Origin of the sequence: Pseudarthrobacter sp. S6, from assembly GCF_050156575.1 — a bacterium.
Lineage (GTDB): Bacteria > Actinomycetota > Actinomycetes > Actinomycetales > Micrococcaceae > Arthrobacter.
The window spans coordinates 2213291-2270961 of the sequence record NZ_CP189581.1; the positions used below are offsets into that span (position 1 = coordinate 2213291).

Sequence of the window (57671 nt, forward strand, 5' to 3'; positions counted from 1 at the left end):
CAAAGTCGTCTCGGAAGATCTCAAGGAATCGGGGCTGCGCGAAATCCTGAACTACGGCCACACCCTGGCCCATGCCATTGAACTCGTGGAGCGGTACTCCTGGCGCCACGGCGCGGCTGTATCGGTGGGCATGATGTTCGCCGCTGAACTTGCCCGCAGCGTCGGCCGGCTCAGCGACGCCGACGCCGACCGCCACCGCAGCATCCTGGAAACCCTGGGCCTCCCCGTGACGTACCGGCGCGACCGCTGGCAGGGACTGCTGGACGGCATGCGGCTGGACAAGAAATCACGCGGGGACCTCCTGCGCTTTGTGGTTCTGGACGGGATCGCCAAACCGGGCATCCTGGATGTCCCGGACACATCCCTGCTCTTCGCGGCCTACCAGGAAATCGCGTCCTGATGCAGGGCGACGTGGCGGGCACCAGCGACTGGCCCGAGGCTGGCTTCCCCGGAGTCAGGATCAGTCCGGAGTCCCTGCTGCCGGAGATCGTCAACGAGGATGCCTGCCGCGAGGCCCTGGCGGCGTCCACGGACCCGTCGGACCACATCTTCGTCCTGATCGTGGAGGGACATGCTGCGGAGGCGGCCGAGCTGCTTGCGGAGGCCCGCTTCAAAGACCCCGAGTCCTTTCGTCTTCGCACATTCGAAGCCGACGTGCTGCGCGTCACTCACCGCACGGACCGCGCCCTTGACCTGTTCCGCCAGCTGCTCGCTGAGTTCCACGGAACTGACCGTGAAGCCGTGGTCCTGCAACACCTGGGCAAGACCCAGTACGCCGCCGGACACACGTCCGCCGCGGTGGAGGCCTTTTCCCGTGCCCTGGATCTTCGGGTCGCGCAATCGGCTGATGCCGCACAGATTTACTCGTCCGCGGTGGCGCTTCAGCGGGCGCGCGATGTACTGGATCTTGCCTGCTGACGGACCTGTTAGGTTCCGGGGCGGGTGGCCGGGAAAGACCGGACGCGAGCCGCCCTGGTTTTACCGGTAGAATGATTCTTGGATTTTTGATAAACACGCGCTGGCGGGCCGTTCGGCATGCCTGGCCGGCATAGAACGTCTGACAACTGACCAGACAGATAGAAACCAGAGGATACCAGTGGCAACCACTAACGACATCAAGAACGGAACGGTCCTTAAGCTCGAGGGCCAGCTCTGGAACATCATCGAATTCCAGCACGTCAAGCCCGGCAAAGGTGGCGCGTTTGTGCGGACCAAGATGCGGAACGTGATGTCCGGCAAAGTTGTAGACAAGACGTTCAACGCCGGCCTTAAGATCGAGACCGCCACGGTTGACCGCCGCGACTACCAGTACCTGTACCAGGACGGCGCCGACTTCGTGTTTATGGACACCTCGGACTTCGACCAGCTCACGGTCTCCGGCGCCACTGTTGGCGACGCCACCAACTTCATGCTGGAGAACCAGATGGTGAACATCGCCATCCACGAAGGCAACCCGCTGTACATTGAGCTTCCGCCCAGTGTTGTCCTGGAAATCACGTACACCGAGCCTGGCCTGCAGGGCGACCGCTCGTCCGCTGGCACCAAGCCTGCAACACTGGAAACGGGCTACGAGATCCAGGTTCCGCTGTTCGTCGAAAACAACACCAAGGTCAAAGTCGATACTCGCGACGGCAGCTACCTTGGCCGGGTCAGCGAGTAGTGAGCGCACGCGGTAAGGCCCGCAACAGGGCACTGGACGTTCTTTTCGAAGCTGAGCAGCGCTCGGTTTCCGCTTTTGATGTACTCAGGTCCCGGCGAGAACTGACTGACCAGATCGTGAACCCGTACACCCTCGAAATCGTGGAGGGCGTCGTCTCACAGCAGACCGCCATTGACGAATTCCTGGAGACCTACTCGCAGGGTTGGACCTTGGAACGTATGCCTTCGGTGGACCGTATTATCCTGCGGATCGGCACCTGGGAACTGCTGTATAACGATGACGTTCCCGATGGCGTCGCGGTCAGTGAGGCAGTAGCGCTGTCCAAGACGCTCTCAACGGATGAATCGCCGTCGTTCATTAACGGCCTCCTCGGCCGGCTGCAGCAGCTGAAGCCGTCGCTGCTCGCCTGAGCTGCTGCGGCCCTGGCCGCGAGTCCGTGCACGGCGTCATAAAGAGCCCCGACCAGGTCCGCCTGGCCGGGGCTCTTGGCTTCCCTTATGGATGGCCGGCTGACGCCCGGTGACGTGGTCAGCATTGACGGGACGGCCCGCGAATTGGACGTTTCGCCCACCCCGGTGCGCGAGTCCGTGGCGCGGCTTGAGCATACCGGGATGGTCCGGAGGCTGGCGCTGAAGAGGCTACCGTGTGGCTCCCGTTTTCATCCGAGAGGATTTTGCGGAGCTGGTGGAGGCCCGGCTGGCAATCGAACCGGTCAACGCCCGGCTGGCCTGTGAACGCATCAACCAGCGTGGCCTGGCCGAGCTCGAGTAGTCTGTCGAGGACTTGAAATCTGCACCGCGGGGGCCTTCGTTTGTCGACCATTGCCGACGCCCCGGAAAGCTGATCCCAGGCCAATGTAGGTTGCGGTAACTGGGGAGGACCCCGCCAGGTTGTGATCTTGACAACTCCATTTTGATAGTAGTTCCTATAGGAAAGAGGATTACGAAGGAATGAAGCATCGTGGCTTACACAGCTGAGAATTGGCCCATCACCGCAGCGCTGCTGCGGTTTCCGGGAACAGACGCCAAAGGCGCGCAGATCAACGCCGCCGACGCATCCAGTTGGGCGGAGGTCCTGACCGAGGTCAAGGATGCCGGCTTTGACAACGCAGACCTGACCGACAGCTGGGTCCGTCCGGGCGATCTGAGCTAGGAGCGGCTTGCCGGGTTCAAGCAGACCGCAGGGAAATGTGGGCATCGGTATCCCGGTCATTTCCGCCATCCGCCGCAGCGTGATCCACACGACGGACTGGGCAGAAAACTTCGCCTACAGCCACCGGACCAGGGGTCTGACCTGCAGCGGAACAGCGGTTGGCGCTAAGCCTTCTGCGTTGGCTTTACGTTAGCGTCATGCCAGTTGAGTTTCTCAGTGATGACCAGGTAGCGGTGTATGCGCAGTTCGCGGGTCCGGTTTCGCGGGCTGAGTTGGAACGGTTCTTCTTCCTCGATGACCGGGATCTGGAGTTGGTTGATTTCGTGGCAACGCAACTTGGGATCGTCGGCGGTTCCGTTTTGGGGAGTTACGCAGAACGGTCGAAGACGCCGTACGAGCACCGGTGGGAGATAGCGCAGGCTTATGGGTATAGGCGGCTGTCGGCGCCCGGGACTGCCGCCGAATTCAGGAGCTTCCTGACGGCTCGCGCGTGGACGCTGGCGGAGCGGCCGACCCAGCTCTTCGATCAGGGCGTGGCATGGATTCGTGCGGAGCGGGTCCTGCTTCCGGGTGTGAGTGTGTTGGCCAGGCTCGTCGCTGAGGTCAGGGGCGAGGCCGGCGACCGCTTGCATTCGGTGTTGGCGGGACGGGTTTCTGCAGAGCTTGGTCGCGGGCTTGATGGTTTGCGCGCGGTGCCGGCTGATTCTCTTTCGTCGGGGTTGGAGAGGTTGCGTCGTGCTCCGACCCGGGCGTCGGGGCCGGAGATGGTGCGGGCACTGGAACGCGCCGCGGAGATCGCTGGGTTGGGTGCAGGCGGCGTTGATCTGCGCGAGATTGCGGCGGGGCGCGTGGAGGTGCTGGCTCGACAGTGTCTGTCATCGGATCCGGCGATGCTGCGGCGCATGCCGGAGCATCGCCGTTGGGCGACGTTGGTTGCCACCGCCGGGGCTCTGCGGGTATCCGCGGTCGATGATGCGGTTGATTTGTTTTCGGTTCTGATGGCGACAAAGCTCATCGGGCCCGCGGTGCGTGCGGCGGCCAAGGACCGGATGCGGTCCTTGCCTCAGCTGAGGCGGTCGTCGGTGTCGTTGGCTGCGGCGGCCAAGGTGATGCTGGAATGTTCCGAGGTCCAGAGCGCTGGGCTGGGCCCGGCTGAGGCGCGGGCCCGGTTGCAGGCGGCCACCTCGCGGGAGCGGCTCATGGCCGCGGTGGCGACGGTCGGGGGCTAGCCCCCGACGCCGGGGAGGACGCGGACCAAGGCCAGGCGGAACTGGTGAAGCGATACGCCACGGTCCGACCATTTTTGACGGTGATCGCTAATGTCCTGCCGTTAGCCGCAACGCCGGCGGGCAGCCCGCTGTTGACCGCGGTCCGGGGTCTGGGGGGCCTGGTTGGACGCAATCGGGTTACCCGGTCAGAGATCGTGGACGAGGTGGTGACCGGGACGTGGCGGCGGCTGGTGTTTCCCGGCACGGAATCGCCGGATGAGATCGTGGATCACCGGGTGTACACGCTGTGCGTGCTCGAGTCGCTGCATCGGGCGCTGCGTCGCCGGGGTGTCTACGCGGTGGGTTCCGCCCGATGAGGCGATCCGCGGGCCCGCCTTCTCGATGGTGAGGCATGGGAACAGGCCCGACCCGGTGTTCTCACGGCCCTGCGGTTACACGCCCCCGTTGAAACCCATCTCGGCGACCTTGCCGCACGGCTCGGCGCTGCCTACACGGGTCTCGCCGCCAGGATCCGCCCGGCTGCGACCTCCGTCGCCGCCCCGATTCGTTTGGAAACAGGTGCGGAGGGGCGGACACGGGTGAATCAGTCGCGGCTGGAACCGCTGCCGGAACCGGACACGCTGACCGTGTTGCGGGACACCGTCGAGCGGATGCTGCCCGGGTGGATCTGCCGGACGTGCTGCTCGAGGTGAACGCCTGGACCTGCCATTTGAACGATTTCACGCACCTGGGCATGACAGAGCGGGCGTCCGGTTCCGGGCTCGCCGATCTGGCCACGTCGATGGCCGCGGTACTGGTCGCTGAAGGCTGCAACCTCGGATTCGCCCCGGTGATCAAACACGGCCATCCGGCCCTGAGCCGGCGCCGGCTCCCGCACGTGGCGCAGAACTACCTGCGCAGCGATACTCTGGCCGCCGTCAACGCCCGTCTCATCGATGCCCAGGCCGGCGTTGCGACGGCTCAGGCGTGGGGCGGTGGCCAGGTTGCCTCCGTCGACGGATTACGGTTCGTTGTCCCGGTCCGCACCCTGGATGCCGGCCCGAATCCGCACTATTTCGGTCAGGGGCGCGGCGTGACCTGGCTCAACGCCATCAACGATCAGGTCTCCGGCATCGGGGCCGTCGTGGTCACGGGGACGATGCGCGACTCCCTTCACGTCCCGGATGTGATCCTCAACCGTGACGGCGGACCCGCACCGCAGATGATCGCGACGGCCACCGCATCCTACTCCGACATCGTGTTCGGGCTCTTCCGTCTGCTCGGCTACCAGTTCAGCCCGCGTCTGGCTGATATGCCCGACCAGCGTCTCTGGCGCCTCACCATACCCGGCGGGCGGGCCGCCGACTACGGCGCTCTGAACGCTGTCGGGACGAACAAGCTATCGGCCGGGCGCATCCGGGTCCAGTGGGCGGACATGCTGCGTGTCGTGGGATCCCTGCACAGCGGTTCGGTCGCCGACTATGACCTGTTGCGGATGCTGGGCCGTGACAGCAGCCCCACCCCGCTCGGCGCAGCGTTCGCTGAATACGGCCGCGCCGCCAAGACACTGCATCTCCTTGCCATGTATGACCCGGATGACGAGAGCTACCGTCGCTCGATCCATGTTCAACTCACCGTCCAGGAATCCCCGCACCGCATGGCCCGAAAAATTTTCTACGGCCAGCGCGGGGATATCATTTGTTACTTGAAGGCCGGATTTCTGCCGGTTGGCGCGACACGCGAGGAGCAGGCCGTGAACCAGGATCCAGTTGTCGAGCACTTCCCGAGTGGGGCCCGCGGTCTTCGAACCCGGGGAAGCGGTGCCGGGTGAGCGCGTTCCTGGACAGCATCCTGAACGTCAACCCGGTCCTGGCGTTGACCTTGGTGGGGCTGCTGGTGTTCGCTGAGGACGCTTTGTTCATCGGGTTCGTGATCCCGGGAGAGACAGCGGCGGTCCTCGGAGGCGTCGTCGCCAGCCGGGGCCACGTGGAGCTCTGGACGATGATGGTCCTGGTCGTGCTGGCCGCCGTTGTGGGGGACACGGTCGGCTACGAGATCGGCAAACACTTCGGCCCCCGGGTCCTGAACCTGAAGGTCATGAACAAACGCCGCGCCAAACTGGACAAGGCGCAGGACTTCCTGCGCCGCCGCGGAGGATCGGCGGTCTTCCTCGGCCGGTTTGTGGCGTTCTTCCGGGCGGTCATGCCTGCCCTGGCCGGGACGTCCCGGATGCACTATCCCCGGTTTCTGGTCTTCAACGCCGCCGGCGGCCTGGTCTGGGGGGCGGGGTTTGTGCTGCTGGGTTTCCTGGCCGGCAACTCCTACGAAGCCGTCGCCAAGACAGCCGGACGCGACATCACGGCCGTGGTGCTGGTGGTGGCCGTGATCGCGTACATCGTTTGGCGCGTGCGCAAAGCACGCCGGGAACGCCGCCCCAGCGCGCCCGTTTCCGGATCCGCGCCGGAGCCCGAGCCCGATCAATGACAGCCGACGCACAGGGCGCCGGGGTTCCAAGCCCCTGGCGGCATCTGTTCCCCCTATATGCAGCCGGCTTCACCACGGCGTTCGGTGCCAATGCCGTGGCGGCGAACCTCGGCGCCTACAGCATCGGCCACAGCCAGTTTCTGCTGCTACTCGGGGCGATGCTGGCCCTGTACGACGGGGCCGAGGTGCTTCTCAAACCCGTTTTCGGGACACTCTCGGACCGGATCGGCGCCAGACCGGTCCTGCTCGGCGGTCTGGCCGCCTTCGCACTCTTTTCCGCAGCCTTCGTCCTTGCCCGGGATCGGGCATGGCTGTGGCTGGCACGACTGGGCCAAGGCGCAGCCGCCTCAGCGTTCTCCCCGGCAGCCTCTGCCCTGGTTGCCCGGCTGAACCCCACGGGCCGCCAGGGCAGAGCGTTCGGCTCCTACGGGTTCTACAAAAGCATCGGATACACCGCCGGCCCGTTGATCGGAGGAATACTGGTGGCCTCCAGCGGGCTGAAACTGCTGTTCACCCTCACCGCACTCCTGGCACTGGCGGTAGCCGTGTGGGCCTTCCTGGCCGTGCCCGTGGCGGCGGCCCTGTCGGTCGGCGTCGGCTTCCTTCCCCTCTCTGGGGCAGCAGCGGGTCTGGGGCCCGTCGCCACCGGAGCTGCCGTCTCGGTCCTGGCCGTCTGCGGCGCCGTCGCCCAGCCCCTCGCCGGCAGGGCATCCGATACACCAGCCCGTCATCCGGGCCGCCTCGCGGGCCTGGGCCTGGCGCTCACGGCCGTAGGCCTGGCCACCGCCATGCTACCCGGGAACGCCGGGCTGCTGGCGGCCGCCGCGGCCATCGGCGCCGGAACGGGCATCATCACCCCGGTGGCCTTTGCGGCCCTGGCCACCGCCACACCGCCTGAGCGGCTGGGCCAGACCATAGGCGCCGCCGAAGTCGGCCGCGAACTCGGCGACGCGGGCGGCCCGATGCTGGTAGGGGCGGTCGCCGCCGCCACGGGCCTCGCGGCCGGCTACGGCGCACTGGCCCTCCTGACCGCCGCCGTCGGAGTATTCAGCCGTCATCCCCGCACCGCAGGGATTTCCCCGGCAGTCGCGGACACGGGCCGGGACCGGACGGAGCCAGGATGAATCAAACCACAATCCCCCCGCCCGGCGGACGGAAAAGGCGGCCGGGAATGATCAGCGTACAGACGCTCTGGTACGAGGCAGCCCTGCTGGCTGTTGTTGTTTTTACTGCCCTGAACGCCTATCTGCTGAATACCCTGGATGTTGTCGGGATCCCGTTGATCTTTGCGGCCGCCTTGCTCGTGCAGCTGCTGTTGATCATTCTGTTCGTCTTCAGCCTGATCATGGTCCTGCGCACACCGCTGAAAATCGCGTGGTCGATACTGGTCTCCGCCTGGGAAGGCGTCCGGGCCAACACCTACGTCGTACGGCTCCGCCGACGCTACCCGCGCCTCGTCGGCTGGGCAGGCCGCCGGCTCTCGATGAAACGGCCAACCGGACTCGTCCTGACCATCGGTGCCGCGGCCGCGGCCGCCGCCCTCTGGCTTTTCATCAGCCTCACACGAGCGGTCGTCCTGAAGACCTCGTTCGCCGGCATCGACCAGCGGATCCTCAATCTCGTGCCGGACATCCGCACCGACGGGCAAAACGCGTTCTTCAGCGTCGTTACCTTTGCCGCGAGTTCAACGTCGGTTATCGTTTTCCTCATCGTCCTGAGCCTGGCGTCCCGGCGGCGGCGACAATGGTGGGTACCGGTCCTGCTGGCGGCCGCCTTTGGCCTGGAAAGCGCCACCTCCACGGTGATCAAGCAGATCGTCGCACGGCCCCGGCCGGACCGCTCCCTGGGCCTGCTGACCGAAAACGGCTTCAGTTTTCCCAGCGGACACACCCTGACAGCGACCGTCATAGCCGGACTCACCGCCTACCTGCTGTGCCGCGCCATCAAGTCCTCCATAGCCAGGCTACTGATCGTCCTGGCAGCGCTAACCGCCGTCTTGCTGGTCGGAATCAGCCGGATATATTTGGGCGTCCACTACCCCAGCGACATCCTGGGCAGTCTCGCCCTGGGTTTGTTCCTTCTCGCCGGCATCATCACACCGTTGGAGATCAACGACCGGTTCCACCTGGTCCAACCGGTGAAACTCAGCGCCGCGGTCAAACAGCCGCTGCTAATCGCCGTGGCCGCTCCCTTGCTGTTCGCCGGGATGTTCGGCGCCCAGCTTACGCCCCTGACCGTCCTTGAACGTCAGGAGACAGCCCAGGCGTTGCCTGCGTTGGACGCGGCCGCCATCAGGCAGTTGCCCACCTACAGCGAAACATTGACCGGGGCCAGAATGGAACCGATCAACTTCATCTACCTCGGCAGCCAGCAGCAGATCGAGGACCTGTTCAAAAGGGCCGGATGGTACAAAGCCGACCCCTCGACCCTGGGCAACACCCTGCGTTCCATCCTCGTCGCAGTACGCAACGAGCAGTACCTCACCGCTCCGGTCACGCCGTCCTACCTGGATGCCCGGCCGGAGACAGTGGCATTCGAAAAACCCACCGACGCCAACACCCTGGTACAGCGGCACCACACAAGGATCTGGAGGACCAATTTTACCATCGGCGTCCAACCCGTGTGGGTCGCCACGGCCAGCTTCGACCGCGGCATCGGGATAGGAACGACGTCCGGATTGCCAACCCATCACATCGACCCGAATATCGACGCGGAGAGGGCCTACATCCTGCAATCACTGAAAGTGGCACAGCCCCACCTGGTGCACGTCGTAGACGCCCAGCAGGGACACAACGCAACCGGCGACGGATTCTTTACCGACGGCCAGGCCGCTGTACTCAATCCCGAAAACCTGAACCCGTAGTTGCAGTGCACCCCCGCCGGACGGCGCCGGCAAGCAACTGTCTGTGAGGGTGCGGGGACGATGCCGATTTTCTGTGAGGTCAGACTGTCGGTGAGGTCGATGAAGTCGTGCTCATGGAGGGCTTCATCCGTGTGGAGGGGAAGGGTGGTCAGGAGGCGCAGCAGGAGAGTTAGGAGACATCCGCGGTGTAGGACTGGCTCTAGACCAGTCTGCCCTGCTTGACCGCCGTGGCCAACTGAAACTCACCGATGTCTCCGACCGGATCCGCACCTCGGAACCGTCAAGTACGACGAACTTTTCCTCCTTTTCGGCAAGATCGAGAAACTCCTCGTCAACGCCGGGCTGACCGTGGTTGAACCGGAGTGCGGGGAGTTGGACACGAGCCTGGACATGTCCGGGCTTTCCCGCACCCTGCTTTGGCTCGATGAGGAACTCGAACACTACTGGGCCGCCCCCGCAGACTGGCCGGCCTACCGCAAGGGCAACCTGGCAATGCGTGCCCGCCGCGAGATAACCGGACCTGAGGCCGCCGTGGCCAGCTCTTTGGAGGAAACGACGCCGGCATCTCCCCGCTGCTGTGCGTGGGTGAGGACACACGCCATGGAACAAACGGGAACGGAGCCGATCAGGCGGCTGCGTTTGTCCATCAGCAGATCAGCGACGCTGGCTGCCCATTCGCACGAGGCAGGCAACGCATTGGGGGAGCTGCCGGTCATCTATGGCGGGTCAGCCAAGGCAGGGCTGCTGCCCGCGCTCGACGGCGTCTCCGGACTTTCCCGGGCCGGTTCGCCCACGATGCGGCGAACTTCGGCAAAGTCCTCGACGAGGCACTGTCACTGACGGCGGCACTGCCCGAAGAACTCCAAAGAACGTAGCCGGGGATCCCGGCTCAGCTTGCGACGGCGGCCCGCAACGAGAGGATACCCTGCAGCTGCTGCTGTTCCTCCAACTGGTGAAGCCGGACATCGCGGCCACTGAGGATGCGCTGCCTGGTGAATGCGAGCCGGGTGGCGGAGTGCAGGAAGGCCTTCATCTGCGGACGGCGGTTGTAGCCGGCGGCCCACTGCAGCGCGGTACGTCTGCCGCGTGGTGTGGCCAACAGTTCCACCTCGGCGGGGCTGAACCATCCGGCCGCGGAATATTCCATCAGCCGTTGGCGCGTCAGCCGGTTCTCTGCCACACGGAGCAGGATGATCCCCACAACGGCCAGCAGAAAGATGGGCACCTGGATCATGATGTACTCCGCCAAGAACCCCGCGGCCATGCTGTTCCACCGGTTGTGCAGCAGCATGGCCGGGATCAGTCCGATGACAAAGGCCAGCACGGAGGCTCCGGAGTGCCAGCGGCGGGAGGCGAAACCCATGATGAGCCCGGTGGTTCCGGTGAAGATGGCATGCGCGAACGGGGACATCACCCCACGGAGCAGGAAGACCTGGGCCAGGTCCGTTCCAGGGTTGGCGGATTCGGCGATGGCCCGGCCAAAGTAGAGGATGTTTTCGGTGAACGCGAAGCCGCCGGCGATGGTGAAGGCAAACACCACACCGTCCACCGGCCCGTCGAAGTGTTTGCGCGCCAGCAGCAGGATCATGAGCAGGCCCAAAGACTTGGCGAACTCCTCCACCACGGGCGCCTGGACGGTGGCCATAAACGTCCGGACGTCAGCCACGTCGCTGAAACGGAAGGTCAGGACGAAGAACGGCTGGATCAGCAGTGTGACGGCGATGGACACGGCGGCGCCCCAGGTGAACGCGAAGAACAGGAGCCGCTTGGGTTCAGGTTCCCACCGGTCGATCAGGTAGACAGCCAGGAGCACTGCGGACAGCGGAACCAGTGACAGCACAAACCCCACCATGAATCCGCCCACGCCGGTGTTGGCGAGCAGGAACGGCACCACCAGGAACAGGCTGAGAAAGACGAGGGCGCCGCCCCCCACGGTCAGTGCCAGGAGGCCGGTGGATCGCCGGACCGCCATCCTGCCCGCCAGACTTGCCGGCGGAGGCCCCAGGGGCGGCAGGGCAGCTGCGTTGGTTCCGGGCGCCGGGCGGTAGTATTCCGGTTCCACCCGGCCCATCCAACTGGGGTTGGCCTGCCTGGGGAAGGGATCCCGTGGACCGGCCGGCCCGCCGGCCTGGCCGGAACCCGGCTGATGGGGGTGCTTGGACATACTCGAAGCCTATGATGCCCCTGCCGATGTGGTAATTTTGAAACGCAAATGATCCTTTTTTAATTCCGTCCCGTGAGGCGGGGAAAGGGGAGACGAGAGTTTGACTTCTGTCACAAACGCACCGGTTCCAGCCAGGGTTGTCCTCAACCAGGCGGACATTGACCGTGCACTCACTCGAATCGCCCATGAGATCCTTGAGGCTAACAAAGGGTCCAAGGACCTGGTCCTGCTGGGAATCCCGCGCCGTGGTTACCCGCTGGCCGTCCGCCTCGCACACAAGATTGCCGCCGCCGATCCCACCGTGGACGCCACCGCCATTGTCGGGCAGCTGGACGTCACCATGTTCCGCGATGACCTTTCCCACCAGCCCACCAGACCGCCGTACCCCACACAGCTCCCGCGCACGGGAATAGATAACAAGGTTGTGGTGCTCATCGATGATGTCCTGTATTCCGGCCGCACGATCCGTGCCGCCCTTGACGCCATTATCGACCTCGGCCGTCCGCGGATCGTCCGGCTCGCTGTGCTGATCGACCGCGGGCACCGTGAGCTGCCCATCCGGGCCGACCATGTGGGCAAGAACCTGCCCACCTCGTCCGCCGAGAAGGTCCGGGTCCGCCTGGAGGAAACCGACACCGCCGCCAATGGCTCCGTAGTCAACGAAGTGGTTATCGAGGGCGGCGCGTGAAACACCTCCTCTCCACCGAAGACCTCAGCCTGGCCAACGCCATCCGCATCCTCGACACCGCCGAGGAAATGGCTGCCGTCGGGGACCGCGAAGTCAAGAAGCTCCCGGCCCTCCGCGGCCGCACCGTGGTGAACCTCTTCTTCGAAGACTCAACCCGCACGCGGATCTCCTTCGAAGCGGCCGCCAAGAGGCTGTCCGCCGACGTCATCAACTTCGCCGCGAAAGGCTCCTCCGTCTCCAAGGGCGAATCCCTCAAGGACACAGCCCAAACGCTGGCAGCCATGGGCGCAGACGCCGTCGTGATCCGGCACTGGGCCTCGGGCGCGCCGCACCGGCTCGCCGCGACCGACTGGATCGACGCCGCCGTCATCAATGCCGGCGACGGCACCCACGAACACCCCACGCAGGCACTCCTGGACGCCTTCACCATGCGCCGGCACTGGTCAAAACTGGCGGGCTCCTCGTCCATCGGGGCAGACCTCAAAGGCATGCGGGTAGCCATCGCCGGGGATGTCCTGCACTCCCGCGTGGCCCGCTCCAACGTTTGGCTGCTGCGCACCCTCGGAGCCGACGTCACCCTCGTGGCACCACCCACCCTGCTGCCCATCGGCGTCGAACACTGGCCGTGCAAGGTCAGCTACAACATGGACGACACCCTGGCGCAGGGTGTGGACGCCGTGATGATGCTGCGCGTGCAGGGCGAGCGGATGAACGCCTCGTTCTTCCCCTCCACCCGCGAATACTCGCGCCGCTGGGGCTTTGATGACAACCGGCTCCGGGCCCTGGACAGCCTGGGACTGAAGGACACCATCATCATGCATCCCGGACCCATGAACCGTGGCCTGGAGATCTCTTCCGCCGCCGCTGACTCGCCCCGTTCCACCGTCCTTGCACAGGTACGCAACGGCGTCTCGGTCCGGATGGCCACCCTCTATCTGCTGCTCTCCGGGGATACCCGCGAACCAGCCGTCACAGCTGGCGCAGCCCACATTAATGCAGCGCGTTCCAACGCCGCCCATTCCACCAAGGAGAGCAACTGATGGCAGAGAACAACGGAACATACCTGATCCGCGGTGCATCGATCCTGGGCGCCGGGGCCGAGGACCTGCTCATCAGTGACGGCGTCATCGCCGCACGGGGAGCAGCCGCTGCGACCCACAAGGACGCGGACGGTGCCACCGTCATCGAAGCCGCCGGCCTGGTGGCACTGCCCGGCATGGTGGACGTGCACACACACCTGCGCGAACCCGGCCGCGAAGATGCCGAAACCGTAGAGACCGGCACCCGCGCCGCCGCCCTGGGCGGCTTCACGGCGGTCCATGCCATGGCCAACAGCAACCCGGTGGCAGATACCGCCGGTGTGGTGGAACAGGTCCACAGCCTGGGCCGCGCGGCCGGCTGGGTGGACGTCCGTCCCGTCGGCGCCGTGACCGTCGGCCTGGCCGGCGAGCAGTTGGCCGAACTCGGCGCCATGGCAGATTCCCGCGCCCAGGTCCGCATGTTCTCCGACGACGGCATCTGCGTCCACGATCCCGTGCTGATGCGCCGCGCCCTGGAGTACGTCAAAGCGTTCGACGGCGTGGTGGCCCAGCACGCGCAGGAACCACGCCTTACCGCCGGAGCGCAGATGAATGAGGGCGCCGTCTCCGCCGTCCTGGGACTCACCGGCTGGCCGGCGGTGGCCGAGGAGAGTATCATCGCCCGTGACGTCCTGCTGGCGCAGCACGTGGATTCCCGTCTTCACGTCTGCCACGTCTCCACCGCCGGCTCCGTGGAGATCATCCGCTGGGCCAAGGAACGCGGAATCAACGTCACCGCCGAAGTCACCCCGCACCACCTCCTGCTCACCGACGACCTGGTCCGCAGCTACAACCCTGTGTACAAGGTCAACCCGCCGCTGCGGACCGACGCCGATGTGCAGGCACTGCGCGCCGGCCTGGCCGACGGCACCATTGACGTGGTGGGCACCGACCACGCCCCGCACCCGAGCGAGCACAAGGAATGCGAGTGGGCGCAGGCCGCGATGGGCATGACCGGGCTGGAAACAGCCTTGTCCGTGGTCCAGCACACCATGATCGAAACCGGCCTCATGACCTGGGCCGATTTCGCCCGCGTAACCTCCACCGCAGCGGCGCAGATCGGCCGGATGACGGACCAGGGCCGTCCATTGGACGCCGGCGAACCCGCCAACATCATCCTGGTGGACCCGGCGGCACGCTGGACCGTTGACCCTGCCAAGATGGCAACCATGGGCCGCAACTCCCCGTTCGCCGGCCTGGAGCTCCCGGGCAAGGTAGTGGCCACCTTCTACAAGGGCCACCCCACCGTCCTGGATGGCAAGCTCAACACGCCGTACCGCGAATCGGCGGCGTCCGCGGCAGGCGCCTCCTGATGGACACCAAACTACTTACCGGCCTCATCACAACGGTGCTTATCGCCGTCGTCCTGCTGATGATCTGGGTAGGCTGGCGTAACCGACTCAGGCGGCAGGCCGACGTCGGCCGGTTGCCCGACGTGCCAGAGGCGCCCGGCGTGCCGCTCGCCGGGGCCGACGGCCAGTACGTTGCGTCGACCACCGCGGGAGACTGGCTGGACCGGATCGCGGTGCACAGGCTTGGCATCCGGACCAATGCCGTGCTCAGCGTGTACCCGCACGGCGTCCTCTTCGACAGAACCGGTGCCCCGGCGCTCTACATCCCGGCAGGAAGCCTCACCGCCGTCCGGCAGGAAAGCGGTATGGCCGGCAAGTTCGTGGAAAAGGACGGCCTCCTGGTCCTCACCTGGGACCTCGGAAGCCACGAACTCGACACCGGCTTCCGGACCCGCCGGGCCGCCGACAAAGACGCCCTCTATCACTCCCTTCAGCAATTGATCGCCGCAGCCCCCCGGGAACATTCCCAGGATCCCCAGAGTGGAAAGTAAGACAGTGACAGAAACAGCTACAGCACAAGCAAAGACTGCGGCACCCGCAGCCCTTTCCACCGCAGTTCCCACCCCGGCGGTATTCGTCCTGGAGGACGGCCGCATGTTCCGCGGCACCAGCTACGGCGCGCAGGGCACTGCCCTGGGCGAGGCTGTGTTTGCCACCGGCATGACCGGCTACCAGGAAACCATCACCGACCCCTCCTACGCCCGCCAGCTGGTGGTGCAGACCGCGCCGCACATCGGCAACACCGGTGTGAACGACGAGGACGCAGAATCCCGGCGCATCTGGGTGGCCGGCTACATCGTCCGCGACGCCGCCCGCCGCCCCTCCAACTGGCGCTCCGAACGCTCCCTGGACGAGGAACTCATCGAGCAGGGGATCGTCGGCATCCAGGGCGTCGACACCCGGGCCATCACCCGCCACCTGCGCGAGCACAAAACCATGCGCGCCGGCATCTTCTCGGGTGCGGCCGCGAAGGCTGCGGACAAGGAACTCGTTGACGCGGTCCTGGCCAGCGCCCCGATGGAGGGCGCCCGCCTGGCCGAGGAAGTCAGCGTCAGCGAGGCTTACGTGGTGGACCCCCAGGACCACGGCTGGGACGGCGAGCCCCGCTTCAGCATTGCCGCGATAGACCTCGGCATCAAGGCCATGACCCCCGTCCGCTTCGCTGAGCGTGGCGTCCGGGTGCATGTCCTGCCGGCAACCTCCACCCTCGAGGACGTCAAAGCCGTCAACCCGGACGGCTTTTTTATGTCCAACGGCCCGGGCGATCCCGCCACAGCCGACGCCCAGGTCAAGCTGCTCCGCTCCGTCCTGGACGAGAAGCTGCCGTACTTCGGCATCTGCTTCGGCAACCAGATCCTGGGACGTGCCCTGGGTTTCGGCACCTACAAGCTCCGCTACGGCCACCGCGGCATCAACCAGCCCGTGCTGGACCGCCGCACCGGCAAGGTGGAGATCACCTCGCAGAACCACGGCTTCGCCGTGGACGCACCGCTCGACGGCGCTACCCAGGCTCCCGAGGAGCGCTACGGCCGGGTCGAGGTCAGCCACATCAGCCTCAATGACGACGTCGTCGAAGGCCTCGCGTGCCTGGACATCCCCGCCTTCTCAGTGCAGTACCACCCGGAAGCCGCAGCCGGCCCGCACGACGCCGCCTACCTGTTTGACCGTTTCATCGATCTGATGGCGCACACCAAGGCAGCCGGCACCAAGATCACCACCGATTCCAAGACTGAGGACAAGAAGTAATGCCCAAGAGAACTGACCTTAAGAGCGTCCTGGTCATCGGTTCCGGCCCGATCGTCATCGGCCAGGCCGCGGAGTTCGATTACTCCGGCACCCAGGCACTGCGTGTCCTCAAGGAGGAGGGCCTGCGGGTCATCCTGGTGAACTCGAACCCGGCCACCATCATGACGGACCCCGAGTTCGCCGATGCCACCTACATCGAGCCCATCACCCCCGAGGTGGTGGAGAAGATCATCGCCAAGGAACGCCCGGACGCCATCCTGCCCACCCTCGGCGGGCAGACTGCGCTGAACACGGCCATCGCGCTGGACAAGAACGGCGTGCTGGCAAAGTACAACGTGGAGCTCATCGGCGCGAACATCGCCGCCATCGAGCTCGGCGAGGACCGCGAAAAGTTCAAGGGCGTCGTGGAACGCTGCGGCGCCGAATCGGCCCGCAGCCACATCATCCACTCCTTGGACGAGGCGTTCACAGCCGCCGAGGACCTCGGCTACCCGATGGTGGTCAGGCCCTCTTTCACCATGGGCGGCCTGGGCTCCGGCCTCGCGTACAACGAAAATGACCTGCGTCGCATCGTCGGCCAGGGCCTGCAGTACAGCCCCACCACCGAAGTGCTGCTTGAAGAAAGCATCCTCGGCTGGAAGGAATACGAGCTTGAGATGATGCGCGACAAAAACGACAACGTCGTGGTGGTCTGCTCCATCGAGAACTTCGACCCCGTGGGCGTGCACACCGGCGACTCCATCACCGTGGCACCGGCGCTGACCCTGACGGACCGCGAATACCAGCGGCTGCGCGATATCTCCATCGCCGTCATCCGTGAGGTGGGCGTGGACACCGGCGGCTGCAACATCCAGTTCGCCATTGAGCCGGACACCGGCCGGGTAGTGGTCATCGAGATGAACCCGCGTGTGTCCCGGTCCTCCGCCCTGGCGTCCAAGGCCACGGGCTTCGCCATCGCCAAGATCGCCACCAAGCTCTCCCTCGGCTACACGCTGGACGAGATCCCGAACGACATCACGCAGAAGACCCCGGCGTCGTTCGAACCCACCCTGGACTACGTGGTGGTCAAGGTTCCGCGCTTCGCCTTCGAGAAGTTCCCGGCCGCCGACGACACCCTCACCACCACCATGAAGTCCGTGGGCGAAGCCATGGCCATGGGCCGCAACTTCACCGAGGCACTGCAGAAGGCGCTGCGCTCTTTGGAGCAGAAGGGATCGCAGCTGGACTTCACCTCCGTCCCCGAATGGGAAGTCCCGGAGCTGATCGAGAAGGCCAAACGGCCCACCACGGAACGCCTGCACCAGGTCCAGCGCGCCCTGCTCGGCGGCGCCACCGTGGAACAGCTGTTCGAAGCCACCAAGATCGACCCCTGGTACCTGGACCAGCTCCAGTTGCTCAACGAGATCTCGCACGAGATCCGCAAAGCCGGGTCCCTGACCGTGGAGATGCTCAAGCGCGCCAAGCGCCACGGCTTCTCGGACGAGCAGATCGGTTCCCTCACGCACAACTCCGAAGCCGTGGTCCGCGGTGTCCGGCAGGCCCTCGGGATCCGTCCGGTCTATAAGACCGTGGATACCTGCGCCGCCGAGTTCGCCGCCTACACCCCGTACCACTACTCGTCATACGACGAGGAGGACGAGATTGCGCTGCACTCCAAGCCGTCCATCCTGATCCTCGGCTCCGGCCCCAACCGCATCGGGCAGGGCATCGAATTCGATTACTCGTGCGTCCACGCCTCCATGGCGCTGCGCAAGGCCGGCTACGAGACCGTGATGGTCAACTGCAACCCGGAGACGGTTTCCACCGACTACGACGTCTCCACCCGCCTCTACTTCGAGCCGCTGACGCTGGAGGACGTCCTCGAGGTCATCGCCGCCGAGGAACGCACCGGCGGCGTGATGGGCGTCTTTGTGCAGCTCGGAGGCCAGACCCCGCTGAAGCTGGCACAGCAGCTGGCCGACGCCGGCGTTCCCATCCTGGGCACCTCCCCGGAAGCGATCGACCTCGCTGAGCACCGCGGCGAGTTCTCCCGCGTACTCGACAACGCCGGGCTGATCGCTCCGAAGAACGGCACCGCGGTGTCCTTCGACGACGCCAAGAAGATCGCCGACGAGATCGGCTACCCCGTCCTGGTCCGCCCGTCCTACGTGCTCGGCGGCCGTGGCATGGAAATCGTCTACGACGAGCCGAACCTCTCCCGGTACATCGCCAACGCCACGGAAATCACCCCGGACCACCCGGTGCTGATCGACCGGTTCCTGGAGGACGCCGTCGAAATCGACGTTGACGCGCTCTTCGACGGTACCGACATGTACCTGGGCGGCATCATGGAACACATCGAGGAGGCCGGAATCCACTCCGGCGACTCCGCGTGTGTCCTGCCTCCCATCACCCTGGGCAACAACGTGATTGAACGTGTCCGCACAGCAACCCGCGCCATCGCCGAGGGTGTGGGCGTCCGCGGCTTGATCAACATCCAGTTCGCGCTGGCCTCAGATGTTCTCTACGTGCTCGAAGCGAACCCGCGTGCGTCGCGCACCGTGCCGTTCGTCTCCAAGGCCACTGGAGTCCAGATGGCCAAGGCCGCCGCGCTGATCGGCACCGGCGTGACCATCCACCAGCTCCGGACCGCCTACAAGATGCTGCCGGAAACCGGCGACGGCTCCACGCTGCCGCTCGACGCTCCCGTCTCGGTCAAGGAAGCCGTGCTTCCGTTCAGCCGCTTCCGTACCCCCGAAGGCAAGGTTGTGGACTCGCTGCTCGGCCCGGAGATGCGCTCCACCGGCGAAGTCATGGGCATCGACAAGCACTTCGACACCGCCTTCGCCAAGAGCCAGGCAGCCGCAAACAACGCCCTGCCCACGGAAGGCAAGATCTTCGTCTCCGTGGCCAACCGGGACAAGCGTGCGGTCATCATGGCTGTCAAGCGCCTGTCGGACCTCGGCTTTGAGATCGTCTCCACGGGTGGCACCGCCGACGTCCTGCGCCGCAACGGCATCCAGGCCAGCACGGTCCGCAAGGTCGCCGAGGGAAGCAGCGCCGAAGGTGAGGGCACCATCGCAGACCTCGTTATCGCCGGCGAGATCGACATGGTCTTCAACACGCCCTCCGGCGGCGAAGCCCGCAGCGACGGCTACGCCCTGCGTGCCGCCGCGACCTCCATCGGCATCCCCTGCATCACCACGGTGGCCGAGTTCAACGCGGCCGTGCAGGCCATCGAGGCCATGCGCACCTACGAGTGGTCAGTGACCAGCCTGCAGGAGCACGCCGCTGCCCTGGTGGCGTCCCAGAAGGCAGCCGCGGAGAACGCGGCAGCCGAGTCCGCGGTATCGCAGCATGCCTGAGGCCGGTTCCACCTCATCAGGCCCCGCCGGCCGGGAGTCCTTCGGCTCCCGGCTCGGGGCGGCCATGGCGTCCCGCGGGCCGCTGTGCGTGGGCATTGACCCGCACCCGGCACTCCTGAAGGAGTGGGGACTGGCCGACGACGCCGCAGGGCTGAGGCGGTTCTCGCTGACGGTCTTGGAGGCCGTCAGTTCCCTCGCTGCCGCGGTGAAGCCGCAGGTGGCGCTTTACGAGCGCCACGGCTCGGCCGGGATGGCAGTCCTTGAAGAGGTCCTGGCCGCGGCAGCGCAGGCGCAGGTCCTCACCATTGCCGACGCCAAGCGGGGGGATATCGGCTCCACGATGGCTGCCTACGCGGACGCCTGGCTGCGGGACGGCTCGTCCCTGGCGGCCGACTCCGTGACCCTCAGCCCCTACCTGGGGTTTGAGTCGCTCCGCCCGGCGTTTGACCTGGCAGCGGACAACGGCCGCGGCGTTTTTGTCCTCGCCCTGACCTCCAATCCGGAAGGGGCATCCGTGCAGCATGTGGGCGGAGCCGACTCCGTGGCCCGGCGGATCGTCGCGGCGGCAGCGGCAGAAAACAGCCGGTACGCCGGCAGCCTGGGGTCCGTTGGACTCGTCGTCGGCGCCACCGTTGGGTCGGCGCTGACTGACCTGCACCTGGACCTGCCGTCGGTCCGCGGACCGATCCTCGCCCCGGGACTGGGCGCGCAGGGGGCCACCCCTGCGGACCTGCGCCGGACGTTCGGGGCCGCGTACCCGCAGGTCCTGGGGACGTCCAGCCGGGATATCCTTGCTGCCGGTCCAGGGGTTCAGGGCCTCCGAAATGCTGCGTTGCGCACGCTTGTTGGACTGCTGGGCGAATAGGTGCCTCCTGGCGGCATCCATTGATTCACCGCCCGCCAAGGGGTAGGTTTCAGGACAAGTCCAATGGCGGTCGCCATGGACTCAGCCGATGAATCCGGGGGTGTCCTCCATGAGCCTGCGACCCTTATCCGCTTCGGAACGCGCGGCCGCCCTGAACAAGGCGGCCGCCGCCCGGGCCGCCCGGGCGGCCGCGAAAGATCGCCTCAAGAACGGCAAGACATCGGCCGCGGACCTCCTTGACGCCTCCGCAGCGGACGACGCCTTGGCCCGGATGCGGGTGGTGGAGCTGCTGGAGGCCCTGCCGGGCATTGGAAAAGTCAGGGCTGCGGCCATTATGGAGCAGCTGGGCATCGCGGCGTCCCGCCGGCTCCGCGGCCTGGGCATTCACCAGCGCCAGGCGCTGGTAGATTTTATAGACGAGAAATAGGGCGTTCGTAGAGGCGCCCGCACCCTAACTCTGCCCAAAGGAATACGTGAGCAAGAAACCGGGACTGACAGTCCTCGCCGGTCCGACGGCTGTTGGCAAAGGCACCGTGTCCACCTACATCCGGGATAACTACCCCGAAGTCTGGCTTTCCGTATCAGCCACCACCCGCGCTCCGCGGCCGGGTGAGCAGGATGGAGTCCATTACTTCTTCAAGTCCAAGGAAGAGTTTGAGTCGCTCATTGCGGCCGGCGAGTTCCTGGAGTGGGCAGTAGTCCACGGCCAAAACACCTACGGCACGCTGCGGAGTTCCGTGGACCGGGCCATCGCCGCCGGCAGGTCTGTCCTCCTGGAGATCGATCTCCAGGGTGCACGACAGGTCAAAGAGGCCGTTCCGGACGCCCAGTTTGTGTTCCTGGCACCGCCCACCTGGGAAGAAATGGTCCGCCGGCTGGTGGGTCGCGGCACGGAAACAGCGCAGGAACAGCAGCGCCGTCTGGAAACCGCTAAACTGGAACTAGCCGCTGAGCCGGAGTTCGACCACACCGTCATCAATGATGACGTTCGACGCGCAGCGGACGAGCTTGTTTCACTCATGGGGCTGACCCCGCACCCGCACTAGACGTAGGGTCGGATCGGCCCGTTAGAATTTGGAGAATTCGTGTCCACGAACCTTGAAGGCATCATCAACCCTCCGATCGACGAGCTGCTGAAGGCAGCTGATTCCAAGTACGGCCTGGTGATCTTCGGTGCCAAGCGTGCACGTCAGATCAACGCTTACTACGCCCAGCTGCACGAGGGCCTGTTTGAGTACGTCGGCCCCCTGGTCGACACCAAGCTGAACGAGAAGTCGCTGTCGATCGCCCTTCGCGAAATCAACGAAGGCAAGCTCGTTTCTACGCCGATCGAAGCCGCAGAGTAAGTTCAGACTGCCTGTTGACGGAGGTCACGTGCGCATAGTCCTCGGAGTCGGGGGAGGGATTGCGGCCTACAAGGTCGCATCGCTCCTCCGGCTTTTTACTGAAGCCGGACACAATGTCACGGTGATTCCCACTGAGGCGGCTACCCGCTTCGTGGGTGTCGCCACGTGGGAGGCCCTGTCCGGGAATCCGGTCAGCAACAGCGTCTTCGACGACGTGCACCAGGTCAACCACGTCAGGCTTGGCCATGAGGCCGACCTCATTGTGGTGGCACCCGCGACAGCGGACCTGCTGGCGCGCGCGGCCACCGGCCAGGCCAACGACCTCCTCACCAACACGTTGCTGATGGCCAGCGGCCCGGTGCTTTTCGCCCCGGCCATGCACACAGAAATGTGGCGGCACGCCGCCACCCGCGCCAACGTTGAAACGCTGCGAAGCAGGGGAGTGGCCGTCCTGGAACCGGCCAGCGGCCGGCTCACCGGCACGGACTCCGGTCCCGGCCGCCTGCCTGAGCCCGAAGCCATCTTCGACGCCGCCATGGCGCTTGCACAGGGTCAGTCCGATTACCAGCTTCCGCTGGCCGGCCGTACCGTCACCGTAAGTGCAGGCGGAACCCGGGAACCGCTGGACCCTGTCCGTTTCCTGGGCAACAGGTCCTCCGGAAAGCAGGGCGTGGCGCTGGCTGTCGCTGCCCGCAATGCAGGAGCCACGGTGCGGCTGGTCGCCGCCCACATGGACGTGCCGGCGCCGGCCGGAGTCGACGTCCTCACGGTTGAGACTGCGCTGGAATTGCGGGAGGCGATGCTGGCAGCCGCGGTGGATTCCGACGTCGTGATTATGGCGGCGGCCGTTGCGGACTTCCGTCCCGCGGAGATCTCCGGCACCAAAATCAAAAAACGTGATGACACCGCTGACCCCGTCATTTCCCTGGTCCGGAATCCGGACATCCTCCAGGAACTGGTCGAACTCCGTGATCATGCTCCCGAACGCCAGGCCATTCGCCGCAGCCAGCTGATTGTCGGCTTCGCGGCCGAGACCGGTGACGGCCAGGGCGACGTCCTCTCCTACGCGGAAGCAAAGCTCAGGCGCAAGGGCTGCGATCTCCTGGTGGTCAACCATGTGGGAGCGGACAAGGTTTTTGGCCAGGACAGCAACTCGGTAGTCATCCTTGCCCGCTCCGGCGCCGAACCACAACTGGCCGCCGGATCCAAAACAGAGGTTTCGGTGGCCGTCATCACGCGGGTCGGCTATGAGCTGAACCACGTTTCGCCACGCGCCTGACCGAAAGCCACGCACCGTCTCCTTAGCACGGGGACACATGCCGCCGGAGGTCCGATTCCAAACCAGTAAGGTAGTTGAGTGACTTTACCGCTGCACCTTCCCAATACGCACGGGGCTACGCCCACCGCCCTCCGGCTCTTCACGTCCGAGTCGGTCACTGAAGGCCACCCGGACAAGATCTGCGACCAGATCAGTGACGCCATCCTGGATGCACTGCTCGCCGCGGATCCGGAGTCCCGCGTCGCGGTGGAGACCATGGCCACCACCGGCCTGGTCCATGTTGCCGGTGAGGTCACCACCGACGCCTACGTTGAAATCCCGCAGATCGTCCGGGAAACCATCCTGGGCATCGGCTACGACTCCTCGGCCAACGGCTTTGACGGCGCCCGCTGCGGTGTGTCCGTCTCCATCGGCCAGCAGTCCAACGACATCGCCGGCGGTGTCTTCAACTCCCTTGAAGCCCGCGAAGGGCGCCAGGAGGACGACTATGACCTCCAGGGCGCCGGCGACCAGGGCCTGATGTTCGGGTACGCGAGCGACGAAACCCCGTCCTACATGCCGGTCCCGATCTGGATTGCGCACCGCCTGTCCGAGCGCCTCACCGAGGTGCGCAAGTCCGGCGAGCTCTCCTACCTCCGCCCCGACGGCAAGACCCAGGTCACCATCGGTTACGACAAGGACGTGCCGGTTTCCGTGGAAACCGTCGTCATCTCCAGCCAGCACGCCGAAGGAACCAGCCTGGACCGCCTGCGCGCGGACCTCGTCTCCTTTGTGATTGAGCCGGTGTTGGGAGTCGCCAATCTGGACATTTCCGGGGCCGTCAACATCCTGAACCCGGCCGGCGAGTTTGTCATCGGCGGGCCGGTCGGTGACGCCGGCCTGACCGGACGCAAGATCATTGTGGACACATACGGCGGCATGGCGCGCCACGGCGGCGGCGCCTTCTCGGGCAAGGACCCGTCCAAGGTAGACCGTTCCGCTGCCTACGCGATGCGCTGGGTTGCCAAGAACGTTGTGGCGGCCGGACTGGCAAAGCGTGCCGAGATCCAGATTGCCTACGCCATCGGACAAGCCCGGCCCGTAGGCACGTACGTGGAAACCTTCGGCACGGAAACAGTGGATCCGGCCCGGATCAGCGCCGCCATCGCGGAGATCTTCGACCTCCGCCCACGTGCCATCATCGATGCCTTGGACCTCAAGCGTCCCATCTACGCCAAAACCGCCGCGCACGGACACTTCGGCCGTGACGATCCCGACTTCACCTGGGAGCGCCTGGACCGGGTGGAGGACCTGAAGGCCTTCTTCAACGCGTAGGCCAGCCCGCCATGGCCTCTGACGAGTCTGTCCCTCCCGGCACAGTCCAGTTGTCGCTGCTGCAGGGCTTCCCGGCGAAGGCCAGGCCGTCCGGACCTCCGCTGGCCACGCACCTTCCGGTGGCCAGGGTATTCGTCGAGACGCCGCTGCCGCACCTGGACCGACCCTTCGACTACAGCGTGCCGGCTGAACTGGATGAGGCCGCGCAGGCCGGCGTCAGGGTCAAAGTCAGTTTCAACGGCCAGGACCTGTCCGGCTTCATCATTGAACGGACGGCAGAATCCGACGCCGGCCACACCCTGGTGCCCCTCCAGAAGGTCGTCTCCCCGGTGGTTGTCCTGACGCCGCCCGTCCGGGATCTGGTGGCCGCCGTCGCGGCCAGGTACGCGGGCACGGTCAGCGACGTCTTGCGCGTTGCGGTGCCTCCGCGCATGGCCAGGCTCGAGAAGGAGTTCCTCACCGCCCCTGCGGCAGAGCCCGCGGCACCGGATCCGCTTGCCGTCGTCGCGGCCGCTACTGGCCCTGACGTCACTTCCGGGACGGATTCCGACTGGGTCGGGTACCGTAACGGCCCGGCATTTGTCCGCCACCTGCGGGACGGCGGATCTCCGCGGGCGGTCTTCAACCCACTCCAGGGATTCGGCCCGGCCGCATGGCCGCACCTGCTGGCAACGGCGGTGGCTGCAGTCCGTGCCTCCGGCCGCGGCGCCGTGGTGGTGGTTCCGGACTACAGGGACCTGGACCAGCTGGAAAAGGCGCTCCTGGCCGTGCTGCCCGCCGATGATATTGCGCGGCTGACGGCCGATGACGGGCCAACGCCCCGCTACAGGAGTTTCCTGCGCCTCCTTGCCGGGTCTGCACGCGTTGCCATCGGCACGCGTTCTGCAGCATTTGCCCCCGTCCGCGATCTGGGTCTTATTGCCTGCTGGGATGACGGCGATGACCTTCACATCGAACAGCGCGCCCCGTACGCCCATAGCCGCGACGTCCTCCTGCTGCGAGCGGAACAGGAAGGCGCCGCCTGCTTGATGGCGGGTCATTCCAGGAGTACGGAACTCCAGCGGCTGGTGGAGGCCGGCTGGGCCATGCCAGTCGAGGCCGATCGGGCGTTCGCACGACGGACTGTGCCCAGGGTGCTGAACACGGCGGACAGCTTCGAACAGGAACGCGACCCCCTCGCCCTGGTTGCGCGGCTTCCCGGTGCGGCCTGGCGCGCCGCCAAGGACGGGCTGGAACGTGGGCCTGTCCTGGTGCAGGTGGCCCGAGCCGGCTACGCCCCGTCGCTCGTCTGTGAGACCTGCCGTGAACCTGCCCGGTGCCAGGCCTGCCAGGGCCCTCTGGCCTTGGCCGGAGGCAGCGGCAGCTCTGCGATCCCGCAGTGCCGCTGGTGTTCCATGCCGGCGCCGGAGTGGCAGTGTGCCCACTGCGCGGGGCACAAGCTCCGTAAGGGCGCCACCGGAGTCCTGCGGACTGCTGAAGAGCTGGGCCGTGCATTTCCCGGAAAACCCGTTATTACGTCCTCGGGCGGCAACATCAAAGCCGGAGTTGGTGGCGCCAAGGCGCTGGTGGTGGCCACCGTCGGCGCCGAGCCCGTAGCGGAGGGCGGTTACGCGGCGGCCCTGCTGCTCGACGGCGACTCCCTGCTGCGCCGGGAGAATCTCCGCGCCGGCGAAGACACCGTGCGCCGCTGGTTCAACGCCGCAGCTTTGGTGCGTCCGGCGTCCGACGGCGGACTGGTGGTTATCACTGCGACGGAAAGCGTGGCTGTTGGCGCGTTGCTGCGGTGGGACCCGGCCGGGTACGCCCGGCGCGAGCTCGAACTCCGGATGGAACTCCAACTACCGCCGGCAGTCAGGATTGCCTCGATCACCGGCCCCCGGGCCGCCGTCGTACATTTTTCCGGGACCGTCGAGAAGGAGCTGGCCACCGCCGGTGTGGCGCTGCGGACCGCAGGTCCGGCCCCGCTGGTGCTCACCGGTCCCGCAACCGGCGGAGCCGGCAGCACCGCGGCGGCTGGGGAGGACGCCCGGAGCCTGCTGTTCTTTGCGTACGGGCAGGCAGCCACCGTCACCCGGGTACTGCGTGCAACAAAGGCTGCGGCCGCCGCCAAGCGGAGCACGGAACCGGTCCAGGTCAGGCTTGATGGCGTGGACGTCCTTTAGTAGACGTCCGTTAGCAGGCGTCCCTTAGAGGACTCGCGGCGTCAGCGTCCGCGGCGTGCCATGATGTCGTGGACCACGTCCACCAGTTGCTGGGCGGATTCGTCCCAGCTGAATTCCCGGGCACGCGCCACCGAACGGCGGGACACCTGCTGCCAGTGGGCGTCGTCGCGCAGTTTCTGCACGGCTGCGGCAAACTCTGCCGGGGACGCGGGATCAACGTAGGCTGCCGCGTCGCCGCCCACTTCCCGGAAAATCGGGATGTCGCTGGCGATGACCGGCGTGCCGAGGGCCATGGCCTCCACCAGCGGGAGACCGTAACCTTCGGCGCGGGAGAGGCTCACCAGTGCGGTGGCCCGCTTGAGCAGGACGGTGTATTCGTCGTCGGTGACCCCGTTGTGGAAGACTACCTTGGCGCCAGGCGGAACCATGATCTCCAGCTCGGCCCGGCGATCCGCGGTGATCCTGCTCAGCAGGTGCAAGGTGAAATCGGGCAGCCCGGACATTCCGGCCACCATCGTTTCAACGTTTTTGTAGGGCATAAACGAGCCCATGTACACGAGCGAATGTTCTGCACCGGCGGCGGGATCGCGCGGGTCCTGCGCGGGCTGCGGGGCGTTGCTGATGATCCGCACCGGTCTCTGGGTGAGCCGGTACTTGGCCATCAGGGCTTCAGTGGTCCGGCTGATAGTGGCCACGGTGTCCGCCCGGTTGAGGAGGACCCGTTGGGGCCAGAACGCCTTGTGGTACAGGCGCCACAGCACGCGGACGGGTGCCGGCAGGAATCCCGGGGGGGCAGGGTGCTCGTAGTAGATGAGGTCGTGCAGGGTCAGGACCAGCCCGTACTTGCGCCCCCAGCTGCCCATGGTCTGCATGGGGCACACCACAACGTCGGCCCCCAGCGGGTTGACCCTGCGGGCCACGAACAGCTCCAGCGGGGACAGCGGACTGTTGATCAGTGTGTACGGAACATCCGGAAGCAGCGCCAGCTGACGGAGGTCGCTGATGAGCATGGAAACGTCTGCAACCTTCGCGGTGGCGGCGATGAGGCTGGCCCCGTAGCGGCTGATGCCGTCGTGGTGGTCGGTCCGGGTGAATCGTGCATCGATGACAATCTTCACGCGGGGTGGTCCTTAAGGAAGCTGCGGATGAAGCCGGCGGCGGGGCCGGGCGTTTCGTAGTGGATCAGGTGGCCGACGCCGGGAATGACTTTGAGGACACCGTCGGGGAGGAGCCCGGCGAGGCGGTGCTGGTCGGGCAGGGTGGCAATCTCGTCCTTTTCGCCGGCGACCAGGAGCACCGGCAGGTCCAGTTTCCCGGCAACCTCTGCAACATGGCCGCTGACCGACGCTGTGAACGATTCGAGGAGACTCTCCCGGTTCGCGAACGCACTGAAGTAGGCATGGTGCTGGCCGTGGATGAAGCCGCGCAGCTCTTTGTCAGGCGTCTTGGCCATGGCCTCGCTCATGACCCTGACAATCAGCGGACTGCGCAGCAGCGCCAGTCCCAGCGAACGGGGGAGCCGGGCCGCCAGCCGGTAGTAGAGAACGGCCAGTCTGGTCATGATCCCCTTGGGGCCTTCCAGGGCAGGCGCGGCGATGGGATTGATCAGGATCAGCGGAGCGACGGCGCCCGGATGGGTCGCCACAAAATGGGCAGCGACGATCGAGCCGAAGGAGTGCCCTAGCAACACCGTGTCCGGACCAAGGCCGAGCGCTGCCATAAAGTCGGTGACAAAGGTGCCGTACTGTTCCACCGAGTGTGTACCGGAGGCGAACGCGGCGGAGCTGCCGAACCCTGGCAGGTCCGGCATAATGATGCGCATTTCCGGCAATTGGTCTGCCACCCGGAGGAGGCCGTGGTGATCGCCGCGGAAGCCGTGGATCACCAGGATGGTGCGGGTGTCCGGGGTGGCCTGGATGGGTTCGTAGGTCCAATACGCCACGGCGGTGCCGTCGATCACGATGTTTGCGGCACGGGTGCGGGCCGCCAGCCCCGCGCTGAAGAACGACGGCGCGGGGGATGGCTGCTGATCGGCGGTTTTCATGACCCTCGGTCCTAGTTGACGTTGTCGGGGTGGGACCCGGTGCGCTGCCCGCGGTCAAGCTCAGCCAAGGCTGCCGTGTCGCGGTCTGAAAGTTCAAAGCCGAAGACGTCCAGGTTTTCCCGGATCCGTGCCTCGGAGCTTGCCTTCGGGATGGCGATGTTCCCCAACTGGATATGCCACCGAAGAATGATCTGGGCTGCTGTGCGGCCGTGCTCGGCCGCCAGTGCCAGGACCACGGAATCCGACAGTACGTGTCCGCGCCCCAGGGGGCTCCAGGCTTCAGTCCGGATGCCCAGGGTGTGGTGCTTCTCCCTGAGCTCCACCTGCTGAAGCCACGGGTGCAGTTCAATCTGGTTCACAGCCGGCACCACTTCGGCACTCTCGAGCAGGCGGTCCAGGTGCGCCGGCTGGAAGTTGCAGACACCGATGGCCCTGACCTTCCCTTCGCGGTACAGCGTTTCGAGGGCGCGGTACGTGTCGCTGAACAGATCCCGATTGGCGCAGGGCCAGTGGATCAGGTACATGTCCACGTAGTCCAGGCCGAGGTTAACCATGGAGGTATCGAAGGCACGGAGGGTTGCGTCGTACCCCTGGTCATCGTTCCACACCTTCGTGGTGACAAATACGTCCTCGCGCCGCAGGCCGGGCGAGGACTCCCCGGAGCCGCCGCTCCTGCCGTCGGAATCCATGGCCGGGCCCAGTCCTCGCGCCACGCCGGTTTCGTTGCCGTACATGGCTGCCGTGTCAAAGTGGCGGTATCCGGTGCCCAGGGCCGTGGCCACCAGGCCGGCGGCTTCCGCTGCCGGAACTTTGTACAGCCCGAAGCCCAACTGGTCGATCAGCACACCGTTGTTAAGGCTGAGCCGGGGTGAGGTTTTCATAGCATTGACTCTACCCATTGGGCCAAGCGACACCGCCAAACCCCACCAGGCGGCGCGCGGTGGCTTCATCCACGATCAGGTCGGTGGCGAGGCCGGCGGACAGGGCGCCCCGCAGGCCATTGATCTTCGATGCCCCGGAGACCACGCAGATCCGACGCCGGACCTGGCGCAGCTGGGAGAGGGCCGGACCCGTGGAGCGTTCATTGAGGACGATGCCGTCGGAGGATCCGTCACGCCGGAAAAACACCGTGGCGACGTCACCCACAACGTCAGAATGGGCAAGCACCTTGAGATCGCTTTCGTCCAGGTAGCCACCCGCGTAAACGTGGCTTGGGTAGTCTGCGTGCACGGATCCAACGCCGAAGATGGCGATGCTCATCCGGGCCTGCAAATCCAGGATGCGCTGCACGCTGCGCTCATTCCACATGGCGGTTTTGGTGGCCGCATGGTCAAAGAATGCGGGAACAGGGAACTGCTCCACGCGTGCACCGTAGGCACTTCCGAAGCGTCGCATGATGTCACTCGCGTACGTGATGCCGGTGGTGTGCATGTTGCCGGCGCCGTTCAGCTGGACCACCACGGTATCGTGCGTGATCTTGCGGGTGAGGTGCCTGCTGACGGCGCTGAGCGTTGATCCCCACGCGACGCCGATGATCGCATTGGAATCCACCAGGGGGCCGATGGTTCGTGCTGCCTGGATGGCCACCCGGTCCAGGGTTTCCGCCTCGTTCAGAGACTCCACCACCGGAACCACGTGCACGTCAACGCTGTACTCGCGCCGGATCATGCTTTCGAGTTCGGGGCCGGTATCCATTGGATTGCGGATCTGGATCTGGACCAAACCCGTATCCCTGGCGGCCGAGAGGAGCCTGGAAACAGTGGACCGGGACGTCCGCAGTTCCCGTGCGATTGCGTCCATGGTCAGGTCCTGGAGGTAATACATCTGTGCAGCCCTGAGCGCATCTGAGTGCCGTGAAGGCGTCATTCGGACTCCAATCTGCACGTTTGTGCATAGTGCTTGACTCCATTTTCCAATACTCCAAACAATAGTTGAAGAACGACGGTTCGTCCGGCGGTTGCCCGCAGGCCAATAAACCCAGGGAGCAGTTTTGGGAATCAGAGATTCATTCAGCCACAGCGGAGCCACGCCCGCCCACGGCCCGGTGCTGCGCGCATCGGTCCAGGGTCTGCGAAATCGTCCGCACGCCAAAGTTTTGATCATCGGCGGTGGCATCAACGGCGTGGGAACGTTCCGGGACCTCGCCCTGCAGGGAGTGGATGTGGCCCTGGTGGAGCGTGGAGACTACTGCCAGGGTGCCAGCGGTGCGTCCTCACACATGATTCATGGCGGTATCCGTTACCTCGAAAACGGAGAATTCCGCCTCGTCCAGGAATCTGTAGTGGAACGCAACCGACTCCTGCGGATCGCACCGCATTATGTGAAGCCCCTCCAGACCACCATCCCCATCTTCAGCACCTTTTCCGGCGTCCTGTCCGCACCCCTGCGGTTCCTCACGCACAAACAGCAGGGCAAGCCCAAGGAGCGCGGCGCGTTCCTGATCAAACTGGGCCTGAGCATGTATGACTCGTTTTCCCGCGACGGCGGTGCCGTGCCGCGCCACCAGTTCCGCGGACGGAAGCGGGCCCTCGCCGAGCTGCCGCAGCTGCACCCAGGCATCAAATACGCCGCCACATACTTCGACGCGTCGGTGCATAACCCCGAGCGGCTCACGCTCGATGTGCTCCAGGACGGCGAAAAAGCAGGCAAGGGCAACGGCGGACCGGAAACCTCAACAGCCCGGGCAAGCAACTACCTCGCACTTCATTCTCTCGGCGGGCCTGCCACACAGTCCGGCACCACGGTCCAGCTGCGCGACGAACTGACAGGCGAGCTCTTCGATTTCACCGCGGACGTCATCGTCAACACAACCGGCGCCTGGGTGGACCTGACCAACGAAGCCATGGGGGCGGCGTCGGCCTTTATGGGCGGCACAAAAGGATCGCACATCGTACTGGACCACCCGGTCCTGCTCGAGGCCTGCAAAGGCCGGGAGATCTTCTTTGAACACACGGACGGCCGGATTGTCCTCATCTACCCCATGGGCGACCGGGTCCTGGTAGGAACCACTGACATCAATGCGGACATGACGCAGGACGCCGTGTGCACGGACGAGGAGATCGACTACTTCTTTAACCTGATCGGCCACGTCTTCCCGGACATCAGCGTGCAGCGTGACCAGATCGTTTACACGTTCTCCGGCGTCCGCCCGCTGCCACGCCACGATGCCACCCAGCCTGGGTTTGTTTCGCGCGACTACAGCATCGAACGGCGCACCCCGGATGCCGCGGTGCCCGGCGCCGGAACCGCGGTCGTACTCAGCCTGGTGGGGGGCAAGTGGACCACATTCCGGGCGTTGGCCGAGCACATGGCAAATGATGTGCTTGCCGAGCTGGGAATGGAGCGGAAGGTCTCCACGGCGAAGCTCGCCATCGGAGGCGGTGCCGGTTTCCCCGAGAATGAGGCCGGCATCCAGAAATGGATCAAGGCGCACATGGGTACAGGGCGGGATGCTGACCGCTCTGCCGTCCTCTTGACGCGTTACGGCACGAGGGCAGACGACGTGATCCGCTACCTTGATGCAGGCCCGGACAGGCTGCTCCGTTCCACCCGTGAACTCAGTGTCCGGGAGCTGGAGTTCATGGCCCGGAATGAGCAGATCGGGCACCTCATCGATGTCCTGATCAGGCGTACGTCGCTCGCCTTCCGTGGACTTGTCACCGGAGAACTTCTTGTCGAGGTTGCGGACGTCCTGTCCGCCCCGCTGGGCTGGGATGCCACAGCCAGGACCGACGAGATCAAGCATGCGCGGGAAGTACTGGAGCGATTCCACCGCGTACAGATCCACAGCCTGGTGGCCTAGGCAGACCAGGCTGCAGCCGGGGCGTCAAAGCGCTCCGGTTCAACGGTCCCTCAACCCGCGAAGGACCGCAAAATAGAAAATAGAGGAGTCAATGATGTCTCTTGGAATTGTTTTTCTTTCCGAAGTCTTCGGAACGGCGATGCTCACCCTGCTGGGGTGTGGTGTCGTGGCCAACGTGGCCCTGAAGGGCACAAAAGGCAACAGCGGCGGGTTCCTGATGGTGACCTGGGGGTGGGGGATCGCCGTGTTCGCGGGTGTTTTTGTTGCCGCCAAATCCGGCGCCCACCTTAATCCCGCCGTCACGCTGGGCCTACTGGTCAAGGGCGGCAAGGAGTATGCCAAGGACGTCCCGGTAGATGTCGCGTCCACATTCACCTACTTCGGTGGTGAACTGGTCGGCGCCTTCCTGGGCGCGGTCGTTTGTTGGGCCGCGTACAAGCAGCATTTTGATGCCGAGCCCGTGGCAGCCAACAAGCTCGCAACGTTCTCCACCGGGCCGGCCATCCGATCCGTACCGTGGAACCTCGTCACGGAGATCATCGGTACGTTCGTCCTGGTCTTCGTCATCCTGACGCTTGGCGGGACGCCCTCGGGCCTGGGGCCGCTGGCGGTCGCCCTGCTCGTGGTGGGCATCGGTGTATCACTGGGCGGACCGACGGGCTATGCCATCAATCCCGCCCGTGACCTCGGGCCGCGCATCGCACACGCACTCCTGCCCATCAAGGGCAAGGGTTCAAGTGACTGGGCCTACTCGTGGATCCCCGTGGTGGGGCCGCTGATCGGAGGGACCCTTGCCGGTCTGGTGGCCCTCTTGGTTCCCATGATCATGCCCGCCATCGCCGGCTAGTAACTGCATCAAAAACACACACAAAAAATACAGACAAGGACGTCACCATGAACCAATACGTAATCGCCATCGATCAGGGCACCACCAGCTCCCGCGCCATCGTCTTTGACCACAGCGGCACTATCGTGTCCTCGGGCCAGATGGAGCACGAGCAGATCTTCCCGCAGGCGGGCTGGGTAGAGCACAACCCTGCCGAGATCTGGAACAACACCCGCGAGGTGATCGCTTCCGCGCTCTCCAAGGCGAACCTGACCCGGCACGACATCGCCGCCGTCGGGATTACCAATCAGCGCGAGACCGCCGTCGTCTGGGACAAAACCACCGGCGAGGCCGTCTATAACGCGATTGTCTGGCAGGACACCAGGACCCAGGACATCGTGGATGAGCTGGCGAAGGACGGCGGGCCGGAGCGGTTTAAGCAGAAGGTGGGCCTGCCCCTAGCCACGTATTTCTCCGGGACAAAGATCAAGTGGATCCTGGACAACGTCGACGGCGCACGGGCCAAGGCGGACGCCGGTGACCTGGTCTTCGGAAACACCGATTCCTGGGTCCTCTGGAACCTGACGGGCGGTGTTGACGGCGGAGTGCACGCCACAGACGTCACGAACGCGTCCCGCACCCTGTTCATGGACCTCGAAACGTTGAGCTGGGATGAGGAGATCCTGGGCATCTTCGGCGTGCCGCTGAGCATGATGCCGGCGATCAAGTCCTCCTCAGAGGTCTACGGCACCGTGCATACGTCGCAACTCTTGCGCGAAGTGCCTGTCGCCGGCATTCTCGGCGATCAGCAGGCGGCCACGTTCGGCCAGGCGGCATTCGAAGCAGGTGAAGCCAAAAACACGTACGGCACCGGCTGCTTCCTGATCTTCAACACCGGCGAGGAGATCGTTCACTCGAAAAACGGACTGCTCACCACGGTCGGGTACAAGCTCGGAGACGCCCCCACGCACTATGCGCTGGAAGGCTCTATTGCGGTCACCGGTTCGCTGATCCAGTGGCTCCGGGACAACCTCGGCATGATCAGCAGCGCGCCGGAAGTGGAAACGCTGGCGGCGGCCGTTGAGGACAACGGCGGCGTCTACATCGTGCCGGCGTTCTCGGGGCTCTTTGCCCCGTACTGGCGTTCGGATGCCCGCGGCGCCATTGTGGGCCTGACCCGGTTCGTCAACAAGAACCACATCGCCCGGGCGGCGCTTGAGGCCACGGCGTTCCAGACCCGCGAGGTACTGGACGCAGTCAATGCTGACTCCGGCGTTCCGCTCACTGAGTTGAAGGTCGACGGCGGCATGGTGGCCAACGACGCTCTGATGCAATTCCAGGCGGACATCCTGGGCGTGCCGGTGATCCGTCCGAAAGTGGTGGAGACGACCGCGCTGGGCGCCGCCTACGCAGCCGGCCTCGCCGTCGGATTCTGGAAGGACCTTGGCGAGTGCTCGGCCAACTGGGCCGAGGACAAGCGGTGGGAGCCGCAAATGGACCAGACCGAGCAGGACCGGCAGTTGCGCCTCTGGAAGAAGGCCGTGACGAAGTCCATGGACTGGGTCGACGAGGATGTGAAATAGCCTGAGTCCGTCGTTGACGGAAGCCGCACCTGCCCCGCCCGCTTCGCGGTGCCCACCACACCCGGGGCAGGTGCGGCTTCCGTCAACGTCATCTACAGTGAACCGATCGTGGCGACTTACGTTTAGGTGAAGGGACGCGTGCGCTAAAGTAGACCTATGCGTGCGATCCTTCTGCTTAGCTAGCCGCCCGGTGTCCGGAAACAACCGGAATGCCGTGCGGCTGCCCCTCCATGGCGAGGGGCTTTTGTGTGTCCGGGCACGTTTGACGGGCCGGCAACAGAGGGGATCAGACCGTTGTGGCAGCACCGATGCCACAACAGAACAGAAGAGGGCAGCAGTGAGCGTTCAGCCGGAGACAGAGACCGGAACAGCAGCAGTGGCGGCAGTAACACCCGATGAGGGTGCCTACAGCTTCGCGGCGATGGAGGCAAGGTGGCCGCAGGTGTGGGAAGACCTCAAGGTTTTCACGCCGGTGGATGATGGTTCCCGCGAGCGCCGCTACGTGCTGGACATGTTCCCGTACCCCTCGGGTGACCTGCACATGGGCCACGCCGAGGCCTTTGCCATGGGCGATGTTGTGGCCCGCTACCTGCGGCAAAAGGGCTTCGACGTCCTGCACCCGATCGGTTGGGACTCGTTCGGGCTGCCGGCGGAAAACGCCGCCATCAAGCGCAACGCCCACCCCAGCGAGTGGACCTACGCCAACATCGACACCCAGGCGGCCTCGTTCAAGCGTTACGCGATCTCCGCGGACTGGTCCCGGCGTGTCCACACCTCGGACCCCGAGTACTACCGCTGGACCCAGTGGCTGTTCAAGCGCTTCTACGAGAAGGGCCTCGCGTACCGCAAGGACTCCCCGGTCAACTGGTGCCCCAAGGACCAGACCGTTCTGGCCAACGAACAGGTGGTCAACGGTGCCTGCGAACGCTGCGGAACGCCCGTTACCAAGAAGTCCCTGAACCAGTGGTACTTCAAGATCACCGAGTACGCTGACCGCCTGCTCGATGATATGGACGGGCTGCGCGGCCACTGGCCCGAGCGCGTGCTGGCGATGCAGAAGAACTGGATCGGGCGCTCCGAAGGTGCCCACGTCAACTTTGTGATCGAAGCCGACAGCGGCAAGCCCGCCAAGGACGTCACCGTCTTCACCACCCGACCGGACACCCTGTACGGTGCCACGTTCTTTGTTGTGGCCGCCGACGCGCCGATCGCCGTCGAACTTGTCACCGAGGAGCACGCCGCCGCCCTGGACGCCTACCGCGAACAGGTCAAGGCACTGACCGAAATCGAACGCCAGTCCACCGAACGAGAAAAGACTGGTGTCTTCACCGGCCGCTACGCCGTCAATCCCCTCAACGGTGAAAAGCTGCCGGTCTGGGCTGCTGATTACGTCCTGGCCGACTACGGCACCGGCGCTATCATGGCTGTCCCGGCCCACGACCAGCGCGACCTCGACTTTGCCACGACGTTCGACCTGCCCGTCCGTGCCGTGCTTGACACCGGCGAAGAGGACCCCACCGTTTCCGGCAAGGCCACCTCCGGCGAGGGCACCCTGATCAACTCTGGCATCCTCGATGGGCTGCCGAAGGCAGATGCCATCCCCGCTGCCATCGGCATCCTCGAGAAGCAGGGCACCGGCGAGAAGTTCGTCAACTTCCGCCTGCGTGACTGGCTGCTGAGCCGCCAGCGGTTCTGGGGCACGCCCATCCCGATCATCCACTGCCCTGCCTGCGGCGAGGTTCCCGTTCCTGACGAGCAGCTGCCTGTCAGGCTGCCGGCTGACCTGCGCGGCGAAGACTTGTCCCCGAAGGGCACGTCACCGCTGGCCGCCGCTGAGGCCTGGGTCAACGTTGACTGCCCCAATTGCCACGGGCCTGCAAAGCGCGATACCGACACCATGGACACGTTTGTGGATTCGTCCTGGTACTTCCTGCGGTTCGTCTCACCGCAGTACACCGAAGGCCCGTTCGATCCGGCGAAGATCAACGAGTGGATGCCCGTGGGCCAATATGTGGGCGGCGTGGAGCACGCCATCCTGCACCTGCTGTACGCCCGGTTCTTCACCAAGGTCATCCACGACCTCGGCATGATCGACGTGGACGAACCGTTCAGCGCGCTGCTGAACCAGGGCCAGGTCCTCAATGGGGGCAAGGCCATGAGCAAGTCGCTGGGCAACGGTGTAGACCTCAGCGAGCAGCTGGACAAGTACGGCGTGGACGCCGTGCGTCTGACCATGATCTTCGCGTCCCCGCCGGAGGACGACGTCGACTGGGCGGACGTTTCGCCGTCGGGATCCGCAAAGTTCCTGGCCCGTGCCTGGCGCCTGGCGCAGGACGTCACCAGTGAGCCGGGTGCCGCTGTCGCCGCCGGTGACCGTGCCCTGCGCTCCGTCATTCACCGCACCATCGCGGACGCCGCCGCGCTGCTTGACACCAACAAGTTCAACGTGGTGGTGGCCAAGCTCATGGAACTGGTCAACGCAACACGCAAAACCATAGATGCAGCCAGCGGCGCCGGCGGGGCGGATCCTGCCGTCCGGGAGGCGGCGGAAGCCGTCGCCGTCATCCTGAGCCTCTTCGCGCCGTACACCGCGGAGGACATGTGGAACGTCCTGGGCCATCCCGCGTCCGTGGCGAACGCCGGCTGGCCGGTACACGACGAAGCGCTGCTGGTCCAGGAAACCGTCACCGCGGTGATCCAGGTCCAGGGCAAAGTCCGTGACCGCGTCGAAGTCTCGCCGGGGATCGGCGAAGACGAACTGCGGGAACTGGCCCTGGCCAGCGAAAACGTCCAGCGCGCGCTTGACGGCCGCGGCATCCGCACGGTGATCGTGCGAGCGCCTAAACTGGTCAACATCGTCCCGGCCTAACCCGGGACACCGGCCGCCGGTTCCAACTGGCGGCCGGTCCTAGAGCAGGAGGCGTTCTTGCCCGACCGTGACGCCGCTGCCTGGCTTTGGCTCCGGGAGCGTCTGTCTGCCCTCCGTCCTGCACCGCGCCCTGGCACGCAACTGTCGCCAGTCCCGGTGGCGCCCGCCGTCGTCGTCCGTACCGCAGTGGTTACCGACTCTGCCTCCGCACTGCCGCCCGACTGGGTGCGTTCGTGCGCCGGTGACGGACGCCTGACTGTCATCCCGATGCCCGTTATGGTGGGCGCGGAAATCTACGGCGAGGGCGAAGACGACATCACCGAAACCATTGCGCTGGCACTCGCCAGCGGCACATCGGTCAAGACGTCCCGCCCGTCACCGGGACAGTTTGAACAGGTCTTCCTGGCCGCTGAACGCCTGGGCTATGAAAGCGTGGTCTCCATTCACATCTCCGGAGGCTTGTCCGGGACCGCGGATGCGGCGAGGCTCGCGGCCACCCGGGTGGCAATCCCGGTGGAAGTCCTCGACTCCTCCACTGTGGGCATGGCTCTGGGCATGGGTGTGCAGGCCGCGGTGGCGGCAGCCGCGGCAGGCAGCGACATCACAGCCGTAGCAGCCGCGGCGGCGGCGCAGTTCGCGCGCACCAAGGTCTATTTCTACGTGCCCAGCCTTGAACAGCTCCGCCGGGGCGGCCGGATCGGCGCGGCCGCGTCGCTGCTGGGGACCATGTTCGCCATCAAACCCATCCTTGCCGTCGACGACGGCAAGATCATACCGCTGGAAAAGGTCAGATCGGCAGTCAAGGCTGTCGCCCGCCTCGAGGAGCTGGCCACCGCGGACGCCGCATCGCGCCCCCATGGCCAGGCCCGCCTTGCCGTCCACCACTTCGGTAATCCGGCCGAGGCAGAGGCTTTGGCAGCCCGGCTGTCCGCCGCATTGCCCAGCTGCCCGCCTGCCCAGATCAGCTCCCTGCCAGCCGTCCTGGCAGCCCACGCCGGGCTTGGTGTGCTCGCGGTGATCGTGGGGGAGAATGGCCCAACTGTGCGGAACCCCGAGTCGGAGCTCCCGGCAGCTTCGACGTCGTAGCTTCGGACTAGCGGTTTCCACATAGGTGCAGCCGGGACTGTCCCCGGCGGCTATGCTTCCCTAGCGTTGGGTGCATGTCACGCCGGGACGCTGGAGCAGCAGCACGCCAGGGGGCCCGGCATGCCCGGGACCGGTTGCGGTCCACGCTCGGAGCCAGCCCGGGGCTACTGCTCACCGACGGCGGCGATAGGGTGTTTGAGTACGACGGGGCGGCTCACGGTTCCTGTGACGACGCCGCTTCGGGGGCCGCTGATGATTCCCCTGCCGGTACAGAGAGGACGGGACCGTTACTGAGGTGGCGGGTGGGCCTGCGTGTCGCTTTGCTCATTGCCGCCATCGCGGTACTTGGCAGCGTCTGGTTCTGGGCTCAGGTAGCCGCCGGTCAGCCCGAAGTCAGGCCACTGAGTGACAGCTCCGCCCAGGGCAGCATGCCTGAGGGGGTGGTCAGCCACGGCCCCGAGCCACGCGGGGCCGGGCAGCGTGAACTGGCGCCGGAAAGTACACAGGCCGGCACCGTCATCATCCACGTGGCCGGGGCCGTCGCCGTGCCCGGGGTTGTGCAGTTGCCCGCGGGCAGCCGGGTTCACCAGGCAATCGCCGCGGCAGGCGGCGGCACGGCCGCTGCAGACCTGAACCGGCTTAACCTTGCTGCCGTACTGACGGACGGACAAAAGCTCTACGTTCCCCAGGCCGGCGAAGAAGTCCCCGCCGGATCGTCCGGCCCACCCGGGGAAGCTGGGGAGGAGCCTGGCAATAGTGGGACCGCGTCAGCAGGAGGAAAGGTCAACCTCAACACGGCAAGCGTCGAAGAGTTGGATGCGCTGCCGAAAGTCGGGCCAGTACTGGCTCAGCGGATCGTGGACTGGCGCAAGGAACACGGCTCCTTCACATCGGTTGAGGATCTTGACGCCGTGGACGGCGTGGGCCCCAAGATGCTCGAAACGCTTCTTCCCCTGGTAAGGGTCTGAGGTGGCCGGGCGCAGCCCGTGGAGCCGCTTTGTTGACTCAGCCGTGCAGGGCCAGCGGGCTCCGGGAGCGTTCCCGGCTTCCGTGGGTAGGCCGGCCGTAACTCCGCCCTCCGGGTTTCGAGCCGTCGGTCTGAACCTCCGCAGGCTGGGTGAACGCGTTGGGCCGAAACTTCGGGGCAAGGAGCCATCGATTTCATCAGCGGATGCGCCGCGCCGGCGCACGGACGTCAGGCTGGCGCTGCCCGCCCTCCTCGTCTGGAGTGCCGCTGTCGCCGGTGTCTGGCTTACCCCAGGGGCGCTGGTAGGGCTCTGCTGCGGGTTGGTGCTGGTGGCTGCCTGTCTGTTGATCGGGGCATTGCGAGGCAGGGCGCTGGTGGCAGGCCGCCGGAGCTTTCTGATGACCACCGCGGTTGCCTTGTTACTGGCCGCGACCGCGGCTGCCCATTCGGCAGTCTCCTCGTCCCAACGCCACGACGGGCCGTTTGCCGAAGCTGCCGCGGCCGGGAACTCTGTGGTGGCCATCCTGGAAGTAACCGGATCCCCGCGTGCCATCACAGTCCCGGGCACTTCTGGGCCGCCCGCACGGTGGTCGGTAACAGCGCAGACAGCGGAGATTGCCGTCAGCAGCCAGGTCATCCGCACGCGTGCCCCTGTGGTGGTGATGGGCGGCGAGGGCTGGGGAGACCTGGTGCCCGGGCAGGTGGTCCGGACGGCCGGCAAGCTGAAGGCGCCCGTCGCAGGCCAGCAGGAAACCGCTGTCCTGTCGGCCTCCCTGCCACCCCGTACCGGTTCCGGGGCCGTCAGCAGCGCCGCAGTTGATGATGCCGATGCCCCGGCTTGGCAGCTTGTAGCCAAGGATCTGCGCGTCCGCTATGTCTCCGCTGCATCTTTCCTTGCCGCCGATCCGGCCGGTCTCCTCCCGGGCATGGTCACCGGAGATACCAGCGCCCTGGACGAAGGGCTCAATGCGGCGATGAAAACTGTGGGCATGACCCATTTGACCGCGGTCAGCGGAGCGAACTGCAGCCTGGTCCTGGGTGCGCTGCTGATCGCTGCACGCAGCCTTCGCCTGCCCCGGCTCCCTGCTGGGGGACTGGCACTGACCGGCCTGGCCATGTTTGTGGTGCTCGTGGGCCCGGACGCCAGCGTGTTGCGTGCCGCGCTGATGGGTGCAATCGCAGTGGCCGCGTTGGCAGGCGGCCGGACGGGCCGTGGCCTCAGTTTCCTCTCCCTCGCCGTAATGGGCCTGCTCCTGATGGACCCCGGCCTCGGTACCAGCTTTGGGTTCCTCCTGTCCGTACTCGCGACCCTGGGAATCATCGTCCTGGGCCGACGGATGATCGACTGGACCCCGGCAGTTATTCCACGCTGGGCAGCCGCGGCCTGCGCCGTTCCGCTCTCCGCGCAGTTGCTGTGCGGCCCGGTGATTGTGCTCCTGCAGCCCCAGTTCTCCACGTACTCGCTGCTCGCTAACCTGATGGCAGCCCCGCTGGTAGCACCGGTGACGTTGCTGGGAACGGCAGCGGTCCCAGTGGTGGTTGCTGCGCCGTGGCTGGCCACCGTCCTGATCGCCGTGGCAGGCACTTTCAGCGCCGGGGTGGCAGGCACCGCGCGGATCACGGCCGGATTGCCGGGGGCTGCACTGCCCTGGCCCGAAGGACCATTCGGACTCCTGACCATGGGGCTGCTCTCCGGGCTGACGTTTGCCATTGTGTGGCTATCCGTCAGGCCGCGGCAGGTGTTCCGGGGGGTCCGGGTACTGCACGCCCGGACCGAATCCGTGTTGGACCTATTGGAACGGCATCTGGGGGCCGCGGTGTCCCGGTGCCGGCCAGGCCGACGTTGGCCATGCCATCGTGACCCCGGCTTGGCGGCTGCGGCCCACCGTGGCAGGCTTAGACACGGCACCAGAATTTCCGGGAGGAATCCACCATGGCCGCAGCCCAGACCACTCGAACCAGGACTCCGGCGTCCAACACGGCCACCTGGCGGGACGTGACGCCAGCCGAAATCGTCCTCGTGGGCGGACCGGAGGAATACCTCGGCATCCGGGCCATGGACCATCTCCGCGCCCAGGTGCGAACGGCGTTCCCTGACGTGGAGGTCAGCCGCCTCGCAGCCGGCGCCTACGAAGCCGGAATGCTCGCGATGAATGTCAGCCCCTCACTCTTCGGTGAGCGCAAGCTGATCGAAGTCGAAGGCGTAGAAGGCATGAACGATGCTTTCCTGGCCGACGCGCTGACCTACCTGTCCCGCCCGGAACCGGACGCGGTGCTCGTCCTGCGCCACGCCGGGGGAGTCCGGGGCAAGAAGCTCCTCGATGCTATCAAAGCGGGCGGTTGGCCGGTGGTGGACTGCCAGCCACTGAAGAAGGACGCGGATAAGGCAACTTTCGTGTCGACTGAATTCAGGGCAGCCGGACGCAAGATCAGCTCGGACGCCGTACAGACGCTGGTGAACGCCGTTGGTGCCAACCTTTCGGAACTCGCGGCGGCGTGCAGCCAGCTGATCGCGGATGCCACGGGGGCAGTGACCCCGGACATGGTGGACCGCTACTACGGCGGCCGGATTGAGGCCACGGCGTTCAAGGTCGCGGACGCTGCGATGGCAGGAAACGGGCCAGTAGCTCTCTCCATCCTTCGCCACGCGCTTGCCACCGGAGCCGATCCGGTTCCGCTGGTGGCGGCGCTGGCGGCCAAGCTGCGGACGGTGGCTAAAGTTGCCGGCGCCCAGGGGTCCCCGGCGCAGATCGCCCGGGACTTGGGCATGCAGCCGTGGCTCGTGGAGCAGGCTCAGCGCGATGTGCGCCGGTGGACCCCGGAAGGCCTGGTCCGCTCCATCCAGGCGACCGCCGAGGCCGATGCCCAGGTCAAAGGTCTTTCGCGTGATCCCGTCTATGCCGTTGAACATGCCGTGACCGTCATTGCAACCTCTGTGCGCGGACACTGATTCCAGTTGGCTGCGGCTGCGTACGTAACGCTGACGTAGCGGCTGGTAACTTAAAGATGTGTGGCCGGCACCCATCGGGTGCCGGCCACAATCATCAGTTCAGGTGAACTGGAAACCTTACAGCGCGTTGACCTTCTTGGAGATGGCCGACTTGCGGTTTGCTGCGTTGTTCTTGTGCAGAACACCCTTGCTGACAGCCTTGTCCAGCTTGCGGCCGGCAACAAGCAGAGCAGCGGCAGCTGCATCCTTGTCGGTGGACTCAACGGCGGTGTTGACGGCGCGGATGGCCGTCTTCAGCTCAGACTTGACTGCGTTGTTGCGCAGGCGGGCCTTCTCGTTGGTAAGGATGCGCTTCTTCTGGGACTTGATATTAGCCACGTGTGAACTCTCTTTTTAATGCGGAAATGGTCTAGAGGGCTTTCAGATTGGCCATTGACTGAGCGGCGTGGGGATACCTATGGCGACCAACCATGAGTGGCCGTCGACCTGCACGGACACACAGCTATACAGAATAGCAGACCCCCCGCAGACTGGCCATTTGGCGGGTTACTTCCAGCCGTGTCGGCGCCGGATGCCTGCGGCCACCAGATCGAAGCGTTTCCGGTCCAGGACAGCACCTTCGCGCCGGATGGCGTCCGGTCTGATCTGCAGGATCCGTCCCAGGTTGGCCTCGCTGGGCCGCTGCTGGCGGTCCCAGCTGCCGGTCCCGATGTCCACGTAGTCTCCGGAGCCGTTGCCGGTATGGTCGTGGTCCTTGCTGGTGAGCATCACTCCCAGCAAGTACCGGCCGCTCGTGCCTACCAGCAGAACAGGACGGTCTTTGCCCCGGCTGTGGTCCTCTTCGTACGGTACCCAGGTCCACACGATCTCGCCGGGGTCGGGACTGCCGTCGGGCTGCGGGGCGTACCGTATGGCAGCCGTGCCGCCAAAGTCGCCAGGATAGATGGCGGGCGTGTCCGTTCCCACAAGTTGGGTTGGGCCGGGACGGAAGTTCTGCAGGACCCTGACGGAGATCCGGACGGCATTGGCCAAGGAGCGGAGGTTGAAAGTCATGGGCCAACACTATCGCCGGGCCCCCCGGGGCCGGTTTGACCTGGATGCAATACGATGCGCCCGGACGTGGGAGACTGGAGGTTCCAAATGTGCGGTCCAGCCGCAGGGTGCCTTCGGTGCGTCCTGGCGGCGGTCGCACGAATGTCAACAGTAAGGACCCTGCGTGTCTCCCATGGCCCGCACCGCCCCGGTGCCCGCCGCGACTGATCCGGCCATCATTCGGAATTTCTGCATCATCGCGCACATTGACCACGGTAAATCCACCCTGGCTGACCGCATGCTGCAGTTCACCGGGGTGGTTAAGTCCCGCGATATGAAGGCCCAGTATCTGGATCGCATGGACATTGAGCGCGAACGCGGCATCACCATTAAGTCCCAGGCGGTCCGCATGCCCTGGGAGCTCGACGGGACCAGTTACGCGCTGAACATGATCGACACCCCCGGTCACGTGGACTTCACCTACGAGGTGTCCCGTTCGCTGGCGGCCTGCGAAGGGGCAGTACTGCTTGTTGACGCGGCGCAGGGCATCGAGGCGCAGACTCTCGCGAACCTCTACCTGGCAATGGAAAACAACCTCACCATCATTCCGGTGCTGAACAAGATCGACCTCCCGGCAGCTCAGCCCGAGAAGTACGCGGCCGAACTGGCCAGCCTGATCGGCGGCGACCCCGACGACGTGCTCCGCGTCTCCGGCAAGACCGGCATGGGTGTCGAGGTGCTGCTGGACAAGATCGTCCGCGACCTGCCGGCCCCAGTGGGGGACCCAAACGCCCCCGCGCGCGCCATGATCTTCGACTCCGTCTACGATACGTACCGCGGTGTGGTCACCTACGTCCGTGTGGTTGACGGCATGCTGCACCCCCGTGAACGTATCCAGATGATGTCCACCCGGGCCACCCACGAACTCCTGGAAATCGGGGTGAGTTCCCCGGAGCCCACCCCTTCCAAAGGCCTCGGCGTGGGCGAAGTGGGCTACCTCATCACCGGTGTGAAGGACGTCCGCCTGTCCAAAGTGGGCGACACCGTCACCAACCTGGCCAAGCCTGCCACTGCCTCCCTTCCCGGCTACGCCGACGCCAAGCCGATGGTCTTCTCAGGCCTGTATCCGCTGGACGGCACGGACTATCCTGTGCTCCGCGATGCGCTGGAGAAACTGATGCTTAACGACGCCGCACTGGTCTATGAGCCGGAAACGTCCGCCGCGCTGGGATTCGGCTTCCGGGTGGGCTTCCTCGGCCTGCTACACCTCGAAATCACCAGGGAGCGGCTCGAACGCGAATACAATCTGGACCTGATCTCCACGGCCCCCAATGTGGAGTACGAGGTAACGCTGGAGGACAAGAAGGTGGTCCACGTGACCAATCCCAGCGAATACCCCTCCGGCAAGATCGCCGAGGTCCGCGAGCCTATGGTGGCCGCCACCATCCTTGCTCCGAATGAGTTCGTGGGCGCCATCATGGAACTTTGCCAGAGCCGCCGCGGTGTTATCGGCGGCATGGACTACCTGTCCGAGGACAGGGTCGAAATCCGGTACCGGTTGCCGCTCGCTGAGATCGTGTTCGATTTCTTTGACATCCTTAAATCCAAGACCCGGGGCTACGGCTCGCTCGACTGGAAGGCTGACGGCGAGCAGGTGGCCGACCTGGTCAAGGTGGACATCATGCTCCAGGGCGAACAGGTGGATGCCTTCTCCGCCATCACGCACCGCGAGAAGGCTTATGCCTACGGTGTGATGATGACCGGCAAATTGCGCGAGCTTATTCCCCGCCAGCAGTTCGAAGTACCCATCCAGGCTGCCATCGGCTCCAGGATCATCGCCCGGGAAAGCATCCGCGCCATCCGCAAGGACGTTCTGGCCAAGTGCTACGGCGGCGACATTTCCCGTAAGCGCAAGCTGCTGGAGAAGCAGAAGGAAGGCAAAAAGCGCATGAAGATGGTGGGCCGTGTTGAGGTTCCCCAGGAAGCCTTTATCGCTGCGTTGACCACTGACGAGTCCAAGGACAAGGCCAAGAAGTAGTGATCACAGTGGCCGGCAACACCGGAGGCCCCTGCAATGCCTAGCATCCTTCCGCTCGGCGACCCGGCGCCGTCGGACGGTCTGCTGCCCGCCCAGGCAGTGGACGGTGCGGCACGCCGGGCCTTCGGACTGTACGTGCATATCCCGTTCTGCGCGGTGCGCTGCGGATACTGCGACTTCAACACCTATACGGCCACCGAGCTGGGCGGCGGAGCGTCGCAGGACGCCTACGCCAGCACGGCTGTGTCCGAAGTCGACTTTGCCGCCACCGCCCTGCGGGACTCCGGTCTGCCGGACCGTCCGCTGAGTACAGTCTTCTTTGGCGGTGGCACTCCTACGCTGCTCCCCGCGGAAGACCTCGCCCGGATCCTGACTGCCGCCGTCGGGCACTGGGGCCTGGAACCCGGCGCCGAAGTGACCACCGAAGCAAACCCGGACTCGGTCACCCCCGCATCACTGCAGGTGCTGGCCGACGCCGGTTTCACCCGGGTGTCCTTTGGCATGCAGTCCGCGGTACCCCATGTCCTGAAGGTCCTGGACCGCACGCACACGCCCAGCCGTGTGCCGCAGGTGGTCCAGTGGGCTCGGGACGCCGGACTGGCCGTGAGCCTGGATCTTATTTACGGGACGCCGGGGGAGTCCCTGGCGGACTGGCGGTTCTCCCTGGAGACGGCGCTGTCCTATCAGCCTGACCACATCAGTGCCTACGCGCTGATCGTGGAGGACGGCACCAAGCTGGCCGCCCAGATCCGCCGTGGTGAAGTCCCTGGAATCGACGACGACGACCACGCCGACAAGTACGAACTCGCCGACGAACTGATCGGCGCGGCGGGCCTCAGCTGGTATGAGGTCAGTAACTGGTCCCGGACGCCGGAGCAGGCATGTCGGCATAACCTGGCGTACTGGCGGGGGGACGACTGGTGGGGCATCGGACCCGGTGCACACTCACACGTCGGCGGAGTGCGGTGGTGGAACGTCAAGCACCCCACGGCCTACGCCGGACGGCTCGCGCAGGGGCTGTCACCGGCCGCCGGGCGGGAAACGCTCGACGCCGAAACCCGTGATGTGGAGCGCGTGATGCTTGAGGCCCGGCTCGTGTCGGGGCTGGCAACGTCAACGTTGGGTGAACACGGCCGGCACGCCGTGGCCGGGCTCATCGCGGACGGCCTGGTGGAGCCGCCGGCAGCCTTCCACGGCACGCTGGTTTTGACCCTGAAGGGGCGCCTGTTGGCCGACGCCGTGGTCCGCAGGATCCTGCCGGACTAACAGTGGTGGGCCCACGCCCGCAGGGTTCCCTGGCCGAGCCTGCGAGCTTAGCGCGGCGGTCCCTTCCCAACACTCGCAAGCTCGCGTCGGGGCCCTCGGGACGCCGCTTAGCGGGTGGGGACTACTTGATCCAGCGCAGGTTGTACTGGTAGCGGTGCGGCTGGCCCTTGTTGACATGGATGCCTGCGGCCACCGAGAAGCAGGTCAGGGCAATCCAGATCAGGGTGGCGATGACAGCGAAGATGTTTCCCACCACCGGAATAAACACCAGGACATTGGCCACCAGCGCAGCAATGGTGGGCGGCAGGCTGAAGTTCAGTGCTTCCTTGGATTCCTGGGCGGTAAACGGCCCGCGCTCACGGAAAATCAGGTAGATCAGCAGGGACGGAACACAGCCGAGAATCCCGCCGAAGTGCGCCAGCGTGGCCCACTGGCGGTCTTCGCTGGCCGTCAGCGGCAGCGCATTTGCCGGAACGCCCTGGTACTCGGAACGGCCCTGGCCGCCGTGATCGTCCCGGTGCTCGCGTGCGTTTTGTGCCACGGTTTTCTTCCTTCGAAAGTGCAATGGTGCTGGGTTGGAGAGTGCCGGACTGAAAGCAACTGCAGCGCCCGCAGTACCAAGAATACTGGTTCGGCCACCAAATGCCGCCGCGCGGAGCCGGATCCGGCGTTAAGGCACTGTCAGGAAGTCGATGACTTCCTCCACCCGCCCGAGCAGTGACGCCTCCAGGTCCGCATAGCTGCGGACTGCGCCCAGCAGCCTTTGCCAGCCAAGCCCGATATCTTCCTTCGTGGAGTGCGGCCAGCCGAATGCTGTCAGGATGCCGGTCTTCCAGTCCTGCCCGCGCGGCACCACCGGCCACTGTTCGAGGCCCAGGACCGCGGGCCGGATGGCTTGCCACACGTCAACGTAAGGATGACCGACGATAAGAACGTTGCCGGCAGCGCCGGGGGAAGCCAATACGGCGGCAGCGATGCGCGACTCCTTCGAACCCGGCACCAGGTGGTCCACCAGGACCCCCAGCCGGCGGCCGGGACCGGGACCGAACGCGGCCACCGCCCCGGCGAGGTCATCAATGCCATGCAAAGGTTCGACGACGATGCCCTCAACGCGGAGATCGTCACCCCAGACCTTCTCCACCAGTTCGGCGTCGTGCTTTCCTTCCACCCAGATTCTGCTCGCCTTGGCCACTTGGGCACGCTGGCCGGCCACGCGGACTGAGCCGGACGCCGTCCGGCCGGCCACCACGGGGGCGGCCTGCCTGGGCGCCGGGGGAACGAGCCGGATGGGCTGCCCCTCCAGGAGGAACCCGAAGCCGAGTCGGAAGGACCGGGACTTTCCTCGCCGGTCTTCGAGGGCCACCACATGCATGCCGCCGGACTTCTCCACCCGGGTCACCGCTCCCACCCAGCCGGACTGGACATCTTCAAGGACCATGCCGCGCGCCACGGGAACCTCAGGAAGTTCGCTCCTGACGGGCGCGGTGATCTCCTGCGGACCCCAGTTCTGGTAGTGCATGGATTGATTCCGCCTCGCCGCTAGATCCTGGCCCGGAATTTCGCCCGGAGCGGTACCAATGCTAACAACGGGGTGACTCATATTAGACTGTTAGCACTTAGGCATGTCGAGTGCTAACCCCGCAGCGATCACGGATGGAGGTGGAGTATGAGCGAGCCGCGCAAACTCGAAGTACTGCGCGCCATCGTGGAGGACTATGTGCACTCCCGCGAGCCAGTGGGTTCCAAAGCGCTCGTGGAACGCCACCACCTTGGCGTGTCCAGCGCCACCATCCGCAACGACATGGCGGCTTTGGAAGACGACGGCCTGATCACCGCCCCGCACACGAGCGCAGGAAGGATTCCCACAGACAAAGGCTACCGGCTGTTTGTGGACCAGATTTCAGCGGTAAAGCCGCTTTCCCAGGCGGAACGGCGGGCAATCCAGGCGCTGCTGGAGGGTGCAGACGATCTGGATGACGTCCTGGACAGAACCGTCAGGATGCTGTCGCAGCTGACCAACCAGGTCGCCGTCGTGCAGTATCCGCATCTGAGCCGCGCCACCATCCGCCACATCGAATTCGTCCTGCTTGCGCCGCAGCAGGTACTCGTGGTCCTCATCGCCACCACCGGCAAGGTAGAACAGCGTGTGATCGACGTAGGCCTGGACCTTGGCGACGACGCCGTCGCGGCGTTGCGGGCACACTTCCTCGGATCCCTCGCGGGCATCTCGCTGAGCCGACTGGCGCCCTCGCTGCCGGGGGTCGTTTCGTCCGTCAGCCCGGGCCAGCGTGCGGCGGCCCAGGCATTGGCCCACGGGCTGGAAACGCTCGCCCACAACACCCGCGAGGAACGCATGGTCATGGCCGGAACAGCAAACCTCGCCCGCTCCAATGTGGATTTTCCGCTCAGTATCGGACCAGTCCTCGAAGCCCTCGAGGAGCAGGTTGTCTTGCTGCGCCTCTTAGGCGACATGGCGCAGGATCCGAGGGGGGTGGCAGTCAGTATCGGGCGTGAAAACCCGTACGACGGGCTCGCGGAAGCCTCCGTGGTGGCCACGGGCTACGGACCAGACAGCACCGCCAAGATCGGTGTGCTGGGCCCCACCCGGATGGATTATCCCACCACCATGGCCGCCGTCAGGGCAGTAGCCCGTTACCTTTCAAGAATTCTGGGTCCGTAACAGTACTACGGTCCAGGCACGAAGAGCAGTGCCGGCAGCCCGCCTGCCGGCAGTACAACAAGGAAGAGATACGAACTTTGAGCAGCCACTACGACGTCCTCGGAGTCTCGCCGGAAGCCACCGGGGAAGAGATCAAGAAGGCCTACCGCAAGCTGGCCCGCACTCTTCACCCGGATGTAAACCCCGGGGATGATGCTTCGGACCGCTTCAAGGCCGTGACCCACGCCTACGAGGTACTTTCGGACCCGCAGAAGCGCCGGATCTATGACACCACCGGCAACGAGAACGGAACCGACAACGGGTTCGGCGGCGGCGGATACTCCGGCCAGGGCTTCGCGTTCCAGGATATCTTCGACACGTTCTTCGGCGCGGGCGGCTCCTCCGGCCCCGCGTCCCGGGTCCGCCGCGGCCAGGACGCACTGATCAGTGTCCGGATCGAACTGCGCGATGCCGTGTTCGGCGTCAACCGGAAACTCGAAGTGGACACCGCGGTCACCTGCCCCACCTGCAACGGGTCATGCTGCCGCGAAGGCAGCCACCCTGTCCGCTGCGATATCTGCGGCGGCAGCGGCCAGGTTCAGCGTGCGGTGCGCTCCATCCTGGGCCAGGTCATGACGGCGGCCCCGTGCGGCAGCTGCGAGGGGTTCGGGACGGTTATCAAGGACCCTTGCAACGAATGCAGCGGACAGGGCCGCATCCGCAGCCGGCGGTCCCTGACCATCAAGGTGCCCGCCGGAGTTGCCACAGGCACGCGGATCCAGCTCTCCGGGCAAGGCGAAGCAGGCCCGGCCGGAGGACCATCCGGGGACCTCTATGTGGAACTACGGGTCAACAACGACGCCACCTACGCCCGCGACGGCGACGACCTGCACGCAACGCTGCACATTCCGATGACAGCCGCCGCCCTGGGCACCGAGCTGTCACTGGAAACCTTTGACGGACTGCAGGAGATCGACGTCAAGGCAGGCACGCAGTCAGGGGAGATCATCACGCTCCGCGGACTCGGCGTGACGCACCTGCGCGGTTACGGCCGCGGGGATCTGATGGTCCATCTGCAGGTTGAGACGCCAGCCAAGCTGGATGCTGCGCAGGAGGACCTCCTGCGGCAGCTGGCGAAGCTTCGGGGCGAGCAGTTCACGGAAGGCAAACTGGCAGCCAGCGGCGGCGTCTTTGCCAAGCTGCGGGACCGGTTCGGTAACCTGTAGCGGTGAGCAATCCCGTTTTCTTCAGCGGTGCCGGGTCGCTCGACGAGCTGGTGCCCGGTGCCCGATTTGTCCTTCAAGGGCCGGAGGCACGCCACGCCGTGACCGTGAAACGGCTATCTCCTGGAGAGTCCGTGGACCTTGCCGACGGCGCCGGAAAACGGCTGACGGGAACTGTTGTCTCGGCGTCGCCTGCAGAGCTTACCGTGCAATGCTCCGCCGTCTCCGTGGAGGACCGGCACGACATCCGGCTGGTGCTGGTGCAGGCCCTCGCCAAGGGGGACCGCGACGAACTGGCCGTGGAAACGGCAACCGAACTCGGGATTGACGCCGTAATTCCCTGGCAGTCCGAGCGCTCAATCGTCCGCTGGAAGGGCGAGCGTGCGGCCAAGGCCCACGCGAAATGGCAGTCCGTGGTCACGGCGGCCGCCAAGCAGGCACGCCGCGCCTGGATCCCCGAGGTGCGCGCCGCCGTCGAAACGGCAGGCCTTGTGGCAGCAGTGGCGGCAGCGGATCTGGCCGTAATCCTGCACGAAGATGCTGTCCGGCCGCTCCGGTCCGTCCTGGAATCATGGCAGGGTGCCCAGGGTGCCCAGGGTGCCCAGGGTGACGCCGGAGCCCAGGAAATTCTGCTCATCGTTGGCCCGGAAGGCGGAATCAGTCCCCGCGAAGTCACCCGGCTTTGCGACGCCGGCGCCATGACGGCCCTCCTGGGACACCACGTCCTCAGGTCATCCACGGCCGGACCGGCGGCGGTTGTCCTGGCGAGCGATGTCCTGGGACGCTGGACAGCGCCGGTCTCCTGAAGCGGCCTGCTACCGGACGCTGAAGTTCCGCGTGTCCAGATTCAGCTCCTGGCTGCTGCCGGCCGTCTCCACCTGCGAAACACGGAGCTCATAGTTCCCGGCGGACAGGCTCAGCGCAAGCGTGAACACTCCTGCCTGTGCCGCTTCGGCCGCTGCAGTGCTCTCCCCCGTGAGGTAGGGCGTCTTGTTCCCGTTCGCTTCGGCCCGCAGGATCTGCCAGCGAAGTTTACCGCCCGGAACCGTGCTGCGGCCGGTGATCTTGACGCTTCCGCCTGCAAGGTCTGTCCCTTCCTGCGGATCGATGATCCAGACAGGCGCCACCATTCCGGCAGCCCGGGACATGGGGTCGCCAAGCTGGACGTGGTTGAAGGCAATGTAGTCGGTGTGGCTATCCACCAGGATCCTGACCTGGATCTGCTGTCCGGAATCGATCAGGCCGGAACTCGCGGCCGCCGCCGTAGCGGTAAAGACCAGCTGCTGGATAGCGCGGCCGGCCATGTCAGCGTCGAGATTGCTGTTAAAGGCATCCTCCGAGACGTCGACGGTAATGACGTTCTTGCCGGAGATGGAGGAGGCGAGTTTCTCGGGATTCTGCCAGGGCGTGAAGAAATCCGGGTCAAGCGGCTTCTCCGACATCATGGCCCGCAGGGCGCGTGTCACGGGATTCTCCTGCTCCGGCACGTCCCGGAACTCCCGGTACAGGAACACGTTGTTGTTGCTTCGGCCAATCCAGTAGACGGGTGCCTTGTTGGAAGACTGTGTGGTTTCCAGGGGCGCGCTGGTGGAGGGGCCCCCGGGTGAGCCGGTGGCCGCCTGGCTGGGGTTTGCCGTCGGGGTGGTCCCGGGATTGGGCTCCGCGATGCAACCGGTGAGAAGGAGGAATGCTGCCAGTAGACCCAGGAGGCGTTGCGGACGGAAGCGCGGTGCGGCGCGTCTGGCAGTAAGGGGGGTCGCTGTTTCCGGCACTCTCGTGGCCTGTCCTTTCCCGGCTGTGAAATGGTGAGGCCTGGGCCCCGTGAGCCGGTCCCCGGACGGCTGTGATTTCCAGCATGGCATAGCCGGTTCTGCCAAAAGCACCAAATTCCGGCTGCCGGCGTAACTGCAACGGGAACGATACGCGCCTGATATGAAGTTGATACCTAATGACAGCAACCGTCCCGCAGCACGGCGGTGACGGGCACCCGTCCCGGCGACCGCCGGGCGCTGCCGGGAGGTGCCGGGAGGTGCCTCCTAGCGTAAGATGGAAGGACTCCGCTGGCTCCTGCGTGCTCGGCAACAGCCCCGCCCACACAGCAGCCGGCGGCACTTTAAGTTTCGAACTGGAGGAGACCACAGGCCTGCGGGCCAGCACCATGACTGAATCAGCGAACGGAAAGCGCCGGCTCAATACTGACGGCGCCGCCGCAGAATTCCCCCATTCACTTCCTGGTGTCCGGACGGAGGTGGTTCTCTTTGACAACTCCGACCAGATGGTCCAATCCCTCGGCAGCCATGACGAGGCCCTGCGTTACATCGAAGAGCAGTTCCCGTCGGTTAACTTCCACGTTCGTGGAAACGAGCTATCCATCAGCGGCCCCGCCAACGAAGTTCCGCGCATTATGCGGCTCCTGCACGAGGTGCGCGGCCTCGTGGCCCGCGGCACCGTCATCAGCCCCGCGGTGCTGCACCAGCTCGTAGCGCTGCTGCGCAGCCAGTCATTGCAGAACCCTGTGGATGTCCTCACCCATGACATCCTCTCCAGCCGGGGGAAGACCATCCGGCCCAAAACCCTGAACCAGAAAAACTACGTGGACGCGATTGACGCGAACACCGTGATTTTCGGGATTGGCCCTGCAGGCACGGGTAAGACCTACCTCGCGATGGCTAAGGCTGTCCAGGCCCTGCAGCAGAAGGAAGTCAGCCGAATTATCCTGACCAGGCCCGCGGTCGAGGCCGGCGAGCGGCTGGGATTCCTGCCGGGCACACTGAGCGACAAGATCGATCCCTACCTGCGCCCGCTGTACGACGCGCTGCACGACATGATGGACCCCGAGTCCATCCCGCGGCTGATGGCGGCGGGAACCATCGAAGTGGCGCCGCTGGCCTACATGCGGGGCCGCACGCTCAATGACGCCTTCATCATTCTGGACGAAGCACAGAACACCACACCGGCACAGATGAAGATGTTTCTGACGCGCTTGGGCTTCGGGTCCAAAATGGTGGTCACCGGCGACGTCACCCAGGTGGACCTTCCCTTTGGTACCCGGTCGGGCCTGCGGATCGTAGAGGAGATCCTGCAGGGAATCGAGGGCGTGAACTTCACCGTTCTGGACTCCACTGACGTGGTCCGTCACCGTCTTGTGGGTGACATCGTGCGTGCCTACAGTCTCTGGGACGACGTCCAGCGGAGCAAAGTCAATCACTCAGTGACCCGGGAAAAGCGGGGGGAAAACGCGTGAGCATTGAGGTCAACAACGAATCCGGCATCCAGGTTGATGAAGCCGCGCTCGTGGCACTGTCCCGGTACGTTTTCGAGCAGTTGTTTATCCACCCGCAGGCTGAACTCTCCATTCTCCTGGTGGATGAACCAGCCATGGAAAAGCTCCACATCGAACTCATGGACGAGCCCGGATCCACAGATGTGCTCTCGGTTCCCATGGACGAACTGACTCCCGGTACGCCGGACCGGCCCACTCCACAAGGGATGCTGGGTGACATTGCCGTGTGCCCCCAGGTGGCGCAGGTGCAGGCAGTCAACGCCAGGCATTCCCTGCAGGATGAGATGCTGCTGCTGACCACCCACGGAATCCTCCACCTGCTCGGCTATGACCACGCGGAGCCCGAGGAAAAGGAAGAGATGTTCGGCCTCCAGCGCCAGCTGCTTTCCGGCTTCACCGGCAAAGAAGCACCCGCCGAGACCACGCAGTGACGCCTCTGCTCCTTGTCGGCATGGCCCTGGCGTTCCTCAGCACCGCAGCAGTCCTGACCGCAGCCGAGGCCGCGTTCACATTTCTTTCCAGGCATGACGCGGAAGACGCGCTGCTGAAAAGCCGCGGAAACGCCATGCAGCGCATCCTGGCCCAGCCGGTGGCCCACATCCGGGCCTTGAGGTTCTGGCGGGTCTGGTTCGAGATGGCTTCAGCCGTGGCGGTGGCTGTGCTGCTCCACAGCCTGCTGGACAACGTCTGGCTGGCTGGGCTTGCCGCAACCGGGATCATGGCCTTGCTCGGCTTCGTCATCGTGGGAGTTTCCCCGCGGCAGATCGGCAGGCTCCATTCGGCCGCGGTGGTCCGGTATACGGCGTCGCTGATCAGGTTCCTGACGTGGGTCCTCGGTCCCATTCCCGGGTGGCTTGTGGCACTGGGCAGTGCCGTCGCTCCCGGCGCCCATGCCGGTGATGACGCGTTCTTCAGCGAACAGGAATTCCGCGAGCTCGTGGACCGGGCCTCTGAATCGGACATGATCGAAGACACCGAAGCGGAAATGATCCAATCAGTCTTTGACTTCGGCGATACCCTGGTGCGCGCCGTAATGGTGCCCAGAACCGATATCCTCAGCATCGACGCCGGTTCCAGCCTCAGACGGGCAATGTCGATGTTCCTGCGGTCGGGCTACTCGCGGATCCCCGTGATCCGCGACAACACGGACCAGATCCTCGGAATTGTCTACCTCAAGGACGTTGCGGCTACGCTTCACGAGCTGGGGCCCGACGACGAGCCACCCCCGGTCGAAACCTTGGCCCGCGAGGTGCGGTACGTCCCGGAGTCCAAGCCGGTCAGCGACCTCCTCCGGGAGCTGCAGAAGGAGTCTACCCACGTGGCCATCGTGATCGACGAATACGGTGGCACGGCCGGCCTTGTCACCCTCGAAGACCTCATCGAGGAAATCGTCGGCGAAATCGTGGACGAATATGACACGGAAAGCGCCGAGGCCGTGGCCCTGGGCAGTGGTTCGTACCGCGTGAGCGCCCGGATGAGCATCGATGACCTCGGAGAACTGTTCGACATAGAGCTCGACGACGACGAAGTTGACACCGTGGGCGGGCTGCTGGCCAAGGCACTGGGCCGCGTTCCCATTGTGGGCAGCCGCGTGGAGGTGGATGGCATCTCGCTGCTCGCCGAACGGCTCGAGGGCCGCCGCAACCGCGTCAGCCACATCATTGCCGCAGCAGCACCAAAGACAGACACTGACCTTGAAGACGTCCTCGACGAGGCGGAAGCAACCCAGCAGGGAGTTCCACGTGAGCAAGAAAAATAGTCGTCCGGCCAGCCCGGATTCAGCCGCAACAGAGTTCGGCGGATACAGGGCGGGCTTTGCGGTCCTCGTGGGGCGGCCGAACGCGGGCAAATCAACCCTGACGAACGCCCTGGTGGGCCAGAAGGTGGCGATCACTTCCGCCAAGCCGCAGACCACGCGGCACACCATCCGAGGGATCGTGCACCGCGATGACGCCCAGTTGATCCTGGTTGATACGCCTGGCCTGCACCGCCCCCGTACCCTGCTGGGAAAACGGTTGAACGAACTCGTCGCCGACACGCTCGCCGAGGTCGACGCGATCGGCTTCTGCCTTCCCGCCAACGAGAAGATCGGCCCGGGCGACAAGTACATCGCCGCGCAGCTCGCAGCCATCGGCAACAAGCCGGTCATCGCGGTCGTCACCAAGGCGGACACGGTGGACCGGCAGGCGCTCACGGAGCAGTTGCTCGCCGTCGCTGCATTGGGCAGGGATGTCATAGGCGAGGACGGCTGGAAAGACATCGTGCCCGTTTCCGCCACCGACGGGTTCCAGGTCGACACCCTCGCAGACGTCCTGATCAGCCACATGCCAGCATCGCCGCCCCTGTATCCGGATGGCCACCTGACGGACGAACCCGAAGCTGTGATGATCGCGGAACTCATCCGGGAAGCGGCCCTCGAAGGTGTAAGGGACGAACTGCCCCACTCACTGGCGGTCGTCGTTGATGAGATTGTTCCGCGTGAAGGCCGGCCCGAAGACAGGCCCTTCCTCGACGTCCGGGTCAACCTTTATGTAGAGCGTCCGTCGCAGAAGGCCATCATCATCGGCAAAGGCGGCGCACGTCTCCGCGAAGTCGGTACCACCGCCCGCAAGGGGATCGAGGCGCTGCTCGGCGCCCGAATCTACCTTGACCTGCATGTGAAGGTGGCAAAGGACTGGCAGCGTGACCCTAAGCAGCTGGTCAAGCTGGGTTTCTGACGCGGCCCTTACACCATGCCCCGGCCGGTCGTCGGGAAGTTCCCAGACTGGGCAACTAAAATAGGCCGGGTTCAATTTTTTCGAGGAAGGTACCACACATGGGGCGAGGCCGCGACAATCGCGAGTACGGAGCTGACGCGTCAGCCGGGACCGGTCCTGTCTCCCGCCACGCTGATGCCACAGCCGTCGGCGTTGCCCGGCATCTCGGCTCCCGCAGCCGGATGCGGGCGTGGCTGAAGGTGACTACCGCAGTGGTGACCATCCTGGTGGTCGGCGGTCTTGGTTTTGCCGGGTATTGGTATTTTCGGCTTCAGTCCAACATCACGACTGCGCCGCTGAACGCCGGTGGCACCGCGAACCCCGAGGCAGACAAATCGGCGCGGATGCAGATCCTGATCCTGGGCTCGGATACCAGGGACGGCGCAAACGCGGAGTACGGCTCTACGGACGACTCAACCGGGTACGGCAAGTCCGACGTCATGATGCTGATGGATGTCTCGGCCGATAACAAACGCGTCAGCGTCATCAGCTTCCCCCGGGACCTGCTGGTCGATATTCCGGAGTGCACCGATCAGAAGACCAAACGGACGTATCCTGCCCGCAGCGGTGTCATGATCAAC

At 65.3% G+C, this 57671-nt stretch carries 48 protein-coding genes and 4 pseudogenes (2 of these 52 running past the window's edge); 42 read left to right on the plus strand and 10 right to left on the minus strand.

The window, feature by feature from the left end; all coding sequences use genetic code 11:
- The 11 genes and pseudogenes from aroB to ACQCS0_RS10640 all read left to right on the plus strand — a co-directional run.
- Positions 1-400: the end of a 3-dehydroquinate synthase gene (gene aroB, locus ACQCS0_RS10590; protein ID WP_354155010.1), read on the plus strand. 692 nt of this gene lie to the left of the window's left edge; the window shows 400 of its 1092 coding nt (coding positions 693-1092); the start codon falls outside the window, past its left edge; the stop codon is at positions 398-400.
- On the plus strand, positions 400-918 hold the full coding sequence (locus ACQCS0_RS10595; protein ID WP_354155011.1) for a tetratricopeptide repeat protein: 519 nt from the start codon (positions 400-402) through the stop codon (positions 916-918). The genes aroB and ACQCS0_RS10595 overlap by 1 nt, the downstream gene beginning before the upstream one ends.
- A gap of 178 nt (positions 919-1096) precedes the next feature.
- Positions 1097-1660 (plus strand): elongation factor P, encoded by a 564-nt coding sequence (gene efp, locus ACQCS0_RS10600; protein ID WP_056340266.1) that lies wholly within the window; start codon positions 1097-1099, stop codon positions 1658-1660.
- Positions 1660-2070, plus strand: a complete 411-nt coding sequence (nusB, locus tag ACQCS0_RS10605; protein ID WP_056340263.1) for a transcription antitermination factor NusB — start codon at positions 1660-1662, stop codon at positions 2068-2070. Before efp ends, nusB begins: the two co-directional genes overlap by 1 nt.
- Before the next feature lie 72 nt (positions 2071-2142).
- A pseudogene (locus ACQCS0_RS10610) lies at positions 2143-2428 on the plus strand (GntR family transcriptional regulator); the annotation flags it as partial.
- 192 nt (positions 2429-2620) lie between these two features.
- Positions 2621-2942: pseudogene (locus ACQCS0_RS10615) on the plus strand (sugar phosphate isomerase/epimerase); the annotation flags it as partial.
- A 67-nt stretch (positions 2943-3009) separates the two neighbouring features.
- Positions 3010-5716: pseudogene (locus ACQCS0_RS10620) on the plus strand (Tn3 family transposase); the annotation flags it as partial.
- Positions 5717-5847: 131 nt separating this feature from the next.
- A complete protein-coding gene (locus tag ACQCS0_RS10625) occupies positions 5848-6504 on the plus strand; it encodes a DedA family protein (RefSeq protein ID WP_354155015.1) in 657 nt (218 codons plus the stop codon).
- Positions 6501-7628, plus strand: a complete 1128-nt coding sequence (locus ACQCS0_RS10630; RefSeq protein ID WP_354155016.1) for an MFS transporter — start codon at positions 6501-6503, stop codon at positions 7626-7628. The genes ACQCS0_RS10625 and ACQCS0_RS10630 overlap by 4 nt, the downstream gene beginning before the upstream one ends.
- Positions 7629-7675: 47 nt before the next feature.
- Positions 7676-9367 (plus strand): LssY C-terminal domain-containing protein, encoded by a 1692-nt coding sequence (locus tag ACQCS0_RS10635; protein ID WP_354155017.1) that lies wholly within the window; start codon positions 7676-7678, stop codon positions 9365-9367.
- 270 nt (positions 9368-9637) lie between these two features.
- A pseudogene (locus ACQCS0_RS10640) lies at positions 9638-9934 on the plus strand (dihydroxyacetone kinase subunit DhaK); the annotation flags it as partial.
- Between the two features lie 322 nt (positions 9935-10256).
- Here the strand turns inward: ACQCS0_RS10640 and ACQCS0_RS10645 are convergent.
- A complete protein-coding gene (locus ACQCS0_RS10645) occupies positions 10257-11531 on the minus strand; it encodes a PrsW family intramembrane metalloprotease (protein ID WP_426938373.1) in 1275 nt (424 codons plus the stop codon).
- A 100-nt stretch (positions 11532-11631) separates the two neighbouring features.
- Between ACQCS0_RS10645 and pyrR the strand changes: the two genes are divergently transcribed.
- From pyrR to ACQCS0_RS10710, 13 genes are all read left to right on the plus strand, one after another.
- A complete protein-coding gene (gene pyrR, locus ACQCS0_RS10650; protein ID WP_354155018.1) occupies positions 11632-12219 on the plus strand; it encodes a bifunctional pyr operon transcriptional regulator/uracil phosphoribosyltransferase PyrR in 588 nt (195 codons plus the stop codon).
- Positions 12216-13259, plus strand: coding sequence for an aspartate carbamoyltransferase catalytic subunit (locus ACQCS0_RS10655; protein WP_354155019.1), 1044 nt, complete (start codon positions 12216-12218; stop codon positions 13257-13259). Before pyrR ends, ACQCS0_RS10655 begins: the two co-directional genes overlap by 4 nt.
- Positions 13259-14611: a dihydroorotase gene (locus tag ACQCS0_RS10660; protein ID WP_282330677.1), complete on the plus strand. Its 1353-nt coding sequence runs from the start codon at positions 13259-13261 to the stop codon at positions 14609-14611. Before ACQCS0_RS10655 ends, ACQCS0_RS10660 begins: the two co-directional genes overlap by 1 nt.
- Positions 14611-15141 carry a hypothetical protein gene (locus ACQCS0_RS10665; RefSeq protein WP_354155020.1) on the plus strand — a complete coding sequence of 177 codons (531 nt, stop codon included), beginning with the start codon at positions 14611-14613 and terminating at the stop codon, positions 15139-15141. The genes ACQCS0_RS10660 and ACQCS0_RS10665 overlap by 1 nt, the downstream gene beginning before the upstream one ends.
- Positions 15122-16396: a glutamine-hydrolyzing carbamoyl-phosphate synthase small subunit gene (gene carA / locus ACQCS0_RS10670; RefSeq protein ID WP_426939552.1), complete on the plus strand. Its 1275-nt coding sequence runs from the start codon at positions 15122-15124 to the stop codon at positions 16394-16396. Before ACQCS0_RS10665 ends, carA begins: the two co-directional genes overlap by 20 nt.
- On the plus strand, positions 16396-19740 hold the full coding sequence (gene carB / locus ACQCS0_RS10675) for a carbamoyl-phosphate synthase large subunit (protein ID WP_354155021.1): 3345 nt from the start codon (positions 16396-16398) through the stop codon (positions 19738-19740). The genes carA and carB overlap by 1 nt, the downstream gene beginning before the upstream one ends.
- Positions 19733-20605: an orotidine-5'-phosphate decarboxylase gene (gene pyrF / locus ACQCS0_RS10680; protein ID WP_354155022.1), complete on the plus strand. Its 873-nt coding sequence runs from the start codon at positions 19733-19735 to the stop codon at positions 20603-20605. Before carB ends, pyrF begins: the two co-directional genes overlap by 8 nt.
- 109 nt (positions 20606-20714) lie before the next feature.
- Positions 20715-21032: an integration host factor, actinobacterial type gene (gene mihF / locus ACQCS0_RS10685; protein ID WP_181577315.1), complete on the plus strand. Its 318-nt coding sequence runs from the start codon at positions 20715-20717 to the stop codon at positions 21030-21032.
- 46 nt (positions 21033-21078) lie between these two features.
- Positions 21079-21651: a guanylate kinase gene (gene gmk / locus ACQCS0_RS10690; protein WP_354155023.1), complete on the plus strand. Its 573-nt coding sequence runs from the start codon at positions 21079-21081 to the stop codon at positions 21649-21651.
- Positions 21652-21690: 39 nt separating this feature from the next.
- Positions 21691-21951, plus strand: coding sequence for a DNA-directed RNA polymerase subunit omega (rpoZ, locus tag ACQCS0_RS10695; RefSeq protein ID WP_090581074.1), 261 nt, complete (start codon positions 21691-21693; stop codon positions 21949-21951).
- Positions 21952-21979: 28 nt separating this feature from the next.
- Positions 21980-23230, plus strand: coding sequence for a bifunctional phosphopantothenoylcysteine decarboxylase/phosphopantothenate--cysteine ligase CoaBC (gene coaBC, locus ACQCS0_RS10700; protein ID WP_354155024.1), 1251 nt, complete (start codon positions 21980-21982; stop codon positions 23228-23230).
- A 78-nt stretch (positions 23231-23308) separates the two neighbouring features.
- Complete coding sequence (metK, locus tag ACQCS0_RS10705; RefSeq protein ID WP_354155025.1) at positions 23309-24544, plus strand: methionine adenosyltransferase; 1236 nt, start codon at positions 23309-23311, stop codon at positions 24542-24544.
- Positions 24545-24555: 11 nt separating this feature from the next.
- On the plus strand, positions 24556-26706 hold the full coding sequence (locus ACQCS0_RS10710) for a primosomal protein N' (protein WP_354155026.1): 2151 nt from the start codon (positions 24556-24558) through the stop codon (positions 26704-26706).
- Between the two features lie 41 nt (positions 26707-26747).
- Here ACQCS0_RS10710 and ACQCS0_RS10715 read toward each other — a convergent pair whose 3' ends face one another.
- From ACQCS0_RS10715 to ACQCS0_RS10730, 4 genes are read right to left on the minus strand one after another with little or no spacing between them, the layout of a single operon-like run.
- Positions 26748-27824, minus strand: coding sequence for a glycosyltransferase family 1 protein (locus tag ACQCS0_RS10715; protein ID WP_354155027.1), 1077 nt, complete (start codon positions 27822-27824; stop codon positions 26748-26750).
- Positions 27821-28750, minus strand: coding sequence for an alpha/beta hydrolase (locus ACQCS0_RS10720; RefSeq protein WP_354155028.1), 930 nt, complete (start codon positions 28748-28750; stop codon positions 27821-27823). The genes ACQCS0_RS10715 and ACQCS0_RS10720 overlap by 4 nt, the downstream gene beginning before the upstream one ends.
- A gap of 11 nt (positions 28751-28761) precedes the next feature.
- Positions 28762-29631 (minus strand): aldo/keto reductase, encoded by an 870-nt coding sequence (locus ACQCS0_RS10725; protein WP_354155029.1) that lies wholly within the window; start codon positions 29629-29631, stop codon positions 28762-28764.
- 10 nt (positions 29632-29641) lie between these two features.
- Positions 29642-30616, minus strand: a complete 975-nt coding sequence (locus tag ACQCS0_RS10730) for a sugar-binding domain-containing protein (protein WP_354155030.1) — start codon at positions 30614-30616, stop codon at positions 29642-29644.
- A gap of 124 nt (positions 30617-30740) precedes the next feature.
- On the opposite strand from ACQCS0_RS10730, the gene ACQCS0_RS10735 reads away from it, so the two are divergent.
- The 8 genes from ACQCS0_RS10735 to holA all read left to right on the plus strand — a co-directional run bounded on the left by ACQCS0_RS10735 (position 30741) and on the right by holA (position 42833).
- On the plus strand, positions 30741-32552 hold the full coding sequence (locus ACQCS0_RS10735; RefSeq protein ID WP_426938374.1) for a glycerol-3-phosphate dehydrogenase/oxidase: 1812 nt from the start codon (positions 30741-30743) through the stop codon (positions 32550-32552).
- A 94-nt stretch (positions 32553-32646) separates the two neighbouring features.
- The gene (locus ACQCS0_RS10740; protein ID WP_354155031.1) at positions 32647-33399 is read left to right on the plus strand and encodes an MIP/aquaporin family protein; all 753 of its coding nucleotides are present in this window, start codon (positions 32647-32649) and stop codon (positions 33397-33399) included.
- A gap of 47 nt (positions 33400-33446) precedes the next feature.
- Positions 33447-34961, plus strand: coding sequence for a glycerol kinase GlpK (gene glpK / locus ACQCS0_RS10745; protein WP_354155032.1), 1515 nt, complete (start codon positions 33447-33449; stop codon positions 34959-34961).
- A gap of 337 nt (positions 34962-35298) precedes the next feature.
- On the plus strand, positions 35299-37830 hold the full coding sequence (gene leuS, locus ACQCS0_RS10750; RefSeq protein ID WP_354155033.1) for a leucine--tRNA ligase: 2532 nt from the start codon (positions 35299-35301) through the stop codon (positions 37828-37830).
- Positions 37831-37887: 57 nt separating this feature from the next.
- Positions 37888-38916 (plus strand): DegV family protein, encoded by a 1029-nt coding sequence (locus ACQCS0_RS10755; protein ID WP_354155034.1) that lies wholly within the window; start codon positions 37888-37890, stop codon positions 38914-38916.
- A gap of 74 nt (positions 38917-38990) precedes the next feature.
- Positions 38991-39884, plus strand: coding sequence for a ComEA family DNA-binding protein (locus ACQCS0_RS10760; protein WP_354155035.1), 894 nt, complete (start codon positions 38991-38993; stop codon positions 39882-39884).
- Between the two features lies 1 nt (position 39885).
- Positions 39886-41883 carry a ComEC/Rec2 family competence protein gene (locus ACQCS0_RS10765; RefSeq protein WP_354155036.1) on the plus strand — a complete coding sequence of 666 codons (1998 nt, stop codon included), beginning with the start codon at positions 39886-39888 and terminating at the stop codon, positions 41881-41883.
- Positions 41817-42833 carry a DNA polymerase III subunit delta gene (holA, locus tag ACQCS0_RS10770; RefSeq protein ID WP_426939768.1) on the plus strand — a complete coding sequence of 339 codons (1017 nt, stop codon included), beginning with the start codon at positions 41817-41819 and terminating at the stop codon, positions 42831-42833. The genes ACQCS0_RS10765 and holA overlap by 67 nt, the downstream gene beginning before the upstream one ends.
- Positions 42834-42950: 117 nt before the next feature.
- Here holA and rpsT read toward each other — a convergent pair whose 3' ends face one another.
- Positions 42951-43211: a 30S ribosomal protein S20 gene (gene rpsT / locus ACQCS0_RS10775; protein WP_056340153.1), complete on the minus strand. Its 261-nt coding sequence runs from the start codon at positions 43209-43211 to the stop codon at positions 42951-42953.
- Between the two features lie 168 nt (positions 43212-43379).
- A complete protein-coding gene (locus ACQCS0_RS10780) occupies positions 43380-43886 on the minus strand; it encodes a type II toxin-antitoxin system PemK/MazF family toxin (RefSeq protein ID WP_354155038.1) in 507 nt (168 codons plus the stop codon).
- A 163-nt stretch (positions 43887-44049) separates the two neighbouring features.
- On the opposite strand from ACQCS0_RS10780, the gene lepA reads away from it, so the two are divergent.
- Together lepA and hemW are read left to right on the plus strand one after the other, a co-directional pair.
- A complete protein-coding gene (gene lepA, locus ACQCS0_RS10785) occupies positions 44050-45903 on the plus strand; it encodes a translation elongation factor 4 (protein WP_248760508.1) in 1854 nt (617 codons plus the stop codon).
- 36 nt (positions 45904-45939) lie between these two features.
- Entirely contained in the window at positions 45940-47169 is a 1230-nt protein-coding gene (hemW, locus tag ACQCS0_RS10790; protein ID WP_354223246.1) for a radical SAM family heme chaperone HemW, read from the plus strand.
- A 121-nt stretch (positions 47170-47290) separates the two neighbouring features.
- Here hemW and ACQCS0_RS10795 read toward each other — a convergent pair whose 3' ends face one another.
- Both ACQCS0_RS10795 and ACQCS0_RS10800 read right to left on the minus strand, forming a co-directional pair.
- A complete protein-coding gene (locus ACQCS0_RS10795; RefSeq protein ID WP_185260611.1) occupies positions 47291-47710 on the minus strand; it encodes a DUF4870 domain-containing protein in 420 nt (139 codons plus the stop codon).
- Between the two features lie 129 nt (positions 47711-47839).
- Positions 47840-48688 (minus strand): DUF3097 domain-containing protein, encoded by an 849-nt coding sequence (locus tag ACQCS0_RS10800; RefSeq protein ID WP_354155040.1) that lies wholly within the window; start codon positions 48686-48688, stop codon positions 47840-47842.
- A gap of 147 nt (positions 48689-48835) precedes the next feature.
- Between ACQCS0_RS10800 and hrcA the strand changes: the two genes are divergently transcribed.
- From hrcA to ACQCS0_RS10815, 3 genes are all read left to right on the plus strand, one after another.
- Entirely contained in the window at positions 48836-49849 is a 1014-nt protein-coding gene (hrcA, locus tag ACQCS0_RS10805; protein ID WP_354155041.1) for a heat-inducible transcriptional repressor HrcA, read from the plus strand.
- Positions 49850-49926: 77 nt separating this feature from the next.
- Positions 49927-51054, plus strand: a complete 1128-nt coding sequence (dnaJ, locus tag ACQCS0_RS10810; RefSeq protein WP_354155042.1) for a molecular chaperone DnaJ — start codon at positions 49927-49929, stop codon at positions 51052-51054.
- Positions 51055-51056: 2 nt separating this feature from the next.
- Entirely contained in the window at positions 51057-51857 is an 801-nt protein-coding gene (locus ACQCS0_RS10815; RefSeq protein WP_354155043.1) for a 16S rRNA (uracil(1498)-N(3))-methyltransferase, read from the plus strand.
- Between the two features lie 9 nt (positions 51858-51866).
- Here ACQCS0_RS10815 and ACQCS0_RS10820 read toward each other — a convergent pair whose 3' ends face one another.
- Complete coding sequence (locus ACQCS0_RS10820; protein WP_354155044.1) at positions 51867-52823, minus strand: GerMN domain-containing protein; 957 nt, start codon at positions 52821-52823, stop codon at positions 51867-51869.
- Positions 52824-53209: 386 nt separating this feature from the next.
- On the opposite strand from ACQCS0_RS10820, the gene ACQCS0_RS10825 reads away from it, so the two are divergent.
- The 5 genes from ACQCS0_RS10825 to ACQCS0_RS10845 form a co-directional block, all read left to right on the plus strand.
- Positions 53210-54295 carry a PhoH family protein gene (locus ACQCS0_RS10825; protein ID WP_354155059.1) on the plus strand — a complete coding sequence of 362 codons (1086 nt, stop codon included), beginning with the start codon at positions 53210-53212 and terminating at the stop codon, positions 54293-54295.
- A complete protein-coding gene (ybeY, locus tag ACQCS0_RS10830) occupies positions 54292-54765 on the plus strand; it encodes an rRNA maturation RNase YbeY (RefSeq protein WP_282330709.1) in 474 nt (157 codons plus the stop codon). Before ACQCS0_RS10825 ends, ybeY begins: the two co-directional genes overlap by 4 nt.
- Positions 54762-56093: a hemolysin family protein gene (locus tag ACQCS0_RS10835; RefSeq protein WP_426939769.1), complete on the plus strand. Its 1332-nt coding sequence runs from the start codon at positions 54762-54764 to the stop codon at positions 56091-56093. Before ybeY ends, ACQCS0_RS10835 begins: the two co-directional genes overlap by 4 nt.
- Entirely contained in the window at positions 56077-57051 is a 975-nt protein-coding gene (gene era, locus ACQCS0_RS10840; protein ID WP_185260602.1) for a GTPase Era, read from the plus strand. The genes ACQCS0_RS10835 and era overlap by 17 nt, the downstream gene beginning before the upstream one ends.
- A 98-nt stretch (positions 57052-57149) precedes the next feature.
- On the plus strand, positions 57150-57671 hold the start of the coding sequence (locus tag ACQCS0_RS10845; RefSeq protein ID WP_354155046.1) for an LCP family protein. 1053 nt of this gene lie beyond the right edge of the window; 522 of the gene's 1575 nt are visible here — the first part of the coding sequence; it begins with the start codon at positions 57150-57152; its stop codon lies off the right edge, out of view.

Coding starts and splice junctions, on each gene's coding strand:
- glpK (WP_354155032.1), top strand. CDS start 33,447: ATGAACCAATACGTAATCGCCATCGATCAGGGCACCACCAGCTCCCGC.
- ACQCS0_RS10760 (WP_354155035.1), top strand. CDS start 38,991: ATGTCACGCCGGGACGCTGGAGCAGCAGCACGCCAGGGGGCCCGGCAT.
- ACQCS0_RS10635 (WP_354155017.1), top strand. CDS start 7,676: ATGATCAGCGTACAGACGCTCTGGTACGAGGCAGCCCTGCTGGCTGTT.
- ACQCS0_RS10665 (WP_354155020.1), top strand. CDS start 14,611: ATGGACACCAAACTACTTACCGGCCTCATCACAACGGTGCTTATCGCC.
- ACQCS0_RS10710 (WP_354155026.1), top strand. CDS start 24,556: ATGGCCTCTGACGAGTCTGTCCCTCCCGGCACAGTCCAGTTGTCGCTG.
- ACQCS0_RS10780 (WP_354155038.1), bottom strand. CDS start 43,886: ATGACTTTCAACCTCCGCTCCTTGGCCAATGCCGTCCGGATCTCCGTC.
- carB (WP_354155021.1), top strand. CDS start 16,396: ATGCCCAAGAGAACTGACCTTAAGAGCGTCCTGGTCATCGGTTCCGGC.
- hrcA (WP_354155041.1), top strand. CDS start 48,836: ATGAGCGAGCCGCGCAAACTCGAAGTACTGCGCGCCATCGTGGAGGAC.
- ACQCS0_RS10730 (WP_354155030.1), bottom strand. CDS start 30,616: ATGACGCCTTCACGGCACTCAGATGCGCTCAGGGCTGCACAGATGTAT.
- ACQCS0_RS10825 (WP_354155059.1), top strand. CDS start 53,210: ATGACTGAATCAGCGAACGGAAAGCGCCGGCTCAATACTGACGGCGCC.
- pyrF (WP_354155022.1), top strand. CDS start 19,733: ATGCCTGAGGCCGGTTCCACCTCATCAGGCCCCGCCGGCCGGGAGTCC.
- ACQCS0_RS10595 (WP_354155011.1), top strand. CDS start 400: ATGCAGGGCGACGTGGCGGGCACCAGCGACTGGCCCGAGGCTGGCTTC.
- ACQCS0_RS10740 (WP_354155031.1), top strand. CDS start 32,647: ATGTCTCTTGGAATTGTTTTTCTTTCCGAAGTCTTCGGAACGGCGATG.
- ACQCS0_RS10630 (WP_354155016.1), top strand. CDS start 6,501: ATGACAGCCGACGCACAGGGCGCCGGGGTTCCAAGCCCCTGGCGGCAT.
- hemW (WP_354223246.1), top strand. CDS start 45,940: ATGCCTAGCATCCTTCCGCTCGGCGACCCGGCGCCGTCGGACGGTCTG.
- ACQCS0_RS10720 (WP_354155028.1), bottom strand. CDS start 28,750: ATGAAAACCGCCGATCAGCAGCCATCCCCCGCGCCGTCGTTCTTCAGC.
- ACQCS0_RS10800 (WP_354155040.1), bottom strand. CDS start 48,688: ATGCACTACCAGAACTGGGGTCCGCAGGAGATCACCGCGCCCGTCAGG.
- mihF (WP_181577315.1), top strand. CDS start 20,715: ATGAGCCTGCGACCCTTATCCGCTTCGGAACGCGCGGCCGCCCTGAAC.
- ACQCS0_RS10660 (WP_282330677.1), top strand. CDS start 13,259: ATGGCAGAGAACAACGGAACATACCTGATCCGCGGTGCATCGATCCTG.
- holA (WP_426939768.1), top strand. CDS start 41,817: ATGGCCGCAGCCCAGACCACTCGAACCAGGACTCCGGCGTCCAACACG.
- ACQCS0_RS10725 (WP_354155029.1), bottom strand. CDS start 29,631: ATGAAAACCTCACCCCGGCTCAGCCTTAACAACGGTGTGCTGATCGAC.
- ACQCS0_RS10645 (WP_426938373.1), bottom strand. CDS start 11,531: ATGTCCAAGCACCCCCATCAGCCGGGTTCCGGCCAGGCCGGCGGGCCG.